Annotated in this window: 45 protein-coding genes and 4 tRNA genes (2 of these 49 only partly in view); 31 read left to right on the top strand and 18 right to left on the bottom strand. The window is 34.1% G+C overall.

The window, feature by feature from the left end:
- The 5 genes from P0R33_RS08090 to P0R33_RS08070 all read left to right on the top strand — a co-directional run.
- On the top strand, positions 1-417 hold the end of the coding sequence (locus P0R33_RS08090) for a putative porin (RefSeq protein ID WP_276174956.1). The gene continues 1557 nt to the left of window position 1, outside the view; only the last 417 of its 1974 coding nucleotides appear in the window; the start codon falls outside the window, past its left edge; the stop codon is at positions 415-417.
- A 44-nt stretch (positions 418-461) separates the two neighbouring features.
- Positions 462-1823, top strand: coding sequence for a pyridoxal-phosphate dependent enzyme (locus P0R33_RS08085; RefSeq protein ID WP_276174955.1), 1362 nt, complete (start codon positions 462-464; stop codon positions 1821-1823).
- Between the two features lie 77 nt (positions 1824-1900).
- Complete coding sequence (locus P0R33_RS08080; protein ID WP_276174954.1) at positions 1901-2383, top strand: 3'-5' exonuclease; 483 nt, start codon at positions 1901-1903, stop codon at positions 2381-2383.
- Between the two features lie 73 nt (positions 2384-2456).
- Positions 2457-3728 (top strand): DUF2851 family protein, encoded by a 1272-nt coding sequence (locus P0R33_RS08075; protein WP_276174953.1) that lies wholly within the window; start codon positions 2457-2459, stop codon positions 3726-3728.
- A 72-nt stretch (positions 3729-3800) separates the two neighbouring features.
- The gene (locus P0R33_RS08070; RefSeq protein WP_066325008.1) at positions 3801-4028 is read left to right on the top strand and encodes a PspC family transcriptional regulator; all 228 of its coding nucleotides are present in this window, start codon (positions 3801-3803) and stop codon (positions 4026-4028) included.
- A 39-nt stretch (positions 4029-4067) separates the two neighbouring features.
- On the opposite strand, the gene P0R33_RS08065 is transcribed toward P0R33_RS08070, so the two are convergent.
- On the bottom strand, positions 4068-5543 hold the full coding sequence (locus P0R33_RS08065) for an amino acid permease (protein ID WP_276174952.1): 1476 nt from the start codon (positions 5541-5543) through the stop codon (positions 4068-4070).
- 276 nt (positions 5544-5819) lie between these two features.
- On the opposite strand from P0R33_RS08065, the gene P0R33_RS08060 reads away from it, so the two are divergent.
- The 19 genes from P0R33_RS08060 (at position 5820) to P0R33_RS07970 (ending at position 23329) form a co-directional block, all read left to right on the top strand.
- Positions 5820-6707 (top strand): helix-hairpin-helix domain-containing protein, encoded by an 888-nt coding sequence (locus P0R33_RS08060; protein WP_276174951.1) that lies wholly within the window; start codon positions 5820-5822, stop codon positions 6705-6707.
- 13 nt (positions 6708-6720) lie between these two features.
- Positions 6721-7863, top strand: coding sequence for an acyl-CoA dehydrogenase family protein (locus tag P0R33_RS08055; RefSeq protein ID WP_276174950.1), 1143 nt, complete (start codon positions 6721-6723; stop codon positions 7861-7863).
- 151 nt (positions 7864-8014) lie between these two features.
- Complete coding sequence (gene rpsU, locus P0R33_RS08050; RefSeq protein ID WP_115889621.1) at positions 8015-8209, top strand: 30S ribosomal protein S21; 195 nt, start codon at positions 8015-8017, stop codon at positions 8207-8209.
- A gap of 98 nt (positions 8210-8307) precedes the next feature.
- Complete coding sequence (locus P0R33_RS08045) at positions 8308-9201, top strand: tyrosine-type recombinase/integrase (RefSeq protein ID WP_276174949.1); 894 nt, start codon at positions 8308-8310, stop codon at positions 9199-9201.
- A 33-nt stretch (positions 9202-9234) separates the two neighbouring features.
- Positions 9235-9537: a ribosome-associated translation inhibitor RaiA gene (gene raiA / locus P0R33_RS08040; RefSeq protein WP_276174948.1), complete on the top strand. Its 303-nt coding sequence runs from the start codon at positions 9235-9237 to the stop codon at positions 9535-9537.
- Between the two features lie 90 nt (positions 9538-9627).
- Positions 9628-9701 (top strand) — tRNA-Thr (locus P0R33_RS08035).
- Between the two features lie 57 nt (positions 9702-9758).
- A tRNA-Tyr gene (locus tag P0R33_RS08030) sits at positions 9759-9839 on the top strand.
- A gap of 82 nt (positions 9840-9921) precedes the next feature.
- Positions 9922-9993, top strand: a tRNA-Thr gene (locus P0R33_RS08025).
- Positions 9994-10048: 55 nt separating this feature from the next.
- Positions 10049-11236, top strand: coding sequence for an elongation factor Tu (gene tuf / locus P0R33_RS08020; protein ID WP_026730432.1), 1188 nt, complete (start codon positions 10049-10051; stop codon positions 11234-11236).
- 56 nt (positions 11237-11292) lie between these two features.
- A tRNA-Trp gene (locus P0R33_RS08015) sits at positions 11293-11363 on the top strand.
- Between the two features lie 18 nt (positions 11364-11381).
- Positions 11382-11579 (top strand): preprotein translocase subunit SecE, encoded by a 198-nt coding sequence (gene secE, locus P0R33_RS08010; RefSeq protein WP_008466927.1) that lies wholly within the window; start codon positions 11382-11384, stop codon positions 11577-11579.
- A gap of 10 nt (positions 11580-11589) precedes the next feature.
- On the top strand, positions 11590-12141 hold the full coding sequence (gene nusG / locus P0R33_RS08005; RefSeq protein WP_008466925.1) for a transcription termination/antitermination protein NusG: 552 nt from the start codon (positions 11590-11592) through the stop codon (positions 12139-12141).
- Between the two features lie 67 nt (positions 12142-12208).
- Entirely contained in the window at positions 12209-12646 is a 438-nt protein-coding gene (gene rplK / locus P0R33_RS08000; protein ID WP_008466923.1) for a 50S ribosomal protein L11, read from the top strand.
- Positions 12647-12659: 13 nt separating this feature from the next.
- Positions 12660-13349: a 50S ribosomal protein L1 gene (gene rplA, locus P0R33_RS07995; RefSeq protein WP_012024013.1), complete on the top strand. Its 690-nt coding sequence runs from the start codon at positions 12660-12662 to the stop codon at positions 13347-13349.
- Between the two features lie 22 nt (positions 13350-13371).
- Positions 13372-13872 (top strand): 50S ribosomal protein L10, encoded by a 501-nt coding sequence (rplJ, locus tag P0R33_RS07990; RefSeq protein WP_276174947.1) that lies wholly within the window; start codon positions 13372-13374, stop codon positions 13870-13872.
- 94 nt (positions 13873-13966) lie between these two features.
- Positions 13967-14338, top strand: coding sequence for a 50S ribosomal protein L7/L12 (gene rplL / locus P0R33_RS07985; protein ID WP_276174946.1), 372 nt, complete (start codon positions 13967-13969; stop codon positions 14336-14338).
- A gap of 264 nt (positions 14339-14602) precedes the next feature.
- Positions 14603-18415, top strand: coding sequence for a DNA-directed RNA polymerase subunit beta (rpoB, locus tag P0R33_RS07980; protein ID WP_276174945.1), 3813 nt, complete (start codon positions 14603-14605; stop codon positions 18413-18415).
- Positions 18416-18695: 280 nt separating this feature from the next.
- The gene (gene rpoC, locus P0R33_RS07975) at positions 18696-23006 is read left to right on the top strand and encodes a DNA-directed RNA polymerase subunit beta' (protein WP_276174944.1); all 4311 of its coding nucleotides are present in this window, start codon (positions 18696-18698) and stop codon (positions 23004-23006) included.
- 11 nt (positions 23007-23017) lie between these two features.
- Positions 23018-23329, top strand: coding sequence for a DUF3467 domain-containing protein (locus tag P0R33_RS07970; protein WP_109192123.1), 312 nt, complete (start codon positions 23018-23020; stop codon positions 23327-23329).
- A 246-nt stretch (positions 23330-23575) separates the two neighbouring features.
- Here P0R33_RS07970 and P0R33_RS07965 read toward each other — a convergent pair whose 3' ends face one another.
- Both P0R33_RS07965 and P0R33_RS07960 read right to left on the bottom strand, forming a co-directional pair.
- A complete protein-coding gene (locus P0R33_RS07965) occupies positions 23576-25168 on the bottom strand; it encodes a peptide chain release factor 3 (RefSeq protein ID WP_276174943.1) in 1593 nt (530 codons plus the stop codon).
- Between the two features lie 150 nt (positions 25169-25318).
- Entirely contained in the window at positions 25319-26761 is a 1443-nt protein-coding gene (locus P0R33_RS07960) for an alpha-amylase (protein ID WP_276174942.1), read from the bottom strand.
- 499 nt (positions 26762-27260) lie between these two features.
- Here P0R33_RS07960 and P0R33_RS07955 point away from each other — a divergent pair, with 499 nt between their 5' ends.
- The 5 genes from P0R33_RS07955 (at position 27261) to P0R33_RS07935 (ending at position 36800) form a co-directional block, all read left to right on the top strand.
- On the top strand, positions 27261-28694 hold the full coding sequence (locus P0R33_RS07955; protein WP_276174941.1) for a peptidylprolyl isomerase: 1434 nt from the start codon (positions 27261-27263) through the stop codon (positions 28692-28694).
- Positions 28695-28772: 78 nt separating this feature from the next.
- Entirely contained in the window at positions 28773-29726 is a 954-nt protein-coding gene (locus tag P0R33_RS07950) for a MoxR family ATPase (protein ID WP_276174940.1), read from the top strand.
- A 378-nt stretch (positions 29727-30104) separates the two neighbouring features.
- Complete coding sequence (locus P0R33_RS07945; RefSeq protein WP_276174939.1) at positions 30105-32876, top strand: bifunctional aconitate hydratase 2/2-methylisocitrate dehydratase; 2772 nt, start codon at positions 30105-30107, stop codon at positions 32874-32876.
- Positions 32877-32996: 120 nt separating this feature from the next.
- A complete protein-coding gene (locus P0R33_RS07940) occupies positions 32997-35261 on the top strand; it encodes an aconitate hydratase (RefSeq protein WP_276174938.1) in 2265 nt (754 codons plus the stop codon).
- Positions 35262-35642: 381 nt separating this feature from the next.
- The gene (locus P0R33_RS07935; RefSeq protein WP_276174937.1) at positions 35643-36800 is read left to right on the top strand and encodes a C40 family peptidase; all 1158 of its coding nucleotides are present in this window, start codon (positions 35643-35645) and stop codon (positions 36798-36800) included.
- Positions 36801-36806: 6 nt separating this feature from the next.
- Here P0R33_RS07935 and P0R33_RS07930 read toward each other — a convergent pair whose 3' ends face one another.
- From P0R33_RS07930 to P0R33_RS07920, 3 genes are all read right to left on the bottom strand, one after another.
- The gene (locus P0R33_RS07930) at positions 36807-37190 is read right to left on the bottom strand and encodes a response regulator (protein ID WP_276174936.1); all 384 of its coding nucleotides are present in this window, start codon (positions 37188-37190) and stop codon (positions 36807-36809) included.
- Positions 37180-38604 carry a HAMP domain-containing sensor histidine kinase gene (locus P0R33_RS07925; protein ID WP_276174935.1) on the bottom strand — a complete coding sequence of 475 codons (1425 nt, stop codon included), beginning with the start codon at positions 38602-38604 and terminating at the stop codon, positions 37180-37182. The genes P0R33_RS07930 and P0R33_RS07925 overlap by 11 nt, the downstream gene beginning before the upstream one ends.
- A 279-nt stretch (positions 38605-38883) precedes the next feature.
- Positions 38884-39642 carry a methyltransferase domain-containing protein gene (locus P0R33_RS07920; RefSeq protein ID WP_276174934.1) on the bottom strand — a complete coding sequence of 253 codons (759 nt, stop codon included), beginning with the start codon at positions 39640-39642 and terminating at the stop codon, positions 38884-38886.
- Between the two features lie 282 nt (positions 39643-39924).
- On the opposite strand from P0R33_RS07920, the gene P0R33_RS07915 reads away from it, so the two are divergent.
- On the top strand, positions 39925-41337 hold the full coding sequence (locus P0R33_RS07915) for an amino acid permease (RefSeq protein ID WP_276174933.1): 1413 nt from the start codon (positions 39925-39927) through the stop codon (positions 41335-41337).
- An 83-nt stretch (positions 41338-41420) separates the two neighbouring features.
- On the opposite strand, the gene P0R33_RS07910 is transcribed toward P0R33_RS07915, so the two are convergent.
- From P0R33_RS07910 to dinB, 6 genes are all read right to left on the bottom strand, one after another.
- Positions 41421-41933 carry an MFS transporter gene (locus P0R33_RS07910; RefSeq protein WP_276174932.1) on the bottom strand — a complete coding sequence of 171 codons (513 nt, stop codon included), beginning with the start codon at positions 41931-41933 and terminating at the stop codon, positions 41421-41423.
- A 67-nt stretch (positions 41934-42000) separates the two neighbouring features.
- Positions 42001-42462 carry a DUF1810 domain-containing protein gene (locus P0R33_RS07905; RefSeq protein ID WP_276174931.1) on the bottom strand — a complete coding sequence of 154 codons (462 nt, stop codon included), beginning with the start codon at positions 42460-42462 and terminating at the stop codon, positions 42001-42003.
- A 157-nt stretch (positions 42463-42619) separates the two neighbouring features.
- Positions 42620-43246, bottom strand: coding sequence for an alpha-ketoglutarate-dependent dioxygenase AlkB (locus tag P0R33_RS07900; RefSeq protein WP_276174930.1), 627 nt, complete (start codon positions 43244-43246; stop codon positions 42620-42622).
- 45 nt (positions 43247-43291) lie between these two features.
- On the bottom strand, positions 43292-44665 hold the full coding sequence (locus P0R33_RS07895; RefSeq protein WP_276174929.1) for an exonuclease domain-containing protein: 1374 nt from the start codon (positions 44663-44665) through the stop codon (positions 43292-43294).
- 201 nt (positions 44666-44866) lie between these two features.
- Positions 44867-47920: a DNA polymerase III subunit alpha gene (gene dnaE / locus P0R33_RS07890; protein ID WP_276174928.1), complete on the bottom strand. Its 3054-nt coding sequence runs from the start codon at positions 47918-47920 to the stop codon at positions 44867-44869.
- The gene (gene dinB, locus P0R33_RS07885) at positions 47920-49101 is read right to left on the bottom strand and encodes a DNA polymerase IV (RefSeq protein ID WP_276174927.1); all 1182 of its coding nucleotides are present in this window, start codon (positions 49099-49101) and stop codon (positions 47920-47922) included. Before dinB ends, dnaE begins: the two co-directional genes overlap by 1 nt.
- Before the next feature lie 87 nt (positions 49102-49188).
- Between dinB and P0R33_RS07880 the strand changes: the two genes are divergently transcribed.
- A complete protein-coding gene (locus tag P0R33_RS07880; RefSeq protein WP_132989572.1) occupies positions 49189-49962 on the top strand; it encodes a LexA family transcriptional regulator in 774 nt (257 codons plus the stop codon).
- A 242-nt stretch (positions 49963-50204) separates the two neighbouring features.
- On the opposite strand, the gene P0R33_RS07875 is transcribed toward P0R33_RS07880, so the two are convergent.
- The 6 genes from P0R33_RS07875 to kdpB form a co-directional block, all read right to left on the bottom strand.
- Positions 50205-50966: a phosphatase PAP2 family protein gene (locus P0R33_RS07875; RefSeq protein ID WP_276174926.1), complete on the bottom strand. Its 762-nt coding sequence runs from the start codon at positions 50964-50966 to the stop codon at positions 50205-50207.
- A gap of 355 nt (positions 50967-51321) precedes the next feature.
- Complete coding sequence (locus P0R33_RS07870) at positions 51322-53040, bottom strand: ATP-binding protein (protein WP_276174925.1); 1719 nt, start codon at positions 53038-53040, stop codon at positions 51322-51324.
- 76 nt (positions 53041-53116) lie between these two features.
- Positions 53117-54241 carry a sensor protein KdpD gene (locus P0R33_RS07865; RefSeq protein WP_276174924.1) on the bottom strand — a complete coding sequence of 375 codons (1125 nt, stop codon included), beginning with the start codon at positions 54239-54241 and terminating at the stop codon, positions 53117-53119.
- A 221-nt stretch (positions 54242-54462) separates the two neighbouring features.
- The gene (locus P0R33_RS07860) at positions 54463-55542 is read right to left on the bottom strand and encodes a porin (protein ID WP_276174923.1); all 1080 of its coding nucleotides are present in this window, start codon (positions 55540-55542) and stop codon (positions 54463-54465) included.
- 440 nt (positions 55543-55982) lie between these two features.
- Complete coding sequence (locus tag P0R33_RS07855) at positions 55983-56534, bottom strand: K(+)-transporting ATPase subunit C (RefSeq protein ID WP_276174922.1); 552 nt, start codon at positions 56532-56534, stop codon at positions 55983-55985.
- A 162-nt stretch (positions 56535-56696) separates the two neighbouring features.
- Positions 56697-57671, bottom strand: partial view of a potassium-transporting ATPase subunit KdpB gene (gene kdpB, locus P0R33_RS07850; protein WP_276174921.1) — the 3' portion only. It continues 1083 nt past the right edge of the window; 975 of the gene's 2058 nt are visible here — the last part of the coding sequence; its start codon lies beyond the right edge, outside the window; the stop codon is at positions 56697-56699.

Genomic DNA, 57671 nt, shown 5'->3' with positions numbered 1-57671 from the left:
TTTAAATTCGGTCATTTTGCATTAGATAACACGCTTTTGTATCAAAAAGTTGATCAGTCAGATTTGATTTTAAATGTTCCTGATTTTGTCACTAGAAATACCTTTTATTATTCAAATCATTTTTTCAAAAAAGCATTATTTATCCAAACAGGTATTGTATTTAATTATCTGACCAAATATTATGGAGATGATTACAATCCTGTTATTGCAGAATTTTTTGTACAGCAACAAAAAAAGATTGGTGGCTTTGCTACTTATGATGTTTTTGTAAATGCCAGAATTCGTCAGACACGTTTTTATTTGAAAGCGGAACATTTGAATGCGCTTTTTTCACAAAGCAATTATTACTCGGCGCCTAATAATCCTTATCGTGATTTTGTATTGCGTTTTGGTTTGGTTTGGAATTTCTTTCAATAAAAAGCCGAATTTAATTAGAACCACTATATTAAACTTAAATAAAAATGGACTTTTCAAAAAATATTTTAGAAACAATTGGTAACACGCCATTGGTAAAACTCAACAAAATTGTTGCTGAAATTGATGCGTTAGTATTGGCAAAAGTCGAAACCTTTAATCCTGGTAATTCTGTGAAAGACAGAATGGCTGTAAAAATGATTGAAGATGCAGAAGCTGACGGCCGATTGAAACCAGGAGGGACTATTATTGAAGGAACTTCTGGAAATACAGGAATGGGACTTGCACTAGTGGCAATCGTAAAAGGATACAAATTAATTTGTGTGATCTCTGATAAACAATCTAAAGAGAAGATGGATATTCTTCGTGCTGTAGGAGCAAAAGTCGTTGTTTGCCCGACAGATGTCGAACCTACAGATCCTCGTTCTTATTATTCGGTTTCCAAACGTTTGGCCGAAGAAACACCAAATTCTTGGTACGTAAATCAGTATGATAATATGTCAAATTCATTGGCGCATTATGAACAAACTGGACCAGAAATTTGGAAACAGACTGAAGGTAAAATCACACATTTTGTTGTTGGAGTTGGAACTGGAGGAACAATTTCTGGAGTTGGAAAATATTTAAAAGAAAAAAATCCAAACATCAAGATCTGGGGAATTGATACTTATGGTTCTGTTTTTAAGAAATACCACGAAACTGGAATTTTTGACGAAAACGAAATCTATTCTTATATAACAGAAGGAATCGGAGAAGATATTTTGCCTAAAAATGTCGACTTTTCTTTAATTGACGGATTCACAAAAGTAACCGATAAAGATGCAGCAGTTTACACTAGAAAAATTGCGTTAGAAGAAGCTATTTTTGTTGGAAATTCTGCTGGAGCTTGTATAAAAGGTCTTTTGCAATTAAAAGAACATTTCAAGCCTGATGATGTTGTTGTAGTTCTTTTTCACGATTCTGGAAGCCGTTACGTAGGTAAAATGTTCAATGATGATTGGATGCGTGAACGCGGATTTTTAGAAGAAAACATAACTAAGGCAGAAGACGTTATCAAAGATCATATTGATAAAGAATTGATTGTTGTTCGTACCGAAGAATTGGTTTCGCACGCAATTGAGCGTATGCGTAAATACAAAATTTCGCAGATCCCAGTTGTTGATATTAACGGATTTGTTGGTTCTGTTGATGAAACTGACTTGTTTAGAAGTTATGTTGCAGACAAAAATGTAGCCGAAAAACCTATTAAGGAAGTAATGGGAAAACCTTTTCCAATTGTAAAATTAGGAACGCCAATTGAAGAAGTGTCAAAACTTTTCTCAAAAGAAAACGATGCCGTTTTAGTTGACTTAGGAAATGGACATCATCATATTATTACAAAATATGATATTATCGGTTCGATAAAATAGACTTTTACAAATAAATTAATCCATAAATCTGATTGTACTTCTATTAGATTTATGGATTTTTCTTTTAAAAATATAAAATGAATTTTACAGCAATTGATTTTGAAACAGCAACGGGACATCATCCGTGTTCAGTTGGAATTGTTACAGTTCAAAATGGAGTAATAGTAGATGAGTTTGTGTCTTTAATTAAACCTCCAAATAATGAGTATAATCCATTTACAATTCGTGTTCATGGTATTTATCCGAAAGATACTATCAATGCAAAATCTTTTTTTCAAATCTATCCTGAAATAGAAAAGAGGTTAAAAAATCGAGTTGTTGTAGCTCATAACGAAAGTTTTGACCGAAATGTTTTGATGAAAACAATGCTGCTTCATGGTTTAAATTATGAAGATTTGAACATTGCTCCAAAATGGGAATGTACAGTGAAAATTTATAAAGCAAAAGGAATTAAACCGACAAAATTAAGTGACTGTTGCCGAGAAATGAAAATTCAGCTTAATCATCACGAAGCTTTGTCTGATGCTCGTGCTTGTGCGAAACTTTATATGCTTCGATAAATAAATTTATTTGTAAGAATAATAGTAATTTTTTGTTATTTTTAGATTTTTAAAAATACTTTAAAATCTAAAAATGAAAGAAGATTTTCTTCATTATCTCTGGAAATTCAAGAAGTTTGATACCTTGAATTTGAAAACCGCACAAAATGAATTAATTACAATTGTTAAAACAGGTGATTATTTGGAACTTTCTGGCCCTGATTTTTTCAATGCTCTTATAATAATCGAAAATCAAAAATGGGCTGGTAATGTTGAAATCCATTTAAAATCATCGGATTGGTATCTCCACAATCACGAAAAAGATACTGCTTATGAAAATGTAATTCTTCATGTAGTTTGGGAAAATGATACGCCAATTTATAGAAAAAACAATACAGAGATTCCAGTTTTAGTTCTTAAAGATTATGTTTCTAAAGAAGTAATCGAAAACTACAATGCGCTAATTTCTCCTAAAACATGGATTTCTTGTGAAAAACAAATAAAAGATATTGATGATTTTATTTTTAAAAACTGGCAGGAAAGGCTGTTTTTTGAAAGATTAGAGCGTAAATCGGCTTTCATTTATCAATTAGTGGAAGAAACAAATCAGGATTGGGAGGCAGTTTTGTTTTCTCTTTTATTAAAGAATTTTGGATTAAATACAAATGGGAATTCTTTTTTGCAAATTGCGAAAGCAATCCCTTTTTCTGTTATAAGAAAAGAAAGTTTTGAATACGAAAATTTAGAAGCATTACTTTTTGGAACTGTTGGTTTGTTGGATGTAGAAAAAGAAGATGTTTATTTTAAAGATTTGAAGTTTCGATATTTCTATCTACTTCATAAATATCAATTGGAAAGAACTTATATAAATCCGCTTCAATTTTTTAAACTTCGTCCAGATAATTTTCCAACAATTCGACTTTCTCAATTGGCGAGTTTGTATCATAAACATCAAAATTTATTTTCCAAAATAATCGATTTAAAATCAGTTAAAAAGGTTTATGAATTACTAAATGTATCTTCAAGCTTGTATTGGCAAAATCATTATCAGTTTGACAAAGAAAGTCCCAAAAAATCAAAACTATTGTCGAAATCATTTATAGATTTAGTGATTATAAATACCATAATTCCGCTTCAATTTGCTTATTCAAATATTATGGGAGATTCTATAGATGAAGATTTAATCGATTTTATGAATGAAGTAGTTTCGGAAAAAAACGCAATTATTGATAAATTTAATTTGTTTGGGATAAAGTCTCAATCGGCATTTGAAAGCCAAGCGCTGCTTGAACTTAAAAATGAATATTGCGAACGAAAGGCTTGCTTAAAATGCGCTATTGGATTAGAATTGCTTAAAAATAATTAGATAATTTGTACTTTTGTAATCCTGATAAGTCAGGAATCTAAAAATCTAAAATCTAAAATCTGCAATTAAACTATGTCAGCTATTTTAAAACTCAAATTCTTTTTTGAAAAATACGGTTTTCATGTTTCTTCAAGGTTAGCAGATAAGCTTGGAATGCGTGTGACGAATGTGAGATTATTTTTTATTTACATTTCTTTTGTTACAGTTGGTTTAGGATTTGGCGTTTATCTTACTCTCGCATTCTGGATTAGATTAAAAGATTTAATTCGCTCAAAAAGAACTTCAGTATTTGATTTATAAAAAAAGCTCCAAATCTAAATTTGGAGCTTTTTTATGAAGTTATATTTGTTCTTCTTCTGTAGGATTGTTAAGTTTAGATCTTTTCTTGCTATATCCAAAGTATACAATTATACCAAGAATAAGCCATCCAAAAGATAATAACTGCGCATCTTTACTTAAATTAAAAATTAAATAAGAATTAATTGCAATTCCTAATACTGCAATAATTGGTAAAGCAGGAACTTTAAATGTTCTGGTTAATCCTGGTTGTTTTACTCTTAAAATCCAAACAGCAATACAAACCATTGTAAAGGCAAACAAAGTACCAAAACTGGTCATGTCAGCCAATTTGTTGATTGGTGTAAAAGCAGCAACTGTTGCTATAATAGCTCCAAGAATCATTAAGTTAGTTTTTGGAGTTCCAGAAATAGGGTTTACTTTAGAGAAAACTTGTGGAATTAAACCATCTTTAGACATTCCAAGAAAAATTCTAGATTGTCCCATAATCATTACCATTAATACTGAAACCAAACCAATAGTTGCAGCAACGGTAATAATAGAACCAGCCCAGCCTTGTCCTGCAATATCAAATGCATAAGCAACAGGAGCTTTGATGGCTTCAGGATATTTTCCTAGTGGATTGAAGTCTTGGTAATTCATCATTCCTGTTAATACTAAAGAAACAAGAATATATAAAGTAGTACAAATTAATAAAGAAGCGATAATTGCAAAAGGAACATCTTTTTTAGGATTAATGGCTTCTCCAGCTTGTGTAGAAACGGCATCGAAACCAACATAAGCAAAGAAAATAGCTGCAGCTCCAGAGATAATTCCTCCAATTCCGTAAGCATTGTGAGTAGTTTCTTTTTCAATGATTTGAGTTGCTTCAGGAATAAACGGACTCCAGTTTGCTGTATTGATAAAGAAAAGACCAGCAATAATTACAAAGATTACAGCAGATACTTTAAGAATAACAATTGCGTTATTTGCTTTAGCAGCGCTTTTTGTTCCTTTAATAAGCAATGAAATAACTAAAAGAACAATCAAGAAAGCTGGAAGATTCATAGAAAAACCTTCTCCAGTATAGCTTGCTGGATCTGTAGTTAGCCAATCAGGAAGGTGAATGTGAAATATTTTGAGTAATTTGTTAAAGTATCCGGACCAAGAAACGGCGACGGTCATAGAACCCATTGCGTATTCAAGAATTAATCCCCATCCAATTATCCAGGCAAAAACTTCTCCAATTGTACCGTAAGCATATGCGTAAGCAGATCCTTCAACAGGCAAAATAGAAGCAAATTCAGAATAGCAGAGAGCTGCAAATACACAGGCAATACCTGCAATAATAAACGAAATTGCTAATGCTGGACCTGCATGATAATAAGCCCCAGTACCTGTAAGAACAAAAATTCCTCCACCGATAATGGCACCAACACCAATGGCAGTAAGGCTCCATTTTCCTAGGACTCTCTTTAAATCACTTTTTTTCATATCAGCCTCAAAGGCAGATATTGGTTTAACTCTCCAAATTGACATACTATTTTATTGGTTTATTTGTTATTAAGTGCCAAATGTATTGTTTTTTGTAAAAAATAAAAACATTTATCATGTTTTAAGTTATAAAAACTTTATTTTTTTTACAGTACTCTTAAGAATATTTCTTTAAAGGTTGACATTCATTAAATTAATTGCTTATTTGTAAAACATTCAATAATTTTTTAAAAACTACTTTTCTTACTAATATTATCAATATATTTGAAAGTTTTTTCTTTCTTTTTTAATTTACTTTAAATTTAAAGTTTATTTTGTGTCATGAATTTCAAGTATTTCAGCAGATATTTTCATTTTTCAAAACAACAGCAAATAGGTGTTTTTATTCTCTTTGCCATAATGATCGGATTACAGTTTTTTTATTTATTGTCTGATTTTGAGGTTTTAGATGTAAAAGACTCCAATAAGGACAATTGGCTGGCTTATCAGTTGGAAATTGATAGAGAGAAATTGGATGATGAAAATAAGAAAACGACCAATTATCTGTTTAATCCAAATTTTATTTCTGATTATAAAGGTTATAAACTCGGAATGACTGTTGAAGAGATTGATCGATTAATGGCATTTCGTAAAGAAAATAAATATGTAAACTCGGCAGATGAGTTTCAAAAAGTTACAGGCATTTCGGACTCATTATTGAATAAAATTGCTCCTCTATTTAAATTTCCGAATTGGACACAACAAAAAGTTGGTTTAAAATCTAGGCAGATTGATTTTGCAAAAAATGATTTTCCAAAGAAAGAAAAGCTGGAAATATTAGATATTAATCAAGCCAGTCAAGAAGATTTAATGAAATTGTACGGAATTGGAGAAGGATTGTCTGGAAGAATATTAAGGCAAAAAGAAATTCTTGGCTGTTTTGTGTCGATGGAACAAATGAAAGATATTTGGGGACTTTCTCCAGAAGTTATAAGTGAATTAAATAGTCATTTTAAAGTTGTAATTCCGCCATCGCTAAAGAAAATAAAAGTTAATGAAGCGTCTTTAAAAGAATTGTCGCAATTTTTCTATTTCAAATATGCTTTAGCAAAACAGATTGTTACGTATAGAAGCATGAATGGAAATTTTGATAATATTGAGGATTTAGCAAAAATTAAAGATTTTCCTGTAGAAAAAGCAAAAATAATTAGTTTATATTTGGAGTTCTAAAAGAAACCAACTCATGAACTTTGATTACAACGAAACACAACTAATGATAGCTCAGTCGATAAAAGACTTTGCAGAAAAAAACATCAAACCTTATATAATGGAATGGGATGAGGCACAAATATTTCCAGTTCCTTTATTTAAGCAACTTGGCGAAATGGGTTTTATGGGTGTTCTGGTGCCAGAAGAATATGGTGGCTCAGGTTTGGGTTATCATGAATATGTTACAGTTATAGAAGAAATTTCAAAAGTAGATCCTTCAATAGGCTTATCTGTTGCTGCTCATAATTCTTTGTGTACCAATCATATTTTAACTTTTGGAAACGAAGAACAGAAAAAAAAATGGCTTCCAAAATTAGCTACAGCAGAACATTTAGGTGCTTGGGGATTAACTGAGCATAATACAGGTTCTGATGCTGGCGGTATGAATACAACAGCAGTAAAAGATGGAGATTATTGGGTAGTAAACGGAGCAAAAAATTTTATTACGCACGCTATTTCGGGCGATATTGCTGTTGTTGTAGTTCGAACTGGTGAAAAAGGAGATTCTAAAGGAATGACTGCTTTTGTGTTTGAAAAAGGGATGCCGGGTTTTTCATCAGGTAAAAAAGAAAATAAATTAGGAATGAGGGCTAGTGAAACGGCCGAATTGGTTTTTGATAATTGCCGTATTCCTGACGAAAATAGATTAGGTGAGATTGGTCAAGGTTTTGTTCAAGCAATGAAAATCTTAGATGGAGGAAGAATTTCTATTGGAGCTTTGTCGCTAGGAATTGCAAAAGGAGCTTATGAAGCGGCGCTTAAATATTCAAAAGAAAGACATCAGTTTGGGCAGCCTATCAGTAGTTTTCAAGGAATTTCATTTAAATTAGCTGATATGGCAACAGAAATTGAAGCTTCTGAATTGTTGTTGCACAAAGCGGCATTTTTGAAACAACAACATAAACCTGTGACAACATCTGGTGCAATGGCAAAAATGTATGCTTCTGAAGCCTGTGTGAAAATTGCAAATGATGCAGTTCAAATTCATGGCGGGTACGGTTATACTAAAGATTTTCCGGTTGAAAAGTTTTATAGAGATTCTAAATTGTGTACGATTGGAGAGGGAACTACCGAAATTCAGAAATTAGTTATCTCTAGAAATTTACTCAAAGATTAGATTTTGTAAAAAGCGCAACTTATAAGTTGTAATAAAGTGTATCTAGTTTTTATGTCTTAATATTTTCGATAAAAATAATTTGTAATTTATAATTCATAATTAATAATTAATTTCTACATTTGCAGCCTTAACGAGAGGAGGTGTCTATATTATGTTAATTATACCAATTAAAGACGGAGAAAATATCGATAGAGCATTAAAGCGCTATAAAAGAAAATTTGATAAAACAGGAACTGTTCGTCAATTAAGAGCACGTACTGCTTTTATTAAGCCATCTGTTATCAAAAGAGCACAAATTCAAAAAGCTGCTTACATTCAAGGCTTGAGAGATAGTTTAGAAAGTTAATATTAGCTTTTTAGTAATGTAACCGTTAGTGATCAAAATGTTTTAATTTTGATTCTAACGGTTTTTTTATGCTTAAATTTGAGGTATATTATTTTTCTATGAAAACGAATAAAGAGGCTTTTTGTGATTACCTGTTGTTGGAGAAAAAATATTCTTCACACACTGTTGATGCATATTTGGGGGATTTAACTGCTTTTGAGTTTTTTGTTCAAGAAGAATTTGGTCAAGAAAGCATTGATTTGGTTAATTATAGTCAGATAAGAAGTTGGATTGTTTTATTGGTTGATCAAGGTATTTCCAATGTTTCGGTTAATCGAAAAATGGCTTCATTGAAGGCTTTTTATAAATTTCTTTTAAAATCAAAACAAATTGAGGTAAGTCCGATGTTGAAGCATAAATCTTTAAAAACGCCAAAAGTGGTTCAGGTGCCTTTTTCTGAAAAAGAAGTAAAAGAATTGTTAGGGCAGATTGATAATCCTGTCGGTTTTGAAGAGGTGAGAGATAAATTGATTGTCGAAATGTTTTATATGACAGGAATGCGTCGTGCGGAATTGATTAATTTGGAGTTGAAAAATGTAGATTGTTCTGCAGGTTTGGTAAAGGTTTTGGGAAAAAGAAATAAAGAGCGTCTTGTTCCTATTCTGCCGATTATAGTTTCTCAAATTAATTCTTATATAAAAAAGCGAGATGATTTAGAAAGTGGTGTTGATTCGGATTATTTTTTTGTTTCGAAAAAAGGGTTAAAATTGAGCGAATCTTTTGTTTATCGTTTAATAAATTCATACTTTAGTAGAGTCTCAGAAAAGGTGAAAAAAAGTCCGCACGTGCTTCGTCATACTTTTGCAACTCACCTGTTAAATAATGGGGCAGATTTGAATTCAGTTAAGGAGTTATTAGGGCATTCTAGTTTGGCATCTACACAAGTTTATACTCATAATAGTTTGGCAGAACTTAAAAAGGTATATATAGGTGCGCATCCTCGGAATAAATAATAATTCTAAAATGTTAATCCTAAAATTTTTATTATGAAGGTAGATGTTCATGCAGTTAACTTTACTGTTGACAGAAAATTGGTCGATTTTATTCAGGAAAGAATGGATAAGTTGGAGAAATACTACGACCGTGTAGTTTCGTCAGATGTTTTTTTGAAAGTTGAAAGAACGAGTGATAAGGAAAATAAGGCGGTGGAGATTAAGATTAATGTTCCTGGTGATGATTTTTTGGTAAAAAAACAGTGTAAGACATTTGAAGAGGCGGTTGAGCTTTCGGCAGAATCATTAGAACGTTTACTTATAAAAAGGAAAGAAAAAATAAGAGCGCACATTTAATTGAAATTTTTTTTAAAAAATGTTTTGATTAAAAGATAAAATAGCTACATTTGCAGTCCGTTAGAAATAGCGGACTTTTTTATTGCATTCGCCGATGTAGCTCAGCTGGCTAGAGCAGCTGATTTGTAATCAGCAGGTCGTGGGTTCGAGTCCCTCTATCGGCTCAAAATAATTCAAATGCGATTTGAATTTGTTCATTAAAATAATGAGAATTTAAACTAGGGGAGATACTCAAGCGGCCAACGAGGGCAGACTGTAAATCTGCTGTGTGAACTTCGCAGGTTCGAATCCTGCTCTCCCCACAAAAAAAAGAGGTTGAGGTTTAGGGTTTTAGATTTGTTAATCTGAAAATCTGAATTCAAAAGCCTGAAATTAGAACTCTCTGCCGGTGTAGCTCAGGGGTAGAGTGCTTCCTTGGTAAGGAAGAGGTCTCGGGTTCAAATCCCGACATTGGCTCAAGTAAGTAGGAAATTGAAAATTAATATATAACTAAGATTAAAAATTAAGTAAAATGGCAAAGGAGAATTTTAATCGTTCCAAACCGCACTTAAACATAGGTACAATTGGACACGTAGATCACGGAAAAACTACATTAACTGCTGCAATTACAAAAGTATTGTCAGATGCTGGTTACTGTCAAGCAAAATCGTTTGATCAAATCGATAACGCTCCAGAGGAGAAAGAAAGAGGTATTACTATTAATACATCACACGTAGAGTACGAAACTGCTAACCGTCACTACGCTCACGTTGACTGTCCAGGTCACGCGGATTACGTAAAGAACATGGTTACTGGTGCTGCTCAGATGGACGGTGCTATCTTAGTAGTTGCTGCTACAGATGGTCCAATGCCACAAACTCGTGAGCACATCCTTTTAGGTCGTCAGGTTGGTATTCCAAGAATCGTTGTTTTCATGAACAAAGTGGATATGGTTGATGATGCTGAGTTGTTAGAGCTTGTTGAAATGGAAATTAGAGATTTATTATCTTTCTACGAATATGATGGAGATAATGGTCCTGTTGTTCAAGGTTCTGCTTTAGGAGGATTAAACAATGATCCAAACTGGGTACCTAAAATTATCGAATTAATGGAAGCTGTTGATGCTTGGATCGAAGAGCCAGTACGTGACGTTGCTAAACCATTCTTGATGCCAGTTGAGGACGTATTTACAATTACAGGTCGTGGAACTGTTGCTACAGGTCGTATCGAAACTGGAGTTGCTAACACTGGAGATCCTGTTGAAATCATTGGTATGGGAGCTGAAAAATTAACTTCTACTATTACAGGAGTTGAGATGTTCCGTAAAATCCTTGACAGAGGTGAAGCTGGAGATAACGTAGGTTTATTGTTAAGAGGTATTGATAAAGCTGATATCAAAAGAGGTATGGTTATTATTAAGCCAGGTTCAGTAAAACCACACGCTAAATTCAAAGCTGAGGTTTATATCTTGAAAAAAGAAGAAGGTGGACGTCACACTCCATTCCACAATAACTACCGTCCACAGTTCTACGTACGTACAACTGACGTAACAGGAGTTATTTCTTTACCAGCAGGTGTAGAGATGGTAATGCCAGGTGATAACTTAACTATTGAGGTTGCTTTATTAAGTCCAATCGCTATGAACGTAGGTTTACGTTTCGCTATCCGTGAAGGTGGTAGAACAGTTGGTGCTGGTCAGGTTACTGAAATCGTAGAGTAATTCTATTAAATAAATAAAAAAGCCAGTGATTATTTTTTTAATCACTGGCTTTAATTACGGGCGTAGTTCAAGGGTAGAATAGCGGTCTCCAAAACCGTTGATGGGGGTTCGAATCCCTCCGCCCGTGCAATAAAAAATATATCAAATGACAAAAGTTACTAATTATTTATCAGAGGCTTTCGAAGAGTTAAAGTCAAATGTTACTTGGCCAGCTTGGGCTGAAGTACAGAAATTGACAATTGTTGTGGCTGTATTTTCGATTTTATTCGCTTTGGCAACTTGGGGAGTAGACGAATTTTTTGCAAAAGCTTTGGCTGGATTTTTTAACTGGTTAAAAGGATAATTTTTTTGTGATGGCAGATAATAATGTGAAAAAATGGTACGTAGTTAGAGCAGTTAGCGGTCAAGAGAATAAAGTGAAAGCTTATATCGAGACTGAGATTGCGAGATTAGGTATGGAGGATTATGTTTCTCAGGTTTTGGTTCCTACTGAAAAAGTAGTTACTGTAAAAGATGGGAAAAAATCATCTAAGGATAAAGTTTACTTTCCTGGATATGTTATGATTGAAGCTAACTTAGTTGGTGAGATCCCTCATATTATTAAGTCAATTACTAGTGTTATTGGATTTTTAGGAGAAACTAAAGGTGGAGAACCTGTTCCTTTAAGACTTTCAGAGGTTAATCGTATGCTAGGTAAGGTTGATGAGCTAGCTGTAAATACAGATACTCGTTCAATTCCATTTAGTGTTGGAGAAACGGTTAAGGTTATTGATGGACCTTTCAATGGATTTAATGGTTCTGTTGAAAAAATCAATGAAGAGAAGCGTAAACTTGAAGTTATGGTTAAGATTTTCGGAAGAAAGACACCATTAGAATTAAGTTTTATGCAAGTGGAAAAAGTATAATTTTTTGTTACACTATAATAAACCATTGTAATCGCTTCCATAGATTACAGTGTTAAATTTTTTAAAAATGGCTAAAGAAATTAGTAAGGTAGTTAAACTACAAGTTAAGGGAGGTGCTGCGAACCCGTCGCCACCGGTTGGACCTGCTTTAGGAGCTGCTGGGGTTAATATCATGGAGTTTTGTAAGCAATTTAATGCTAGAACTCAGGATAAACCTGGCAAAATTTGTCCAGTGCAAATCACTGTGTACAAAGACAAATCATTTGATTTTGTTGTTAAGACTCCTCCAGCAGCAGTTCAGTTAATGGAAGCTGCAAAGCTAAAATCTGGTTCTGGTGAGCCTAATCGTAAAAAAGTAGCTAGCGTTACTTGGGAACAAATTAGAACTATCGCTGAAGACAAAATGCCAGACTTAAACGCTTTCACAATTGAGAAAGCAATGAGTATGGTTGCTGGAACAGCTAGATCTATGGGTATAACTGTATCAGGAGATGCTCCTTTTTAATTAAGAAAAAGACATGGCAAAATTAACAAAAAAGCAAAAAGAGGCTGCTTCAAAAATTGAAAAGAACAAATTATACTCTCTAAAAGATGCTGCGGCATTATTGAAAGTTGTTGCTTCTGCAAAATTTGATGAGTCTGTTGATATCGCAGTTCGTTTGGGTGTAGATCCAAGAAAAGCGAATCAAATGGTTAGAGGTGTGGTAACTTTACCTCACGGAACAGGAAAGGATGTTAAAGTATTAGCATTGGTTACTCCAGATAAAGAAGCTGAAGCAAGAGAAGCTGGAGCAGATCACGTTGGTCTTGATGATTACTTACAAAAAATTAAAGATGGTTGGACAGATGTTGATGTTATCATTACTATGCCAGCTGTTATGGGTAAATTAGGTCCATTAGGTCGTATTTTAGGACCTAGAGGTTTAATGCCAAACCCTAAAACAGGTACAGTAACTATGGATGTTGCTAAAGCTGTTCAAGAGGTTAAAGCTGGTAAAATTGACTTTAAAGTTGATAAAACTGGTATCGTTCACGCAGGAATCGGTAAAGTTTCTTTTGGAGCTGAGCAGATTGTTGACAACGCACACGAAATTATTCAAACATTAATAAAACTTAAACCAACTGCTGCTAAAGGTACATACATTAAAGGTATTCACCTTACAAGCACAATGAGTCCTGCTATTGCATTAGACCCAAAAGCAGTATAATTGGTAGTTAAAAATTTTTAGTATGACTAGAGAAGAAAAATCAATCGCGATTGAAAATTTAACTGCGCAGTTAGCTGGTACAAATATCATTTATGTATCTGATATTTCTGGTTTAAACGCAGAGACAACTTCAAGCTTACGTAGAGCTTGCTTTAAAGCAGGTATCAAATTAGAGGTTGTAAAGAACACTTTGCTTGCAAAAGCAATGGAAGCTTCTTCTAATGATTATGGTGATTTACCTACAGTTTTAACTGGTAACAGTGCTATCTTTATTTCTGATGTTGCTAACGCACCTGGAAAAATTATCAAAGATTTCCGTAAGAAATCTGATAAACCAGTTTTAAAAGGAGCTTACATCAATTCTGAAGTATATATTGGGGATAACCAATTAGATGCATTAGCTACTATTAAATCTAAAGAAGAGCTTATCGGAGAAATCATTGGATTATTACAATCTCCAGCTCAAAGAATTATTTCTGCTTTACAAAACAAATTCGCAGGAAGCGAAGAAGGAGCAGAGTAATTTTGAATGCAAGGAAAGGAATTTCCTTGTGGCTTAATTAGCGCACAATAAATAAATTATATTTTTTACAAAATCATTTTAAACGATAGAAAAAATGGCAGATTTGAAACAATTCGCAGAACAATTAGTTAACTTAACAGTTAAAGAAGTTAACGAATTAGCAACAATATTAAAAGACGAGTATGGTATTGAGCCTGCTGCTGCAGCTGTAGTAGTTGCTGCTGGTGGTGGAGATGGTGCTGCTGAAGAAGCACAAACTGAATTTACAGTTGTATTAAAAGAAGCTGGTGCTTCTAAATTAGCTGTTGTAAAATTAGTTAAAGAACTTACAGGTTTAGGTCTTAAAGAAGCTAAAGATGTAGTTGATGGTGCTCCAAGTACTGTTAAAGAAGGTGTTTCTAAAGAAGAGGCTGAAGGTCTTAAAAAATCATTAGAAGAAGCTGGAGCTGTTGTTGAATTAAAATAACAAAACACAGTTTAGAACTAGGTTTAGACCTTGGATGTAACCATCCAAGGGTCTAAACCATTTTTCGTATAATAAAATATATCAAGTTTTATTATCAAATAGTTTAAAATACGAAAAAGTTTTTGATCAATACGAAGAAAAAAAATAGAACTCCCTTTACTGGTTTATTTTTAAAGATGTATTGATTATAATAAGAAAGTATAGATTAAACAGTGTGTCTTACACAAAAAAATTACTTTTTTTTAATCAAAATTTTGTCCATTGATGATAACAAATCAGACTGAAAGATTGAATTTTGCCTCTACAAAAAATATCCCTGACTATCCGGATTTCTTGGATGTTCAGGTTAAATCTTTTAAAGATTTCTTTCAATTAGAAACGAAATCTGACGAAAGAGGCAACGAAGGGTTATACAATACCTTCATGGAAAACTTTCCAATTACAGATACAAGAAACAACTTTGTATTGGAATTCCTAGATTATTTTGTTGATCCACCACGTTATACAATTCAAGAATGTATAGAGAGAGGTCTTACGTATAGTGTGCCTTTAAAAGCAAGGTTAAAACTTTACTGTACAGATCCAGAACACGAAGATTTTGAAACAATTGTACAAGATGTTTATCTTGGAACAATTCCTTACATGACTCCTAGTGGTACTTTTGTTATTAATGGTGCCGAGCGTGTTGTAGTATCTCAATTACACCGTTCTCCAGGGGTTTTCTTTGGACAGTCATTCCACGCAAATGGAACTAAACTTTATTCTGCAAGAGTAATTCCTTTTAAAGGATCTTGGATAGAATTCTCTACTGATATCAACAGCGTTATGTACGCTTATATCGATAGAAAGAAGAAATTACCTGTAACAACTTTATTCCGTGCTATCGGTTTCGAAAGAGATAAGGATATCCTTGAAATTTTCGACTTAGCTGAGGAAATTAAGGTTTCTAAAACTGGTATTAAGAAATATATTGGAAGAAGACTTGCTGCACGTGTTTTGAACACTTGGCACGAGGATTTCGTAGATGAGGATACTGGAGAAGTAGTTTCTATCGAACGTAACGAAATCATCCTTGATCGTGACACTATTATCGACAAAGATAATGTTGAAGAGATCATCGATTCTAACGTAAAATCTATTTTGTTACACAAAGAGGATAATAACCAAGCAGATTATGCTATTATCCACAACACGTTACAAAAAGATCCAACAAACTCTGAAAAAGAAGCTGTAGAGCACATTTATCGTCAGTTGCGTAATGCTGAACCGCCTGATGAGGAAACTGCTCGTGGTATTATAGATAAATTGTTCTTCTCTGATCAACGTTATAACTTAGGTGAAGTTGGTCGTTACAGAATGAACAAGAAATTAGATTTAGATATCCCTATGGATAAGCAAGTGCTTACTAAAGAGGATATTATTACAATCGTTAAATATTTGATCGAATTGATCAACTCTAAAGCAGAGATTGATGATATTGATCACTTATCAAACCGTCGTGTTAGAACAGTTGGCGAACAATTGTCTCAACAATTCGGTGTTGGTTTAGCACGTATGGCTAGAACTATTCGTGAGAGAATGAACGTTAGAGATAACGAGGTGTTTACACCAATTGATTTGATTAATGCAAAAACATTATCATCAGTTATCAACTCTTTCTTTGGTACTAACCAATTATCTCAATTTATGGATCAAACGAATCCATTAGCTGAGATTACGCACAAAAGAAGACTTTCTGCACTTGGACCAGGTGGACTTTCGAGAGAGAGAGCTGGTTTCGAGGTTCGTGACGTTCACTATACTCACTATGGTCGTTTATGTCCGATCGAAACTCCTGAGGGACCAAACATTGGTTTGATTTCATCTCTTGGTGTTTATGCAAAAGTAAACGGAATGGGATTCATTGAAACTCCATACCGTAAAGTAACAAATGGTGTGGTTGATTTAGAAAGTACTCCAATTTACTTAAGTGCTGAAGAAGAAGAAGGTAAAATGATTGCTCAGGCAAACATTGAAATGGATGAAACTGGTAAAATTACAGCTAGCAATGTAATTGCTCGTGAGGAAGGTGACTTCCCAGTTGTTGAACCAAATGTAGTTCATTATACAGACGTTGCTCCTAACCAGATTGCATCGATTTCTGCATCTTTGATTCCTTTCTTGGAGCATGATGATGCGAACCGTGCGTTGATGGGATCAAACATGATGCGTCAGGCAGTTCCTTTGATCCGTCCTGAAGCACCAATTGTAGGTACAGGTTTAGAGCGTCAGGTAGCTTCAGATTCAAGAGTATTAATAAATGCTGAAGGGCATGGAACTGTTGAATATGTTGATGCTAATATCATTACTATTAAATACGATCGTACGGAAGACGAGAGAATGGTTAGTTTTGATGCTGATGAGAAAACATACAACCTTATTAAATTTAGAAAAACCAATCAGGGTACAAGTATTAACTTGAAACCTATCGTAAGAAAAGGTGACAGAGTTATTCCTGGACAAGTATTATCAGAAGGATATGCTACTCAAAATGGAGAATTAGCTTTAGGTAGAAACTTAAAAGTAGCGTTCATGCCATGGAAAGGGTACAACTTCGAGGATGCGATTGTAATTTCTGAGAAAGTAGTTCGTGATGATATTTTTACTTCTATCCACGTTGATGATTATTCATTAGAGGTTAGAGATACTAAGTTAGGAAATGAAGAGTTAACAAACGATATTCCTAACGTTTCTGAAGAGGCTACTAAAGATTTAGATGAAAACGGTATGATTAGAATTGGAGCAGAGGTTAAACCTGGCGACATTTTGATCGGAAAAATTACACCAAAAGGAGAATCAGATCCTACTCCAGAGGAGAAATTGCTTCGTGCAATCTTCGGGGATAAAGCAGGTGATGTAAAAGATGCTTCATTAAAAGCTTCTCCATCTTTACATGGTGTAGTTCTTGACAAAAAATTATTTGCAAGAGCCGTAAAAGATAAACGTAAACGTACTCAGGATAAAGATGCTTTAGGCGCTTTAGAAATGGAATTCGAAACTAAATTTGTTGAATTAAAAGACAGATTGGTTGAGAAATTATTCTTGATCGTTAACGGAAAAACATCTCAAGGTGTAATGAATGATTTGGGTGAAGAAGTTTTACCAAAAGGTAAAAAATATACTCAAAAAATGCTTTACGCAGTAGAAGATTTTGCTCACTTAAGCAAAGGTCAATGGGTTGCTGATGATGCTACAAATAAAATGGTTAATGATTTAATTCATAACTATAAAATTAAGCTGAACGACTTACAAGGAGCTTTAAGAAGAGAGAAATTCACTATTACAGTTGGAGATGAATTACCATCTGGAATCTTGAAATTGGCTAAAATCTACATCGCTAAAAAACGTAAGTTAAAAGTGGGTGATAAAATGGCAGGACGTCACGGTAACAAAGGTATTGTTGCTAGAATCGTTCGTCATGAAGATATGCCTTTCTTAGAAGATGGAACACCAGTAGATATCGTATTGAATCCACTTGGGGTACCTTCACGTATGAACATTGGTCAGATTTATGAGACTGTTCTTGGATGGGCTGGTATGAACTTGGGTAGAAAATTTGCTACTCCAATTTTCGACGGTGCTTCTCTAGACGAAATCAATGCTTTGACTGATGAGGCTAACGTACCACGTTTCGGACATACCTATCTTTATGATGGTGGAACTGGAGAGCGTTTTGCACAAAAAGCAACTGTGGGTGTAATTTACATGCTTAAATTAGGACACATGGTTGATGATAAGATGCACGCACGTTCTATCGGACCATACTCATTGATTACGCAACAACCACTTGGAGGTAAAGCTCAATTTGGAGGTCAGCGTTTTGGAGAGATGGAGGTTTGGGCACTTGAGGCTTATGGAGCTTCTAGTACACTACGTGAAATCTTAACTGTTAAGTCTGATGACGTTATTGGTAGAGCAAAAACTTACGAAGCTATCGTTAAGGGTGAAACTATGCCAGAACCAGGTTTACCAGAATCATTTAATGTGTTAATGCACGAATTGAAAGGTCTAGGTTTAGATCTTCGTTTGGAAGAATAATAAAAGTTTTCAGTTACAGTCTCAGTATTCAGTTTAGCACTGAAAACTGGGACTTCGACTGTTACTAAATGTTACAAGTTTTTAAAGATTTATACCCGTAACCCGTTCCGATTTTTTATAACAATGCAAGTCATTTTATAACTAGCACTTCAAATAAGAGTTTGAGGTTTAGAGAAGTAATCCGAGGTAGTAGCTGAATGATTAACTCTTTATTTTTTAAAGAGTAGATTATAAATCTAAATTCAATTTTTTAATTGCAAATAAATCAATAGTAAAAACTATGATGAATAACAGAAACAATAATAAAGATAAGAATCCAGTAAAAAGATTTAACAAAATCTCTATTGGATTGGCTTCACCAGAATCTATCTTGAAAGAATCAAGAGGAGAGGTTTTAAAGCCAGAAACTATTAACTATAGAACTCACAAACCAGAGCGTGACGGACTTTTCTGCGAAAGAATCTTCGGACCAGTAAAAGATTTCGAATGTGCTTGTGGTAAGTATAAAAGAATTCGTTACAAAGGTATCATCTGTGACCGTTGTGGTGTTGAAGTTACTGAGAAAAAAGTTCGTCGTGATAGAGTAGGACACATCAACCTTGTTGTGCCAATTGCTCATATCTGGTACTTCCGTTCTCTTCCTAACAAAATTGGTTATATCCTTGGTCTTCCATCTAAGAAATTAGATATGATCATTTACTACGAAAGATACGTGGTAATCCAAGCAGGTATCGCTAAAAATGCAGATGGAGAATCTTTACAAAGATTAGATTTCTTAACTGAAGAAGAATACCTAAACATTTTAGATACTCTTCCACAAGAAAACCAATATTTAGATGATTTAGATCCAAATAAATTTGTTGCCAAAATGGGAGCAGAGTGTATTATGGATTTATTGGCTCGTATTGACTTAGATGCTTTATCTTATGAATTAAGACACAGCGCTAACAATGAGACTTCTAAACAAAGAAAAACGGAAGCTTTAAAAAGATTACAAGTTGTTGAGTCTTTCCGTGAGTCTAACGAAAACCGCGAAAACCGTCCAGAATGGATGATCATGAAAGTGGTTCCAGTTATCCCGCCAGAATTACGTCCTCTTGTGCCACTTGATGGAGGTCGTTTTGCAACTTCAGATTTAAATGACTTATACCGTCGTGTAATTATACGTAACAACCGTTTGAAAAGATTAATGGAGATTAAAGCTCCAGAAGTTATCTTAAGAAACGAGAAACGTATGTTACAAGAATCTGTAGATTCATTATTTGATAACACTCGTAAAGCTTCTGCTGTTAAAACAGAATCTAACAGACCATTAAAATCTTTATCTGACTCATTAAAAGGTAAGCAAGGACGTTTCCGTCAAAACTTACTTGGTAAACGTGTGGATTATTCTGCTCGTTCGGTAATTGTTGTTGGTCCAGAGTTAAAATTATATGAGTGCGGATTGCCAAAAGATATGGCATCTGAATTATACAAACCTTTCGTTATCCGTAAATTGATTGAAAGAGGTATTGTAAAAACAGTAAAATCTGCTAAAAAAATCATTGACAAAAAAGAGCCAGTAGTTTGGGATATCTTAGAAAACGTAATTAAAGGACACCCAGTATTACTGAACCGTGCTCCTACTTTGCACAGACTTGGTATTCAAGCTTTCCAGCCAAAATTAATTGAAGGAAAAGCGATCCAGTTACACCCATTAGTATGTACGGCATTCAACGCCGATTTCGATGGTGACCAGATGGCGGTTCACTTACCATTAGGACCAGAGGCTATTTTAGAGGCACAATTATTAATGTTGGCTTCTCACAATATCTTGAACCCTGCAAATGGTGCTCCAATTACTGTACCTTCTCAGGACATGGTCTTGGGTCTATACTATATGACCAAAGAACGTATTTCTACAGAAGATCACATTATTTTAGGTCAGGATTTGACTTTCTATTCTGCTGAAGAAGTAAACATTGCATTAAACGAAGGAAGATTAGAATTGAATGCTCGTGTGAAAATTAGAGCAAAAGATTTTAATGACGCTGGAGAATTAGTGTACAAAATCATTCAAACAACTGCAGGACGTGTATTATTTAACGAAGTAGTACCTGAAGCAGCTGGATATATCAATGACGTATTGACTAAGAAAAACCTTAGAGATATTATCGGACATATTTTAAGTGTGACTGATGTACCTACAACGGCAGCTTTCTTGGATAATATGAAAGATATGGGTTATAAATTCGCATTTAGAGGAGGTTTATCATTCTCTTTAGGTGATATTAGAATCCCAGAACAAAAAACGAAGTTAATTGCAGATGCTAGAGAGCAAGTTGAAGGTATCTCAACTAACTATAACATGGGTCTTATCACGAATAACGAGCGTTACAACCAAGTTATTGACGTATGGACTTCAGCAAATGCTCAGTTAACAGAATTAGCAATGAAAAATATTAGAGAAGACCAACAAGGTTTCAACTCTGTATATATGATGCTTGATTCTGGGGCGAGGGGTTCTAAGGAACAGATTCGTCAGTTAACTGGTATGCGTGGTTTGATGGCTAAGCCTAAAAAATCTACTGCTGGTGGTGGTGAGATTATTGAAAACCCGATTCTTTCTAACTTTAAGGAAGGTCTTTCGATCCTTGAGTACTTCATTTCTACTCACGGTGCTCGTAAAGGTCTTGCGGATACGGCTCTTAAAACGGCCGATGCTGGTTACTTGACAAGAAGGCTTCATGACGTTTCTCAAGATGTTATTGTTAATATCGAAGACTGTGGAACTTTACGAGGTGTTGAAGTTGCTGCATTGAAGAAAAATGAGGAAATCGTTGAATCTTTAGGAGAGAGAATTTTAGGACGTGTTGCATTGCAAGACGTTATTAATCCTCTTACTAATGAAGTAATGGTTCAATCTGGTCAACAAATTACTGAAGCAATTATGAGAACTATCGAAGCTTCTCCAATTGAAAAAGTAGAAGTTAGATCTCCATTAACTTGTGAGGCTTTAAAAGGTATTTGTGCTAAATGTTACGGTAGAAACTTAGCTACTGGTAAAATGACACAAAGAGGTGAAGCTGTCGGAGTTATTGCAGCTCAGTCTATTGGAGAGCCAGGTACACAGTTAACACTTCGTACGTTCCACGTTGGAGGGGTTGCAGGAGGTATCTCTGAAGAGTCTAGTATTGTTACAAGATTCGCAGGTAGACTTGAAATTGAAGATTTGAAAACAGTTAAAGGAGAAGACGGAGAAGGAAACTCTGTTGATATCGTAGTTTCACGTTCAACTGAGTTGAAATTAGTTGACGAGAAAACTGGAATTGTTTTAAATACGCATAACATTCCTTACGGATCTAGTATTTTTGTTAATGATGGAGATACTGTTGCTAAAGGAACTGTAATCTGTAAATGGGATCCATATAACGGTGTAATTGTTTCTGAGTTTACTGGTAAGATTGCTTACGAGGATTTAGAGCAAGGACAATCGTTCATGGTTGAGATCGATGAGCAGACTGGTTTCCAAGAAAAAGTAATTTCTGAGGCTAGAAACAAAAAATTAATCCCAACTTTATTGGTTTACGGTAAAGAAGGTGAATTAATTCGTTCTTACAACTTACCAGTAGGTGCACACTTAATGGTTGAAAATGGTGAGAAAATTAAAGCAGGTAAAGTATTAGTGAAAATCCCACGTCGTTCTTCTAAAGCGGGCGATATCACGGGAGGTTTACCAAGAATTACCGAGTTGCTTGAGGCTCGTAACCCTTCAAACCCAGCAGTTGTATCTGAAATTGATGGTGTTGTTTCTTTTGGTAAAATTAAAAGAGGTAACCGTGAGATCGTTATCGAGTCTAAATTTGGCGAGATTAAAAAGTATTTAGTTAAACTTTCTAGCCAAATCTTAGTACAAGAAAATGACTTCGTAAGAGCGGGAGTTCCATTGTCTGATGGTGCTATTACACCAGATGATATCTTAAGAATTCAAGGTCCAGCTGCTGTACAACAGTATTTGGTAAATGAAATTCAAGAGGTTTACCGTTTACAAGGGGTAAAAATTAATGATAAGCACTTTGAGGTTGTAATTCGTCAAATGATGCGTAAAGTAAGAGTTGAGGATCCAGGAGATACTTTATTCTTAGAAGATCAATTAATTCATACTAAAGACTTTATTGTTCAAAACGATAAATTATATGGTATGAAAGTGGTTGAAGATGCTGGAGATTCTTCAGTGTTAAAACCAGGTCAAATCATTACACCTCGTGAATTGCGTGATGAAAATTCATTATTGAAACGTACAGATAAAAATCTTGTTGTAGCAAGAGATGTAATTACTGCAACTGCAACGCCAGTTCTTCAAGGTATTACAAGAGCTTCGTTACAAACTAAATCATTCATTTCTGCGGCTTCATTCCAGGAGACAACGAAAGTACTTAACGAAGCTGCTGTAGCTGGTAAAGTAGATGATCTAGAAGGATTAAAAGAAAATGTAATTGTTGGACACAGAATTCCTGCAGGAACTGGTATGAGAGAATACGATAATACAATCGTAGGATCTAAAGACGATTACAACGAAATGATGGCGAATAAAGAAGAATATATTTATTAATTTAGGAAACTATGAGTAATCCGAAACAACAACAAGAACAAATTAATATTGAATTGGACGAAACTATTGCAGAAGGAATTTATTCTAATCTGGCAATAATCAATCACTCTTCATCTGAGTTTGTTTTAGATTTTGTAAGCATTATGCCGGGTATTCCTAAAGCCAAGGTAAAGTCAAGAATTGTTTTGACACCGCAACATGCTAAAAGATTATTGCGAGCAATAGGTGAAAATATCCACAGATTTGAAGCCGCTCATGGCGAAATCAAAGAAACGGAGCAAGCACCAATTCCGCTTAATTTTGGTCCAACTGGACAAGCATAAATTTTAAAAGCCCCTTCTTAAGGGGCTTTTTTTATGACTGTATTTTTTTAAAAGTGTAGTTAAACGGATTTAGCTTTACTTTCATCGGCTATTTTTTTCTTTGGACAGATATTGATATACTTTAGTAGCTGTTCTTAATAATAGAAGTTTCCAGAATAAATATATGACTTAGTAAGGTTGAATTAATTCGAATAAAAAAAAGCGCTAATTTTAATATTAGCGCTTTTTTTTATATTTAAGTTTTACTTAGTCGAACTCAGATGTAAAGTATAATTTCACACTTGGATATTTACTTTGTGTCATTTGAATTGTAAAATCAGAATCAGCAAGAAATACTAACTGACCATATTTATCATGAGCCAAGAATTTTTGTTTGATGCGTTTAAATTCTTTGAATTCTTCATTTTTAGCATCATCAGGTTTTACCCAACACGCTTTATGAACAGGGAAATTTTCGTAAGTACATTTTGCACCATATTCGTGCTCTAAACGATATTGAATAACTTCATATTGAAGTGCTCCAACAGTTCCGATAACTTTACGGTTGTTCATCTCTAAAGTAAATAACTGCGCCACACCTTCATCCATCAGCTGGTCAACCCCTTTTTCTAATTGCTTAGCTTTCATAGGATCAGCATTATTGATGTATCTAAAGTGTTCCGGAGAGAAACTCGGAATTCCTTTGAAACTCATAATTTCTCCTTCGGTTAAAGTATCACCAATTTTAAAGTTTCCAGTATCATGCAAACCAACAATATCACCAGGATATGAAATGTCGACGATTTCTTTCTTTTCTGCGAAAAAAGCATTCGGACTTGAGAATTTTAAATTTTTCTTTTGACGAACGTGATAGTAAGGTTTATTTCTTTCGAAAGTTCCAGAAACGATTTTAATAAATGCTAAACGGTCACGATGTTTCGGATCCATGTTAGCGTGGATTTTAAATACAAAACCAGACATTTTTTCTTCTGCCGGATCAACCAAACGAGTTTCAGAATCTTTTGGTCTTGGAGAAGGAGCAATTGTGATAAAACAATCTAGCAACTCGCGAACTCCAAAATTATTTAAAGCCGAACCAAAGAATACAGGCTGAATTTTACCATCTAAATAATCTTGACGCTCAAATTTTGGATAAACTTCATCAATCAGTTCTAATTCTTCACGAAGTTTATTAGCCGCTTTTTCTCCCACAATTTTATCTAATTCTGGATTGTTTTGAACATCAGAAAAAGCAATTGTTTCTTCGATATTTTTACGGCTATCACCGCTAAAAAGATTAATATTTTCTTCCCATAAGTTGTAAATTCCCTGAAAATCATAACCCATTCCGATTGGGAAACTTAATGGAGTAACTTTTAAACCTAATTTTTGTTCTACTTCATCCATTAGATCGAAAGCATCTTTACCTTCACGGTCTAATTTGTTGATGAAAACAATCATCGGAATGTTACGCATTCTACAAACTGCAACTAATTTTTCAGTTTGTTCCTCAACCCCTTTTGCAACGTCAATAACAACAATTACGCTATCAACAGCGGTTAAAGTTCTAAATGTATCTTCAGCAAAATCCTTGTGTCCAGGAGTATCAAGGATGTTGATTTTTTTATCTTTATAATTAAAAGCAAGTACAGAAGTCGAAACCGAAATACCTCTTTGGCGTTCGATTTCCATAAAATCACTCGTTGCTCCTTTTTTAATTTTATTATTTTTTACAGCTCCAGCTTCCTGAATAGCTCCTCCAAACAGCAATAATTTTTCTGTTAAAGTTGTTTTACCAGCATCGGGATGCGAGATAATTCCAAATGTTCTTCTGCGTTGTATTTCTTTTAAAAAGCTCATATTTCGTATAAATAGGTTGCAAAAATACTATTAATTACGGCTTAATAAAAATATTCACTTCTTAATTTGAAAGAGATAGTTTTCTAATAGGCCCTTTCTCAAAAAAAATAAGGCTGTCATAAATAACAGCCTTAGAATAGTCATTTAAAATTACTGATTAATTGACCAAATTGAATATCCTTTTGGAGGACATTGTATTTTTACCCATTTGTCTGCTTGAGTAGTCGGATACCAAGTTGAATTTCCTGTGAAATCTTTAATTTGTGTATTTGCCCAATTGGTCTGAATCCATCTTTCTTGCCAAACATCAGAGTTGTTGATGTAAACTACTAAACCTGGATTTCCATTATATCCATTTCTTCTTGCAACGTATTCATCATTGTCAGAATATAGTATAGAAGTTGTTCCAGTTGCTTTATTGTTGTGAATCCAAATCAGATTATTCAATTTATTTTTATCTAACCATTCTTCGTAATCTCTATAGAAAATTGTTGGATAACCTTCGTGAGTTAATATATAGGAGTAAGCTAACATTTTGCTCCAAATTTCATCAGTATCATGATTGGTTACAAAAGTTACCGCTTTGTATGGATTTCTTTTCCACATCATGTCATCATTTAACAGCGCAAGATTATTTCCATCAAAAGCATCATTCATTTTATAATAACAAGCAAAATCAAATACGGAACTATTAGCAGCGTTTGCCCAATCATTTAACACGTTTACATTTGAATCCCATAATTCTCCAACAGAAAATCCTCCAACATTTGCATTCCAGGCATTTACAACCCACGCACCAAAACCTTTTACATAGTCAAATCTCCAACCGTCAAATTTCATAGTGTTTTTATAATACTTACCAACTCCGTCAGCACGAAGCCATAACCAATCTTTTACATAAGGATCTGCGTGGCATAAATCTGGAAATCCACCAAACGAACCCTCATCATTATTGCCAAAACTATTTTTGTAGAAATTAGCATAAGTTCGCTTAAATTTTCCCGAAGCAATTCCATTAAAATTAGTCCAAGTATTTGTTCCCGTAAACGGATTTGCTTCTGATTGTCCACCGCTATTATGATTAATTACAATATCAGCATACACTTTAATATTTTGAGCATGTGCATTTGTAATTAAACTTACCAATTCGCTTTTTGATCCAAATCTCGTCTCAGTAGTTCCATTCTGATTGTAATCTCCAAAATCAAAATAATCAGTTGGATCGTACCCCATTGAAAATGCTCCGTTTTGTGCTTTTGAAGCAGGAGGAAGCCAGATAGAGCCAATTCCTGCATTTCCCCAAGCAGTTACTTTACTGCTAATGGTATTCCACCAGTTTCCCCCAGCAGGAACATCCCAATAAAAAGCTTGCATCATAACACCGCCACCAGGATTGTCGACATATTTTGCAGTTAAAGAAGCACTAGAAGCTCCTGTACTAAAAGGTTTTCCGTCGTGATGCGTAACTTCGATAATTTTAAATTTCTGGCTTTCAGCTTTAGAATCAGATTCACTAATTTCATTTGTAGAACACGAATACAATAATCCCGTAAATGCCGCAATTAGGCATAACTTTAAAATAGGTTTTTTCATAATAGATTGTGGTTTAGTTAAATAGTTTGTTTTGTAATTGTCAATTTTAAAGCTTTAAAAAACAAAAATCTTCATTTTTAAAAGCAAAAATTATCAATTACGCACCTAAAGTAGACTTTTTTTGATTTAATTATATTTTGTAAGAAAATATTATATTACGAAAACGTTGTAGTGTTGAGAACTTTTTTTGTATAAGTCTTATAACGAGGTTTTTATTGAGTTTTTTAAACAATTATATTCCATTATTTACGGATTGTTTCCAATGTTGTTTAAAGACAGAAAAACAATTCATAAAAATAGAATTTAAATACTATCCTATAATTTTTTGTTAATACTATATCGGATAGTTGTATTATGTAATTGAATTGTTATTTTTGTTCGTTATAAGTTACAAAAGAACTATACTAATTATTTATGTTTCAGGAAGTATTTCAGAAAATATAAATAACTTTGGCGAGTTATCTAAAGCAGGCTTTACATTCAAATTAAATTTAAAATAATGTTATTAAAAAAATTACAGCTAAAAGCAATTGATTACAAGTTTGTACTAACAGTTTGTTTTTTTCTTTTTTTTGCTCCAATTGTCGCAGCACAAGAAATAATCCCTGATGTTGTTGCTGAAAAACCTGCTGAAAAACCTTCGGGAGGTAAATTGAAAATCGATGGAATTATTGCTACAGTAGGAGATTATATTGTATTAGATTCTGATATTGATAAAGGATTTTTAGAAATTACTGCACAAGGAGGATCTGTTAAAGACATTACAAGATGCCAAATGCTTGGAAAGCTTCTTGAAGATAAATTATATGCTCACCAAGCAATTCAGGATAGTATTATTGTGAGTGACGCTGAAGTAAGAGGTATGATGGAAGAGCGTCTTAATTATATGACACAGCAAGTTGGAGGAGACATTAACAAAGTTGTTGAGTATTATAAAAAAAGTTCTGTAGAGGAATTTAAAACCTATTTTGCTGATATCTTGAAAGAGCAGAAATTAGCATCAGAAATGAGAGATAAAATCATTAAAGATGTTGAGATTACTCCAGAAGAAGTTCGTAATTTCTTTAAGAAAATACCAAAAGACGAATTGCCGACTTTTGGTGCTGAAATGGAAGTGGCGCAAATTGTTGTAGAGCCGAAGGTTTCTAAAGAAGATAAGCAAAAAGTAATAGATAGATTAAACGCAATAAGACAAGACGTTTTAGAAGGTTCTAGTTTTGCTACTAAAGCAGTTTTGTATTCTCAAGATCCAGGTTCTGCGCCAAATGGGGGTTATTATAAAATGACAAGAAAAACTCCTTTTGTGAAAGAATTTAAAGATGTTGCTTTTAGTTTACAAGCTGGAGAGATTTCTGCGCCTTTTGAAACTAATTTTGGTTATCACATTATTATGGTAGAAAAAATAAAAGGACAAGAAGTTGAACTTCGTCATATTTTGATTTCTCCAACTGTTTCAGAGGCAGCTTTAAAAGAGGCAAAAGAAAGAATTACGAACATTAGAAATAAAATTGTTGGAAACGAAGTGACATTTGCAGACGCTGCTAGAACAGAATCTGATGAAAAAGAAACTAGAGCAAATGGAGGAACTTTAATGAATCCTACGACTCAAGACACTCGTTTTGAATTGACAAAAATGGATCCTACTTTATATAGTCAAGTTTCTAATTTAAAAGGAAATGAGGTTTCTCAACCACTTTTAAATACTGACGATAAAGGTAAAAAAACGTATAAATTGATAACTGTTACAAACAGAATTGAAGATCATACTGCAGATTACGCAAAGGATTATACCAAAATTAAAGAATTAGCATTAAAAGAAAAGCAGATTAATGCAATCGCAAAATGGTTTGATACTAAAATTAAAGATACTTATATCAAAATTGTTGGAGAGTACAAAGAATGTGCTTTTGCAAACAACTGGTTAAAAAAATAATTTTTATTAAATAAATAAAAAGAGTTAGTTTTATGAATTCGTAAAGCTAACTCTTTTTAATTTAAAATATATTCATAAATGTCTGACGTAACAGCAATTCACAATTTAGTTCAAAAAAGAAATGAGCTAAAAAACGAAATAGCGAAAATAATTGTAGGGCAAGATGCCGTTGTAGATCAAATTTTACTTTGTATATTTTCTGGAGGACACGCGCTTCTGATTGGGGTTCCAGGTTTAGCAAAAACCTTGATGATAAATACTTTGTCTCAAGCTTTGGGATTAGATTTTAAAAGAATTCAGTTTACGCCAGATTTGATGCCTTCTGATATTTTAGGAAGCGAAATTTTGGATGAAAATAGAAACTTCAAGTTTATTAAAGGTCCGATTTTTTCTAATATTATTTTGGCTGACGAGATAAATAGAACGCCGCCAAAAACACAAGCCGCTTTATTAGAAGCGATGCAAGAAAGATCGGTGACTATTGCAGGACAGCATCATAAATTAGATTTACCGTATTTTGTTTTGGCGACACAAAACCCAATTGAGCAAGAAGGAACTTATCCTTTGCCAGAAGCGCAGCTGGATCGTTTTATGTTTGCGATTAAATTAGAGTATCCAACTTTTGAAGAAGAAGTACAAGTAGTAAAAAGAACAACTTCGGATGTTAAAACGGTAATTAATCCGTTGTTTAATGCACAGGAAATTATCGATTTTCAGCATTTAATTCGTAGAATTCCTGTTGCAGATAATGTTATTGAATACGCTGTAACTTTGGTTAGTAAAACAAGACCAGATAATTCATTATCAAATGATTTTGTAAAAAATTATCTAGATTGGGGTGCAGGTCCGAGAGCTTCTCAGAATTTGATTTTAGCTGCTAAAGCTCATGCCGCTTTTAATGGAAAGTTTTCTCCGGATATTGAGGATGTAAAAGCTGTTGCAACTGGAATTTTAAGACACAGAATTATCAAAAACTATAAAGCAGATGCGGAAGGAATAACAGAAGAAGTTATCATTCAAAAACTGCTCTAAAAAATAAAATTTATTCAAGAAAATCCTGGTAATAATTATCAGGATTTTTTGTTTTTTGGGTAGTATGGAAATCTTCCCATAACGACGTTTTAAATCTCAACTATAACGTTATAATTGCTAATTTAGAAAGGTTCTTAGTGAAAATAGAGGTAAAATCTCACTTACAATATAACATTGAATTTCGACTTTGTTAAAGAAAAGATTTTTAAATGTTAATAATTCATTATTTTAATATAAAACTGAATTTTCGGCAAAAACAAGCAGTGAAAATCGTTTTTTAGCAATAATAATTTTTGAAAAGCGGACTTCTATTATATTTTTTTTAATTATCGGGTTTAATGCTTAAATTTGCCTCAAAAAAATAAATCCGCTTTTATTATGAATATTTATCAGGATTACATTCAAGAAATTGAAGAAAGAAAAAATCAAGGGTTACACCCTAAACCAATTGATGGAGCTGAATTATTAAGCGAAATCATTGCTCAAATTAAAGATGCAGATAACGCACATCGCGAAGACTCTCTTAAGTTTTTTATTTACAATACATTACCGGGTACTACAAGTGCTGCAGGTGAAAAAGCAAAGTTTTTAAAAGAAATTATTCTTGGTCAATCAGTAGTAAAAGAAATCACTCCAGCTTTTGCTTTTGAGTTACTTTCACACATGAAAGGTGGACCATCTATTGAAGTGTTACTTGATTTAGCTTTAGGCTATGATGCAGCTATCGCAAAAGAAGCGGCAAAAGTATTAAAGACACAAGTTTTCCTTTACGAAGCAGATACAGATCGTTTGGTAGAAGCATTCAAAAATGATAATGCAATTGCAAAAGAAATCCTTGAAAGTTATGCTCAAGCTGAGTTCTTTACAAAACTTCCAGAGGTAGCTGATGAAATTAAGGTAGTTACTTTTATTGCTGGTGAAGGAGATATTTCTACAGATTTACTTTCTCCAGGTAATCAAGCACACTCTCGTTCAGATCGTGAACTTCATGGCCAGTGTATGATTACGCCTCAGGCGCAGCAAGAAATTAAAGCATTACAAGCACAGCATCCTGATAAAAGCGTAATGTTGATTGCTGAAAAAGGAACAATGGGAGTTGGTTCTTCTAGAATGTCAGGTGTAAATAACGTGGCACTTTGGACAGGAAAACAAGCAAGTCCTTATATTCCATTCGTAAATATTGCTCCAATTGTTGGTGGAACAAACGGAATTTCTCCAATTTTCTTAACTACGGTTGATGTTACTGGTGGTATTGGTTTGGATCTTAAAAACTGGGTTAAAAAAGTTGATTCAGAAGGAAATGTTATTCGTAACGAAAACGATGAACCAATTCTAGAGCAAACATATTCGGTTGCTACAGGAACGGTTCTTACAATAAATGTTAAGGAGAAAAAACTTTATAATGGAGATCAAGAATTAATTGATATTTCTAAAGCATTTACTCCTCAAAAAATGGAATTTATCAAAGCTGGTGGTTCTTATGCTATCGTATTTGGTAAAAAACTTCAAACATTAGCGGCTAAAGTTTTAGACGTTGAAGCTCCGCTTGTGTATGCTCCATCAAAAGAAGTTTCTCATGAAGGACAAGGCCTTACGGCAGTAGAGAAAATCTTCAACAAAAATGCAGTTGGTATTGCGCCAGGTAAAGTATTGCACGCTGGTTCTGACGTTCGTGTTGAAGTTAATATTGTAGGTTCTCAGGATACTACAGGTCTTATGACTGCGCAGGAATTAGAATCTATGGCGGCTACGGTTATTTCTCCAATTGTTGATGGTGCTTACCAATCTGGTTGTCACACTGCTTCGGTTTGGGATAAAAAAGCTCAGGCAAATATTCCTAAATTGATGAAATTCATGAACGATTTCGGTTTAATCACAGCTCGTGATCCGAAAGGAGTTTATCATTCAATGACAGACGTAATCCATAAAGTACTTAATGATATTACTATTGATGAATGGGCTATCATTATTGGTGGTGACTCTCATACGAGAATGTCTAAGGGTGTTGCTTTTGGTGCTGACTCAGGAACTGTTGCTCTTGCATTGGCTACTGGAGAGGCTTCAATGCCAATTCCAGAATCTGTAAAAGTTACTTTCAAAGGAGATATGAAAGGGTATATGGACTTCCGTGATGTGGTTCATGCTACTCAAGCGCAAATGCTTCATCAATTTGGAGGAGAAAATGTATTCCAAGGAAGAATCATTGAGGTTCACATTGGAACACTTACCGCTGACCAAGCGTTTACATTTACAGACTGGACTGCAGAGATGAAGGCAAAAGCATCTATCTGTATTTCTGAAGATGATACTTTAATCGAATCATTGGAAATTGCAAAAGGCAGAATTCAGATTATGATCGATAAAGGAATGGATAACGAGAAACACGTTCTTCAAGGATTAATCAACAAAGCTGACAAGAGAATTGCTGAAATTAAATCGGCAGAAAAACCAGCTTTAACTCCAGATGCAAATGCTAAGTATTATGCTGAAGTTGTAGTTGATTTAGATCAAATTGCTGAGCCAATGATTGCTGATCCAGACGTAAATAATGCTGATGTTTCTAAAAGATACACTCACGATACAATCAGACCTTTATCTTTCTACGGAGGAGATAAGAAAGTAGATCTTGGATTTATTGGATCTTGTATGGTTCACAAAGGAGATATGAAAATCCTTGCTCAAATGTTGAAAAATGTTGAAGCGCAAACAGGTAAAGTTGAATTTAAGGCTCCACTTGTTGTAGCTCCGCCAACTTACAATATTGTAGATGAGCTTAAAGCTGAAGGTGACTGGGAAGTTTTACAAAAATACTCAGGTTTCGAATTCGACGATAACGCTCCAAAAGGTGCTGCACGTACAGAATACGAAAACATGTTGTATTTAGAGCGTCCAGGATGTAACCTTTGTATGGGTAACCAAGAAAAAGCAGCTAAAGGAGATACAGTAATGGCAACATCTACTCGTCTTTTCCAAGGAAGAGTTGTTGAGGATAAAGAAGGTAAAAAAGGAGAATCTCTTCTTTCTTCTACTCCAGTTGTGGTATTATCTACAATTTTAGGCAGAACTCCTACTATTGAAGAATATACTGCTGCAGTTGATGGTATTAACTTAACTAAGTTTGCACCTTCTAACAAGCAATTAGTTATGTAATCTTACGATTATTAATATTTCAAAGCCCGAGCGATAAACTCGGGCTTTTTCTTTTATAGCTGTTCATTTTTTTGTAACTTGTCATGTTAGAAAATAAAAAAAAACAAAACAATAAAACTTATGGCTTTTGATATTGAAATGATAAAAAAAGTGTATGAGAACATGCCAGCTCGTGTTGACAAAGCGCGCGAAATTGTTGGTCGTCCACTTACTTTAACGGAAAAAATTTTATACAATCATCTTTGGGATGGAAATCCAACTAAGGCGTTTGGAAGAGGAGTTGATTATGTTGACTTCGCGCCAGATCGTGTTGCTTGTCAAGATGCAACAGCACAAATGGCATTATTGCAGTTTATGCACGCAGGAAAATCTAAAGTGGCGGTACCAACAACGGTTCATTGCGATCACTTGATTCAAGCAAAGGTAGATGCAGTAACAGATTTGGCCAGAGCAAAAACACAAAGCAATGAAGTTTTTGACTTCCTATCTTCAGTTTCAAATAAATACGGAATTGGTTTTTGGAAACCAGGTGCAGGAATCATTCACCAAGTTGTGCTTGAAAACTATGCATTTCCAGGCGGAATGATGATCGGTACCGATTCTCATACTGTAAATGCAGGTGGTTTAGGAATGGTAGCAATTGGAGTTGGTGGAGCAGACGCTGTAGACGTAATGTCTGGTATGGCTTGGGAACTTAAATTTCCAAAATTAATTGGAGTTAAGTTGACAGGTAAATTATCAGGATGGACAGCTCCAAAAGATGTTATTCTTAAAGTTGCCGGTATTCTTACTGTAAAAGGTGGTACTGGTGCTATTGTAGAATATTTTGGAGAAGGCGCAACATCAATGTCTTGTACTGGTAAAGGAACAATCTGTAATATGGGTGCCGAAATTGGAGCTACAACTTCTACTTTTGGGTATGATGCTTCAATGGGGCGTTATCTTCGTTCTACAAATCGTGCTGATGTTGCAGATGCAGCTGATAAAATTGCGCCATATTTAACAGGAGATCCAGAAGTATACGCTAATCCGGAGCAATATTTTGATCAAGTTATTGAAATTAATTTGTCTGAATTAGAACCACATTTAAATGGACCTTTTACTCCAGATTTAGCTACGCCAATTTCTAAAATGAAAGAAGAAGCGATCAAAAACAATTGGCCATTACAAATTCAAGTTGGTTTAATAGGATCTTGTACAAACTCTTCTTACGAAGATATTTCTCGTGCAGCTTCTTTGGCAAGACAAGTTGCTGATAAAAACTTAAAAACAAAAGCGGAGTTTACAATTACTCCAGGTTCTGAAGTAGTTCGTTCAACTATCGAAAGAGATGGATTTATTGATACGTTTCATAAAATTGGAGCAACTGTTTTTGCAAATGCCTGCGGACCATGTATTGGTATGTGGGATAGAGAAGGAGCAGAAAAAGAAGAAAGAAATACAATAGTTCATTCTTTCAACCGTAATTTCTCAAAACGTGCAGACGGTAATCCTAATACATTGGCTTTTGTTGGTTCTCCAGAATTGGTAACAGCAATGGCAATTGCAGGAGATTTAGGTTTTAACCCATTGACTGATAAATTGATAAATGAAGAAGGTGAAGAAGTAATGCTTGATGCTCCAACAGGAGATGAACTTCCTTCAAAAGGTTTTTACGCTGAAGATCCTGGATTCCAAGCTCCTGCTGAGGACGGATCAAGTGTTCAGGTAGTGGTTAATCCAACTTCTGAGCGTCTGCAATTATTGGCTCCGTTTGATGCTTGGGATGGTAAAAATATTACTGGCGCTAAATTATTGATTAAAGCATTTGGAAAATGTACAACTGACCATATTTCCATGGCTGGACCTTGGTTACGTTTCCGAGGACACTTAGATAATATTTCTAACAATATGTTGATTGGTGCTGTAAACGCTTACAACCAAAAAACAAACTCTGTTAAAAATCAATTAACAGGTCAATACGACGCTGTTCCTGCAGTTGCCCGTGCCTATAAAGCGGCTGGAGTTCCGTCTATTGTTGTCGGAGATCACAATTATGGAGAAGGATCTTCTCGTGAGCATGCTGCAATGGAGCCACGTTTCTTGGGTGTTAAAGCAGTATTAGTAAAATCTTTCGCTCGTATTCACGAAACAAATTTGAAAAAACAAGGCCTTTTAGGGTTGACTTTTGCAAATGAAGCTGATTATGATAAAATTCAAGAAGATGATACAATTAACTTCTTAGATTTAACTGAATTTGCTCCGGGTAAACCATTGACTTTGGAATTCATTCATGCAGATGGAACAAAAGATATAATCTTAGCAAATCATACTTATAACGAAGGTCAAATTGGCTGGTTTGTTGCTGGTTCGGCATTGAACTTAATTGCGGCTGGAAAAGCTTAATAGTAAGATTTATATATTCAGATCAAAAATGCCCTGTTGTTTTTTCAGGGCATTTTTTTTTATGATCTAGCTTTTTATTGCTAAACCTGAAAATTTATCTTATATATGAGTAATTGAAAAATAGAATAAATGAGTATTTTTTTTGAAAGTTAAGTTAATATTAAATCTTAATTTATAGTAAAGTTGTAAAAATCTGCTTTTCAAAAAGTTGGCTTAATTTTTATGCCGTAGGTCTTAATTTAGATGAAATTAATTGTTAAAAATTATTGATTTTATAGTTTTAAGAGTTAAATTCGCCTTTGAGGTAATATATTTGTAACTTTTGAGTTTAATTCTGTAATGAAACTTAAAAAATAAGAAATACTAACTTAAATAGTAAATATGATTTTTAGATTTATAATAGTTTTGATTTTTTGTAGTGTTGGTGCTTTTGCACAAGACAATTATACTAAACACAAAATTTCGCAAGGTGAAAACCTTTCTATTATTGCTAAAAAATATGGAGTTAAGGTTAAAGATATCAACGATGCCAATCCAAATGCTCCTAAAATTCTAAAGTTAAATTCGGTTCTTTTAATTCCTACTAAAAATAAAGAGATTGCCAAAGGTAAAAATAAACCTGAAGTTAAAACAGAACCAAAATCAGAAGCAATTGTAAATAACACTTCAGGTTCTCACGAAGTTTTGTCTAAAGAAACACTTTGGGGAATTTCTAAAAAATACAATGTAACTGTTGATGAATTAAAGAAAGCCAATCCGCTTTTGGAAACAGAAGGTTTAAAAATAGGACAAAAAATCATCATTCCTTCTGATAATCCGACAACAAACGATAAGCCTGTTATTCAAGAAATAGTTTCAAAAGAAGTGGAACTTTTTAGAGAAGTTAAAGCAAAAGAAACGAAATACGGTATTTCAAAAGAATACGGAATAACGGTTGCAGAATTAGAACGTCAAAATCCATCAATAAAAGGAAAAGTTCCTGTTGGTTACCTTTTAAAAATTCGTCTTCCTAAAGAAAAAGCCGATGCAATTCAAGCGAGTAAAGCAATCCAAGAATCGCAAAATGCAGCAATTACTTCACCTGTGCAAATAGCTGAAACAGCAGAAATTAAAAAAGATTCTACCTTTGTAAAATTGGCGACAGGAAGTCATTCTGAATTAATAGATCAGCTTATCGCAAATGCAACTGAGAACATCGGAATTCGATATCGTTCTGGCGGAACTACAAAGGCAGGTTTCGATTGCTCAGGTTTAATGATTTGTACTTTTAATAATTTTGATATTAAACTTCCAAGAAGTTCAATAGAACAATCTCGTATCGGAACAAAAGTAAATACAGACGAAGCACAAAAAGGTGATTTGATTTTCTTTAGAACCAACGGAAGACGTCATATTAACCATGTTGGAATGATTGTAGAAGTTGCTGAAGGAGAAATCAAATTTGTGCATTCTTCTACTCACGGTGGCGTAATGATTTCTTCTACAAAAGAGCCTTACTACACAAGAGCTTTTTCTCAAGTAAATCGCGTTTTAGAATAAAAAACCTTATAGGAAAGTATTTTTTAATGTCTCTAGACAAAAAGGTTTGCTCCAAAAATCAGTTACATACTTGTTTTCTTTTGCTTTTCTAATCTCATCTGTATCCAAAGTTGAAGAAAGGACAAAAATTTCCACTTTGCTATTTATTTTTTCTGCAAGTCTAGCAAATTCCTCCAAAAATTCAAATCCATTCATTACAGGCATTTGAATATCTAAAAGTATAACTAAAGAGTTTTGAATTGGATTTTGTATAAGCCAATCAATGGCTTCTTTCCCATTATTTGCAATAAATAAAGGATTTATATTTAATCCTTTTTTGAGTAGTTTTTTAGTAACAAATTGGTCAATTAAATTATCTTCTACTAGTAAAAAGTCAGGTTTAGATGGCATGTGAATGTGGTATTGTTACTATAAATTTACTTCCGACAGTACTTTCCGAAATAACAGAAATATTTCCTTTAATGTTTTCTACGGCTTCTTTTACAATATAAAGACCTAATCCAGAACCTTTATTTTTGTTTGTCCCGAAGTACATTTCAAATATATTTTCTTTGTCTTTACCAGTAATTCCGATTCCGTTATCTGCAACTTCAATTTTGTTTAAACCATCGCTAAAATAGGTTTTGATAGAAATAAACATTTCTTGTTTGCTGGCATCAGAATATTTTATCGCATTTGAAATCAAATTGTTAATGATGATTTTTAAACGAAGGCCATCGCTTTCAATTTCGTCAACTAAATGTTCTTGGGTAAATTTTATTCTATTGGCATTTTCAATGTGCATTAATTGAAGAATGGCCTCATTAAAAAGCTCTTTCAAACTTACAGGTTCCATGATTATTTCTTTTCTTTTATTCTTAGAATAATCTATAATGTCGCTAATAAATTGGTCTTGTCTTGCAAGACTATGATGCATCATTTGGAGATAATTGCGAATTTGAGTTACATCATCTTCTAAAGAAGTAATTTCGATAAGACCTTTTAGAGAAGTTATAGGAGATCTCAAATCGTGAGATGCACTATAAACAAACCTGTCTAATTCGCGATTTACAACTATTAAATTTTCATTTTTTGCTTCGGTTTCTTTTTTTGAAAGCAGAAGCCTTTTTACCATTATAGAATAATAAAGGCAGACACTGCAAATAATGACTAAAATAAAAAAGACATTGGTAAAGATTAACAAGTCTTTTATTTTTCTGGTTCCTTCACCCAATAGATTAGAGAAGTTTCTTTCATTGATCGTTAAACTATCACTAATAGAGCTGATTTCTTTTAAATATTGTCTTTGATCTTTTAAAGTTAAAAGATTGCGGTTGATTTTAGCATTAACCTCTTGTCCAATTACAAATAGTTTGAAAATGAGTTTGTCGCCTTTTCCCCATTCATCGATTGCTTTGGCTAAAAAAGAAACCTCTTTGAAATTGTCAAAAAGCCAAATAATGTCATCTAAATCCTCTTCGTGATTTCGTCCAATAAGCAGACCTTTTCTTGCAATATCATTATCTCCAGCTTTTAAAAGTGTAATTCGAGCAATGCCATCGCCTTGAGGAACTTTCAATTCTTCACAATACAGGTTCCATTGATTGGGGTTTTTGGTATATAAATAAGTGATGAGATGTCTAGATGCTTCTTTCTGGCTTTTTGAATAATGAGATTCTCCATTTACATAAGCTCTGTTTGCAGATAAGATTTTAATGGTAAAAAAGTTGATGCAAATTAGTAAAGCGCAGGAAATAAAAATAATTAAGATAAGAACAAAAACATTCGGAAAACGAAAGTTTTTTAAAGCTTGCAACTTAGACATAAATTTAAAATTAGTAGGTTAATGATAAAGTGCCTTTTGCGTATTCGATTAATTTGTAAACCAACTTTGGGGAAAGATTGTTTTATGTTTTAATTAAACACTTGTTAAAGATTTTAAGATTGTAAAATAGTTATTAGAATGATTTTTTTCAAATGTAGTAAAAATTAACTTATATATTTTTCAAAAAAAAGAAGTTATTTTTGAAAAATATAATTTTTGTTTAAACTATTCTAAAGTAATCGTTGAATATCTTTTTCTCGATAGAAGGATGAAATTTGGCTAAAATCGCGCATAAAGAATTAATCTTCTAAAGGCATAAATTGAAGGAACAACAGGAAAATATTTGTTTATTCTATGCTTAAATTCATCTGATAATTTTTCGAATTCGTCTTCTTTTAAACGTTCTTGATAAACAGTAAGCGCAGAACCGGAAATGAAATCAAAAAAGTCATTTTTTGAAGTCGAAATCTGTGGATAAACTTTTTCATAGATAACGAGATCTTTTCCTCCATTTTCAAAAAATATTTTAGCATATTCGTCTAAACTCAAAACAGGAGAAGGACGTGTCCAATTATTTAAATACGAAGCAAAAGGTTCTTCTTGAACTAAATTTAAAAGTATCCTGTTCAATATATTTTCGTTTTGCTGTGGCATTTGAACAGCCAATTGACCTCCAGGATTTAGACGAGAAATAATTTTTGGAAATAATTCGCCATGATTATCAATCCATTGCAAAGCAGCATTCGAAAGAATGACATCCCATTTTGTTTCTTCTTTTAATTGGTCTGGAATAGATAATTCTTTAAAAGTTAAATTTTCAGCTGTCGGAGCTTTTGCCAGCATTTCAGCTGAATTGTCTATTCCTAGAACGGTTGAATTGGAGAGTTTTTCAGAAAGTCTTTTCGTGAGTTCGCCAGTTCCGCATCCTAAATCTATAACTTTTAGATTCGGTTTATCAACAATATGACTTATCAGATCATCAAAAGGTCTAGTGCGTTCTGTTTTAAATTCATCATATTTTTTTGGATCCCAAGTCATAAGCTATGTTTTTATTTAAAGATAAGAAAAGATCATTTGAGATTATGTTAAGTTTTGAAATAAAAGTCTTTAAGTTTTCTGTTATGAATGGTAATACTTTAAATATGTTTGTGCCGTTCGCGTAAGGGATAGAGGCGGTATCCTTTTATGAAGAGAAACGGAATAAAAGATATAGCCGATAGCCCGACCCGAAGGGATACGCCCATAATATTGCGAATTTAGAATTAAAAAAATAAAATTTAAGAAAAAAGTATATCTTTAACCAACCCAAAACCAATAAAAATGCAAGAAAACGATCAAGAACATTTTAAAAGAGAACTCGGATTATTAGACGGAACCATGCTTGTAGTAGGTTCTATGATAGGATCTGGAATATTTATTGTAAGCGCCGATATCGCAAGACGAGTCGGATCTGCAGGATGGCTAACCTTAATTTGGCTGATTTCAGGATTGATTACAGTTATTGCCGCTGTAAGTTACGGCGAATTGAGTTCTATGTTTCCAAAGGCTGGAGGACAGTATGTTTATCTCAAAGAAGCGTACAATAAGCTAATTGCTTTCCTGTACGGATGGAGTTTTTTTGCTGTAATACAAACCGGAACAATTGCAGCAGTAGGTGTTGCATTTTCAAAATTTGCGGCTTATTTATACGAGCCTTTCAGCGATGAAAATATTCTTTATGAAATTGGCTTTTTTAAACTCAATGCTGCACAAGTAGTTTCTATTATTACTATAATTTTATTGTCTTATATAAATAGCCGTGGCGTAAAAAACGGAAAGATCCTGCAAACCGTTCTTACCATCATCAAAATATTATCATTACTAGGATTAATTGTATTCGGATTAACATTGGCGGCAAAAGCTTCTGTTTGGGACGCCAATTGGACAGATGCTTGGAATACTCGTGTTTTTGATATAGAAAGTGGTGAATGGATGCCAATTGGTGGAACAGCTTTGATTACAGGAATTTCAGCCGCAATGGTTGGATCATTGTTTTCTAGTGATGCTTGGAATGGTGTTACTTTTATTGCTGGAGAAATTAAAAATCCGCAGCGAAATGTTGGTTTAAGTTTGTTTCTCGGAACTTTTATCGTAACCATCATTTATGTATTAACAAATATCATGTATTTGGCCGTAATTCCGTTAGATGAAATTGCTACAGCAAAATCTGATCGTGTTGCAGTTGTGGCGTCACAATATATTTTTGGAAATATTGGAACTCTTATTATCGCAATTATGATTATGATTTCGACTTTTGCCTGCAACAACGGATTAATTATGGCTGGTGCAAGGGTTTATTATACAATGGCAAAAGATGGTTTGTTTTTTAAAAAAGCTGCTGTTTTAAATAAATCAAGTGTGCCTGCATGGGCGCTTTGGGCGCAATGTATTTGGGCGTCGGCTTTGTGTCTTACAGGAAAATATGGAGATTTGCTAGACTTTGTTATTATTATCGTTTTGATATTCTATATTCTTACCATTTACGGAATTTTCATTTTACGTAAAAAAATGCCAGATGTAGAAAGACCTTATAAAGCTTTTGGGTATCCATTTTTACCAATGTTGTACATTGTTGTTGCAAGCGCGATTTGTATTTCTTTGTTGATAACAAAATTCTCAACTTGCGGTTGGGGCGTATTGATTATGCTGACAGGAATTCCGGTATATTATTTAACCAAACCAAAAGAAGATTAAGTTTTCTACTTTCAACACTTATTTATAAAAAAAAGCGTCTTGTAACTATCAAGGCGCTTTTTTTTTACTATTTCTAATGAGGTTTAAAAATTATTGTCAGACAATTCATTTTTAATTCTTTCTTCCGTAGGCCTTAAGAAAATGAGATAGACAATAATAAGAATGCCAAATAAAATATAATCTGGTTTTAGAAACAAAAGTATAAAAGCTGCACCTTCTAAAATAGCCCATCGCAGGATAGAAGCGGCCTGATAAAAAGGCAGTTTCTCTTCGAGTTTTAGCTTCGGATCAATTTGCTTGATTTGCGATCTGAATAAAAAAGTACTTATTATATATGTCAAAATAGGTATTAAAGTATAAATAATAGAGAGCGTGCTAATTGCAGGAATTTGTAATTTTTCTATAGAAATTTCGCCAACAAAAAAATAGGCAGCAATAGTTCCTGCACAAATGGCAAAATGGATAATTTGTAATGATTTGATTTTTTCATTCATGATGAGGTTAAGGTTTGAGGTTGAATTATGCAAGTTAGGACTAATTCCTTTAAAATGAATAATTTCTCCGTAGAGATTAATAATTACGAAATTAGAATGCATAAAAAAAGCACTGCAATTAAGCAATGCCTTTTGATGTAAGAATCACAAAGAGCGCGCCGCGTATTGATTAAGCGACAGCTGGCTCAGTAGATGATTTTATAGTTGAATTAATAATAGACAAAGTCAAAGGATCTTTTTCTCCAGAGAAGAAAGATTCTAAAATTTCCTCAAATATCGGATTTGCATTTTCTACCAAAGAAAATAAAGTCATGCACGAACGTAATTTTCTAGCATCTAAATCTCCAAAAATTCCATCAGCAGATTTTCTTTTAAAAGTCAATAAAAGCTCTGAAATTTCAATTAAATGTTTTCCAAGAATTGGATGTTCCAAATAATCTGAAGCTTCTTTTAAATCATTAATGGCATAAAGATTAGCTGTATCGCTTTTGCCCAAACCTTTTATTTGCGGAAAAATGAACCACATCCAATGCGTTTCTTTTTTTCCTTTACTGATTTCAGAAAAAGCGGTAAGATAAAGTTTGTTTTGCGCATCTAAGAAGCGCGCTAAATCATTGTTTGAATAAGCCATTACGGTATTATATTTTTTTAAAAGGTTGCAAAAATAGTAAAAAAGGAGGGTTCAGCCTAATAAAACGTTCATACAATCAGTATTTTAACTTTTTTCGACAGAATTTTCCTCGTCGGTATTGAGCTAATAAATCAGCTAGTTTTTAGTTCCTAATGACTTACGTATTACGTTGCGTTTGCCTAAAAGTTAAATTTATTCTGGGTAAAACTTTACGTGCCGTTTTAGGAACGTGGTGTTGCCAAAAATTATTTGTAGTTCCCGCCATTAGTAGAAAAGAGCCGTGATGCAACGGTATTTCAACTAGCGGAATGTCTTTTCTAAATTTATGACGAAGCTTAAACATTCGCGTTTCTCCAAAAGTGACAGATGCAATAATGGGATCTTTACCAGACTTGTCTTCTCGATCGCTATGCCAGCCTACGCCATCTTTTCCGTTTCGGTATAAATTTAACAGAAGGCTATTAAAATCAAGCTGAGTTTCTTTCTCAACACGGCTTCTTATCTTTAATAATTCATACGTCCAGTCGGGTCCGTTTGGATCTGCGCCAGGATTATCTTTGTCTTCATACCATGATATCATGCGGGGAACAGTATAAGTTTTATCATAAACTTCCATTTCATATTCTCTCCATTTAGTCTTACGCAGTATTCTTTCATAAAAAGAATCTGATTCTTCTTTGCTGAAAAAATTATCAATCAGAATTAATTCACAGTCAGGAAGATCAAATATTTTTTTGCCTGCGTGTCCAGTCGTAAATAATTCAGTGTCGCTAAATAGTGTCATAATTTTGATTTTTATAGCTCTATTTTTCTCTAATTTGATTTTAGATTAGAAATGATTTTTAAAAAATACTTTTCTAGGGTGTTTTTCTGCATAAGAAAAAATTAACTGCTCTATATATTGATTGCTTTTATAAGGCGTAACATAATTTTTTACGTCTGAAGGTTCATGAATCGAAATGTCAGAAGGAAGATATCCCATGCCATAAAAATGCCCATTTTCTATCCAGACACAGCTGCGTTCTTCTTTTGATTTTCCTTTGTCGATAATAGCAAAAGTTGGTCTGTTGTTTAACAGATAATCAATCGCATTATCAATTTGTGTGTTATGCATTATAACATCGGGCAGACTTTGTACATTATTATTCGGATAAAATTCTCCTTCTTCAGATTTTGAATATTTGCAGAAGCGATGATCAATTTCAAAGCGTTCAGCCAGACTTCTTAACAAATTAATGCCTTCGTACAAACTGCTGAATTCATGAATACAGACTTGAAATTTACTCACTTTTCCGATAGCGAGATATTTATAACCGTTTCGGGCTTCGTATTGATAGATTCCAAATTTGGCTTCAAAACGTTTTAAGGCTCTGTTATAAGTTGGCCATAGTTTCTTGATTTCGGTGCATTCTAGTAAAAGTGCCATTAATTCGGTAGCACAGACCTCAAAAGAGATTCCGTGAATATCTCGTAGAAAATGTTGTCTTTGCGGATTAATATTGTTTCCGCTGAAATGAGAAGCGACACGTTTTTTCAGATTAATCGCTTTTCCAACGTAAATCACTTTTCTTTGTTGATTATAAAAATAATATACTCCAGGTTTATCAGGTAAATTATTAAAATCATCAGGTGGAAGATTTGGAGGTAAACGCTGATCTTGTGCTGTTTTCTTGATCATTTTTTCGATTTCTCCAGCATCGTCCCATTCTAATAAAAGAGAAAATAATAAGGCTGTGGCATCGGCATCTCCGCCAGCGCGGTGTCTGTTTTCTAAAGAAATATTTAAAGAATTGCAAAGATTTCCTAAACTATAAGAACCCAATCCCGGTTTTATTTTTCTGGCAGCACGAACGGTACAAAGTTTTTTTGCCGACCATTTAAAACCAGCTTGTTCCAGTTGATGATGAACGAATGAATAATCAAAGTTAACATTATGCGCCACAAAAATACGATCGGTAAGCATTTCGAGAACTTTCTCTGAAATGTCATCAAAAATTGGCGCATTGGCAACCATCTCGTTATTAATGCCCGTTAATCCAAAAATAGAAGGAGGAATGTCCTGTTCAGGATTTACAAGTGTTTCGTAACGATCCAGTACATTTTTACCATCATGAATAATAATGGCAATTTCTGTAATGCGGCTGCCACTGGCATTTCCGCCTGTGGTTTCAATATCGACTATAGCATATTCCGTATTTTTCATCTTTATATAACGTAAATTCTACTTCTGTTATTTAGTTTTTTAACACATATTAGAGTCTAGCTCAAAAAAGTTTTTTTGTTTTATTCTTTGGTTTTTAATCTCGCAGAGTCGCAGAGTCGCAAAGTTTTATTTAAAAACTTAAAAAGAAAAAACTTTGCGTCTTCGCGCCTTTGCGAGCAATTTTTCGGCGTTTAATAAAAATTAAAACTTCATTCGGTGTCTGGGCAAATTAATCTCATGTTCAGACGGATAAGGTTTTCTGTGCGTAAGGCTTATATCTTCTTTAATTTGGTTTTGTGTTCTGTATTGATCTTTTGAATCCATATAACGTGGATCTGGAATAAAAGGCATTTTTGCCATTTTGATTATCGTAATCGTTGGAAAATGATAATCGACTTCGACATTTCCTAACAAAAGATAACAGCCTCCTCCCTGAAATGGATGTTTAGCAAGGCTATCAGGAAAATGAGCGGTGTCAAAATAAGTGCCTTCATGATCGATCCAAGTTCCAAAATACATAGTGCCTTTTTTAGTTGGAACATGTTTTCTGGAAATCAGATAGGCCAACATTCTGACTTGTTTTTTATGATATTGAACCAAATCTTTCGCCATGACATCTCCACGGTGTTTGGTTTGTAAAAGATCAAAAACAGTACACGAAACGGGGAAACTCAACAATTCAATTTCGTCAAACGCATCTTCAAAAACAGAACGTTCAAGTGTTGGAAGTTTGTATTCTTTAACGGGTTCCTGCAGTAATTTCAAATCTCTGTTTTCAGGTTTAAAATTATTCAATAGCAAACTGGCAGTTACCAAAAGCTGATTTTTTGTTTTTCCTGTAAAACGAAAAGCATCAATAAAAATCAGTGTTTTAACGCCTTCAATTCCAATTGGAATTCGATTGATAAAATCTTCCAGAGAATTGAAATCACCTTTTTTATTTCGGTCTTCTTCAATCAAATGAGCGATTTTAGATTCCAGACTTTGAATGTGCATAAAACCCAAATAAATATCAGTTCCGTACAAAGTAGTCTGATATTCGCTTTTATTTACACACGGATTATGAATCGTTCCGCCAGACATTCGCGCTTCGTGTACATAAACTTCGGTTCTGTAAAATCCACCTTGATTGTTGATTACCGCAGTCATGAATTCAACAGGATAATTAACTTTCAAGTACAAACTTTGATAACTTTCAACCGCATAAGAAGCCGAGTGCGCTTTACAAAAAGAGTATCCTGCAAAAGATTCAATCTGACGATAAATTTCCTGGCTTAATTCTAATGGATGCCCTTTTTGAGCACAGCTGGCAAAGAAATTATCTTTTACTTTTTGAAGCGCTTCTAGAGATCTTCCTTTTCCAGACATGGCACGACGTAGAATATCACCGTCAGGAGCGGGAAGCCCGCCGTAATGCTGGGCAATTTTAATTACATCTTCCTGATAAACCATAATGCCGTAAGTTTCACCAAGATGTTCTCTGAAAACTTCATGAAAATACTCAAACTGAGTTGGATTGTTATGACGGAAAATATACTCTTTCATCATTCCAGATTGTGCAACGCCGGGACGAATAATAGACGACGCGGCGACAAGAATTTTATAATTATCACAATTTAAACGGCGCAGTAAACCACGCATAGCGGGACTTTCGATATAAAAACAGCCAATCGTATGTCCTTTTGCTAAATAAGAATTGCAAACCGCTTCGTCTTTAGAAATGGAAGTATCGCGAATATTAACTTTTATCCCTCGGTTTTTGGCAATTAGTTTTACGCTGTCATCAATATGTCCGATACCACGCTGACTTAGAATATCGAATTTATCAAAACCAATTTCTTCGGCAATGTGCATATCAAAAAGAACAATTGGAAAACCTTTTGGTGGCATTTCCAAAGGCGTATAATTCGTAATCGGTTCTTCAGAAATTAGAATTCCACACGCATGCATGCTTCGTTGATTGGGATATTTTCCCATCATTTGTCCGTATTCCTGAACCAATTTTACAATTTTATTGGTCGGATGAAGTTCTTCCGGATTTTTTGCCAAAAGATCTAATTCTTCTTTTGGAAGACCAAAAACCTTTCCGACTTCCCTAAAAATAGAACGGTATTTAAATTCAACATTGGTTCCGCAGAAAGCAACATGATCACTGCCGTATTTCTCGAATATATATTCTAAAATTGTATTGCGTTCCTGCCAACTCCAATCTATGTCAAAATCGGGTGGCGTTTTACGGTTGAGGTTTAAAAAACGTTCAAAATATAAATCCAGTTCAATAGGACAGATATCGGTAATTCCGAGACAATAGGCAATGATGCTGTTGGCACCGCTTCCGCGACCAATGTGCATGAAGCCTTGACTATTGCTGTATTGAATAATATCCCAGGTAATTAAAAAATAACCGCTGAATTCTAATTCGTCAATAACTTTTAATTCTTTTTCTACGCGAGCTTTTGCTTCAATATTTTCGTTTCCATAACGTTTTTCAAATCCTTCCCAAGCTAATTCAGTAAGTTTTTCTAAATCTTTTTGACGATTTTCAGTATAGAATTTTTTATTTCTTTTAGCTGAAAAATCATATTGAAAATTACAATCGTCAATGATACGTTGTGTATTCAAAATGATTTCAGGATATTTTTCATAAAATGGTAGAATCGATTCTACAGGTTTCATCACATCAGAAACTTTGCAGTAATCTACTTCTGTAAGTTTCGATAAAATAATATTCGTATCAATAGCACGAAGCACTTTATGCAGATTGTATTCTTTTTTATTTCTAAAAGTTACAGGCTGTAAAATCACCATTTTGGAGATTTTATTTTTATGTTTTGAAGTCAAAAGACTTGAAACTTCTTCGGGACGAACTCCGATAAATTCATTTTCAAAAAGTGTTTCAGGAGCGTTTTCTAAAGTATAAATCACAAAAGCCGATTCGAATTTTGGAGCACGCAAAGGCAAAGTTTCATCACTGAAATTATGTTTAGTTAGAAAAACATTCATTTCGGCCAAACCTTCTGCATTTTGCGCCAGTCCAATATATCGGAATTGATGGTTGCATCTAAATTCCATTCCAACCAAAGGCTTAATTTCTTTTTCTTGACATGCTTTTATAAAATCGTAAATTCCGGTAACGGTATTAATATCGGTCAATGCCATTGCTTTTATACCATGCAAAACGGCTTCGGCAATCAAATCCTTAAGCGGAATTGTGCCGTAACGTAATGAATGATAAGAATGACAATTGAGATACATTATTTCTTGCGTTTTAAAATTTCGTCTTTAGTATTCGGTTTAAAATGAGCTCCGGCACAGCGCATTACGGCATCAAAACCATAACGGCTTTTCATTTTATCCATGGCTTCATAAAGTGATAACATTTCCTGAGTATCTTCAAAAAGATCAATTTGATAGGTTCCTCGCACGAGTCCGCTAAAGCGAACGCCAATCAAGCGCAGACGCATACGACGCTGATAGACTTTCTCAAAAAGCTCTATTACATTTTTGGTCAGAATATGATCGGCAGAAGTATAAGCTACTCGGCATTGTTTGGTTTCTGTATCAAAATTGGCGTAACGTATTTTGACTGTAACAGTTGAAGTCAGCCACTGTTCAGCGCGAAGCTGAAAAGCCAGTTTTTCGACCATTCCTAATAATAGTCTTCTCAGTTTTGCAAGATCAATAGTGTCTTGCGAAAAAGTAGTTTCGGTAGAAATTGATTTTCTTTCGCTGTAAGGTTCAACAGGCGTGTGGTCAATTCCATGTGCTTTTTTCCAAAGTTCCAAACCGTTTTTACCAATCATTTGTTGTAAAACTTCGGCAGGCATTTCGGCTAAAGTTTGAATTTTACGAACGCCGATTCGGGACAAAAGCTGAAAAGTAACAGCGCCAACCATCGGGATTTTCTGAATCGAAAGCGGATTTAAAAAATCTTGTACTTTTTGTTCTGGAATTTCAAGATTTCCTACAGGTTTGCCTTCTCCGGTCGCAATTTTAGAAACGGTTTTGTTGATGGATAATGAAAAACTAATAGGAAGTCCTGTTTCTTTAATCACTTTTTGAGCCAGTTCATTGGTCCATTTATAACTGCCATGAAATTTATCCATTCCGGTAATATCCAGATAAAATTCGTCGACACTTGCTTTTTCTAAAACTGGTGCTTTTTCCTGAAGAATTTCTGTAACATCGTGAGATAATTGCGAATACAATTCCATATCACCTTTCATGACTTTTGCGTCTGGACAAAGTTTTAATGCCATACGAATAGGCATCGCAGAACGCACTCCATATTTACGGGCTTCATAAGAGCAAGAAGCAACAACACCGCGGTCTCCGCCACCTATAATAAGCGGAATTCCATTGAGTTCAGAGTTGGTGCGTCTTTCGCAGGATACAAAAAAGGTATCCAAATCCATATGTACAATTGCCCGTGCCATTTTCCTTTGTTTTTGTATGGAACAAAATTAGCACAGGTGATAACAATTTTTTGTATATTTGCTGTTCCAAATTATAACAAATTAATTATGTCCTTATTTTCAGACAACATCAGAGCACTAAGGGTTAAGCATAAAATATCACAAGAAAAATTAGCTGAAAACCTAAGTATTACAAGAGGAAGATACGTGAAATACGAAGACGGAACTTCGGAAGCACCGTATGACATTTTAAAGAAGATTGCATTATATTTTCATATGAGTATCGACTTGATATTATCTGTCGATATACGTAAAATTGATGTGCAAAATTTGATAAAACTAGAAGGCAATCGACTTATTTTACCAATCCAAGTGGATAGTTTTGGAGAAAATTTTATTGAAATTGTATCTCAAAAAGCAAAAGCAGGTTATCTAAACGGATATGCTGATCCAGAATATATTGAAAGTTTACAGCAGATTACACTTCCTTTTTTAGGACCAGGAAAACACCGCGGATTTCCCGTTGAAGGCGATTCAATGCCTCCGCACGAAGATGGTTCGATTATTATTGGTCGTTATGTGGAAAAACTGGGAGAGGTTATGGATGGCAAAACGTATATTCTTATTACTAAAAGTGAAGGAATGGTGTATAAACGTCTCAATAAAAACAAAAAAAATAGTTTGGTTTTAGAATCCGACAACAGTTTTTACCCAAATTATGAAGTGAAAGCTTCTGATATTTTGGAAATTTGGGAATACGAATGTAATATCGGCCGTTCAGACAAAAAACAAGAAACGACGGAAACTGGAGAAATGAAAGATTTGCTTTTAGAATTGAAACGCGAAGTTCGAGAGATTAAGAATAATACTTCGAATACATAAAAAGAGTTTGCCACTCCCGATAGCTATCGGGATTCACAGATTAAAAGGATTATTTTTTTTTCGCCACGAATTGCACAAATTTTCACTAATTTTTTTATTCAAAATATAATCAACATAATTCGTGAAAATTTGTGCAATTCGTGGCAAATAAATCTACACAAAGCGATTAAAAAATCCTTTTAATCTGTGAAATCTGTGGCTTAAAAAACTTTGTGCCTTAGCGCCTTTGTGGCTAAAAAAAACTAAAAGATCTTCGCAAATCCTAATCCATATTGCTGTCCATTATAAAAAGGCATAATCATAGAAGTTGATTTATTTTCTGCTGATGATTTGAATAACTTTTTAGTAATATACGGATTAATCCAATAAGCAATTTTGGTGCTCAAAATCCCAATTCCCGCTCCGGCAGCTACATCTGTCAGCCAATGACGATTATTGTAGATTCTAAAAAGTCCCGTTCCTGTTGCAACGGCGTAGCCTGCAATTCCATACCAAATAGATTTGTCTTTATATTCTTGGTATAAAAATTCGGCACCCATAAATGCAGTTGCAGTATGCCCAGAAGGAAAAGAGTTATTTGAACTTCCGTCTGGCCTTTCTACATGTGAAATCGATTTTAAGCCCAAAACCGTTGAAGCCATTATAGCATACGAAGTCACAAATATTACAGAACGGTCACGCATATTATTCTTGCCTTTTACACCAAAAGCATTCAATGCATAAACCGACGCAGCGGGTGCATATTGAGAGAAATCATCAATGGTAATTTTTTCGTCAATATCTTCGGTAACTTCAGCCTTAATTTGGTGATTGAAACTCAAAAGCTGATCGCTTTCTAAACCAATTACGCCATAACCAATTAAAACGCTCGGAATAATTAATTGTTTGTAATTGAATTTTAAGCGATTAGATGTACTGTCAATTTTTAGAATCGAATCATTTTGCTGTGCATTTGCAGAAAATAATCCGAACAGGAATACGAGGGAAATTGTTTTGCGGAACATTGTTTTTGTCGTTATATTTTGCAATAGTAACGAATGTTCGAGACTAGTATTTTGGTCTTAATTGAACCTTAAGCTAACTTTAATTTGTTGATTTTAAATAAGGTAATTGGATTAAGATTGGCTAAATATTATTTTATTCAGATTGCTGATTTTAAGTAAATAAAGTCCCAGCGGGACGATATATTTATAGAAAATTTATTAGACGCGTTTTTTAAGCCTCAGCGGGGTGAAATATATCGCTCCGCTGGAGCTTATTATCAATGTGAATCAAATTAGCTATAAATATCTCGCTTCTCCGAAGCTCTTTTTAATATTTTTTCTTTTAACAATTCACAATTCACAATTCACAATTTTTCTAAACCTTCAACGAAAACCAAAACGTACTTCCCAATCCCAAATTACTCTCAACGCCAACATTTCCATTTTGTGCTTCAATAAATTCTTTGCTAATAGCTAATCCCAATCCCGTTCCAGATTTTTGACTTCCAGGAACTTGGAAATATTTATCAAAAACCCGGTCTTTGTATCTTGTATCAATTCCTTTTCCGGTATCGATGACCTGAAATACGATTTGGTTATTCTCTTTTTTTAATTTGATGTGAATGATACTTTTTTCAGAAGAATACCGAATCGCATTCGACAAATAATTAATCAAAACCCAACCTGTTTTTTCGCTGTCGGCTTTTACGTCTTCTAGATTTTCATCAGCAACAATAACCAGTTTAATTTGTTTTTGTTCCGCCTGAACTTTTACTGCTTCAACAGCATAATTTACAATTTCGTGCGGATTGCTTTTTTCGATACTCAGCTGAATATTTCCTGTTTCTAATTGAGATAGATTAAGCAATTCACCCGTAATTTTCAATAAGCGCTGACTATCCTCTTTTATACTTTCGACCAATTGTTTCTGGTCGTCGTTCATGTCGCCTGTTTTTTCATTTTCAAGCAATTTCAGACTTAATTTTATTGACGCAATAGGCGTTTTTAATTCGTGTGAAACTGTCGCAATAAAGTTGGTTTTGGCAAAATCCAGTTCTTTAAAAAGCGTAATATTTCTCAGAATAATCACATCACCAATATTAATTTCTTTTTCTTCTCCTGTTGGGATTATAGTAATATTCAGAATTTCTTTTTCAAAATAACTTTCTTTTCCGTGCGCATAAATTTTGAGAGGTTGTTTTTTAGGCGCATCTGATTCATCTTTTAAAATTAAAGAACGAATCAAATCATTCGACAAGGCTAGAGTAGAAGCCGATTTCCCGATAACATCTTCCAGTTTCAGACCAATAATTTTCAACGCTTCATCATTGGCAAACAAAACAATTCCTTCATTGTCCAAACCAATAATTGGATCGTTCATATTATTGATTAAAGTTTCCAGTCGTTTCTTTTCGAAGAATAGTTTGTACAAATTACTGTCGTTATATTCCTGAAGTTTCTGCGCCATTGTATTAAACGATTTTGCCAAATCTCCAAATTCGCTATGACTCGTAAAATGAACACGTTCTGAATAATTTTTATTGGCAATTTCCTTGATACTCAGCGTTAATTCCTTTATTGGATTGGCAATATTATTCGGCAGATTAACTAGCAAATTAAAAGCGATCAAAAAGCATAAACTTCCCACAATGGCAATCCACAAATTAGCATTTTCGGCAGTGAGTTTTGCAATGTCGCTTTTCTGTTTTATCGCATCAAGATTGAGCTTCATAATGACAAAAATATCCTGTCTGATTTTTGCTTTTATGACTTCGTTTGCTCCGTTTTGTTCTAAAAGCGTAAAACTTTTTTCAAGGTTTTCGGTTGCTTCTTTTTCTCCCGGTTCGGTAACATTTTGCGTTTGTTTTTCAAGATATTCCTTGAAAACATGAATCTTGCTATCGGGGCTTGCTTTAATTTCATCCAAAGACAAAATCATATTTCGCGAATATTCCAGCGTATTATAATTCGCTTTCAGAATATTCTCGGTGTCTGCTTTTATCAAAAAAACAGAATAACCGCTAACTAACGAAAGTATAATGATCATTAAAAATAACAATCCAACTCCCAGATTCAATTTGGTTTTAATTCTCATATTTTATTTTTTGTGTGAAATGTTGTTTGTAAAATGTGAAATGAAAAACAACATCTTACATTTCACATAAAACATTTTACGATAATATCACAAGATCAACATTTGACAAGGACAGTTTGTTTAGCAAACGTCTAAAAATTGTTGTAGACAAAATTACTTTAAATAAATTCAAATGCGGTTTTCCAATGCAGACAGTTGTAATTTGTTTTTCTTCTACTGTTGCCAAAATCGCATCGGCAATATTTGAATTTTCCAATTTAATAACCTCCGCGCCTAATTGCACGGCGAGTTTAAAATTATTAATTAAATGTCGCTGTTTGTCCAAAGCAATTTTATTACTACTTTCCTTTGGCGTTTCTACATACAAAACATGCCAAGATCCATTGTAATAACTGGCTAATCTTGCAGCTTTTCTAATTATAATTTTAGCCGTTTTTTCATTACTGCTAATGCAAGCCAACAATTTTTCATGTCGTAAAGCATGAAGATTCGGAACTTCATTTTCAACTTTTCGAACTACCTGACTCGCTACTTCTTTCAAAGCCAATTCCCGAAGTTGTAAAATCTGTTCGGATTTAAAAAAGTTCGTTAATGCCGTCTGAATTTTATCTGGAGTATAAATTTTTCCTTCCTTTAAACGTGCAATCAAATCTTCAGATGTTAAATCGATATTCACGACTTCATCCGCCAATCGTAAAACATTGTCTGGAATACGTTCCTGAACATCAATGTTGGTAATCCGTTTTACATCTTCATTTAAACTCTCAATATGCTGAATATTCACCGCCGAAATCACATTAATTCCCGCTTCCAAAATCTCTAAAACATCCTGCCAGCGTTTTTCATTTTTGCTTCCCTCAACGTTCGTGTGTGCGAGTTCATCAACTATCACAACTTCTGGACGAAGATTAATAATCGCCTGAACATCGAGTTCTTCTAATTCTTTTCCTTTATAAAAAATGGTCCGTCTCGGAATTATAGGCAAGCCTGCTAATAATTCATGCGTTTCCTTCCGCATGTGCGTTTCGATGTAGCCAATTTTTACATCGATTCCGTTTTTTAATAACGAATGCGCTTCCTGAAGCATACGAAAAGTTTTGCCCACACCGGCACTCATTCCAATGTAGATTTTGAACTTTCCCTTTCGTGATTTCTGAATTAAATCGAGAAAGTGCTGTGCGTTATTATTTTCGTTTTCCATAATTTTTGCCACGAAGGCGCTAAGTCACAAAGTTTTTTTTTAAAAGCCACAGATTAGAAGGATTAGAAGGATTATTTTTTTTTAGCCACGAATTACACAAATTTGCACAAATTTTTTTTAATATAATTCGTGAAAATTTGTGTAATTCGTGGCAAATAAATCTACACAAAGAGATTAAAAAATCCCTTTAATCTGTGTAATCTGTGGCAAGAAATATTTTCCTAGAAACTAATCGCCAAGGAAGTCGTTACAAACGTATTCGTATCCGTTGGAACATTATCTTTATTTGTGAAGATTTCGTCTTTACTTGAAAGATTTCTGGCTTCAATTCTAAACATAACATTATCAGTAACTAAGTAATCAAAGTTAGCTGAAAATCCGTAAGTTTTAAAACCATTTGGTGTTTCTGTTGAGATGATTACACCTTTTTCATCACTATAATATTCACCTCGTACCGCAAGATGAATTTTGTCAACTGGTTTGTATTGCAGAATCAAAACTGGCGAAAACCAAGTATCGTATTTATTACTGCTTTTAGCCGATTGTTGAGATCCAACATCAACACCAGCCGTAATATTTGTTTTTTCCGTTACCTTAAATTGTCCGTAGAAATTATTAAAATAACGCCATTTTTTGTCAATATCCGGCTGTTCATTTCCAACATAAGTACTCCAATTCAAAACAACTTTATCAGAAGGTTTGTATGTAACCTGAGTTCCAAAAGCAGGCGTTTGATTGCCTTCTACTTTTTCAATTCTCTGCCAGCCATTCAAGTACATACCCGCCAAATACCATTTCCCAGATTCAGATGTATAACCAATTTTAACTCCCGTTTCATAATAAGGAGAATTCTCAGCCAGAATACTTCTCGTTAAAGTTTGGCAGTCTTTTCCAATCGCACTTTCAAAACCAATATGCGAGGGCATGATTCCCGCATCAATCCATAAATTATGGTTTTTCGAAATCTTTACACCAACATTCGCTTCGTAAACATTTTTCAACAAACCTTGTTCAGCAGACATATTATATTCGGCATAAGTTCCCGCCATCAAGGCAAAATTCCCTCGAATATTTTCTTTCGAATAATTCACTTTCGCCATTCCTAAATTCAGGTTTACCTCGTTGCTTTTATTGTAACTGTAAAAGAAATTTGGCCGAGTATGATTTTCCGGTTTTCCAAAATCATAACTATAATATGCATCTACATATCCTGAAAATGTCAATGGACTTTTAGATTCTTCTTGTGCATGTAAATTGCTATAACCAAAAGCGATTAAAGCAGTAAGTATTATTTTTTTCATTTTTGTGGTATTCTATTATTTATTAGTAGATTTTTTAGGAGCTAATCCCGCTATCCGTTTCAATCTTTTGTGTCTCGTTAAAGAAACGAGACACAAAAGGATTTTCACTACTATCGGGCTAGGGCATTTGGGGTAAAAAAGGCGTTTTTGTATTACAATATTTCCATATCCTAACAGGTTTCCAAAACCTGTTAGGTATTATTGTAAGTTTAGTTTTTCGATTCCTGTTCACCAAAGTTTGTCATTTCGACGAAGGAGAAATCTTCGTAAGTAACCCCGTAAAGTAAATCGAAAATCTTTGTCGAGCTACTCGTGGAGATCCTTCGTTCCTCGGGATGACAAACGATGTGGTTATTCGGTTTATAATACCTAACAGGTTTTGGAAACCTGTTAGGAGAAAAACCTTAGAACCTTAGCGACTCAGAACCTCAGAACCTTTTCTAACGAAGCTGATCCAGCGCCACATTCAATTCCAAAACATTCACTGTTTCAGGGCCAACAACAGCCGTATTAATTTTAGATTCCACCAAAGCTTTTACTTTAGTTTCGTCCAGTTTTCTTTCTTTGGCAATACGCTTAACCTGAATCAAAGCCCCTTGCGGAGAAATATTCGGATCCAAACCACTTCCAGAAGCCGTAACCATATCAGCCGGAATTTCAGATTTTTTCAAGTACGGATGAACCAATAAAAGTGTATCAATTCTTTTTTGAACTAAAGCTAAATAATCGGCATTGCTTGGGCCTTTGTTGCTTCCGGCACTTCCGGCAGCGTTATAATCAACAGCCGAAGGTCTTCCCCAGAAATAATTCGACTTATCGAATTTTTGACCAATTTTTTGGTAACCCACCACTTTTCCGTTAACCGAAATCGTTTCTCCTTTTCCTTGATTTGGAGCAATTTGTGCGATTCCGTAAATCGCAATAGGATAAATAACTGCGAACAAGATTAGAGTAACCGCAGTAAGTTTTATTATAGAAAATAGATTTTTCATTTTTTTGAAGATTCTAAGGGACTAAGTTGCTAAGGTTCTAAGTTTTTTTTTCAGAATTTTAGCAAATCGAAGTCATGTTTTTAATTAGAGTTTTTAAAGATTCCTGTATTTGCGATTCTAAGAGAAAACCTTAGTTCCTTAGAATCCTAGCATCTCAGTATCTTATATAAAAAGTGCTACTAATAAATCAATAACCTTGATTCCGATAAAAGGAACAATCAATCCACCTAAACCATAAATCAAAAGGTTTCTTTTTAAGATGGCACTTGCGCCAATTGGACGATAATCAACCCCCTTCAGCGCAAGCGGAATCAAAATTGGAATAATAACTGCATTGAAAATTACAGCCGATAAAATCGCACTTTCAGGACTATGCAAGTGCATAATATTCAAACCTTGAAGCGCAGGAATCGCAGTAATAAAAAGAGCAGGAACAATAGCAAAATATTTCGCAACGTCATTTGCAATAGAAAAAGTAGTTAAAGTTCCTCGAGTCATTAAAAGCTGTTTTCCAATTTCGACAATCTCGATTAGTTTCGTTGGATCATTGTCAAGATCGACCATGTTTCCGGCTTCTTTTGCCGCTTGAGTTCCGCTGTTCATCGCAACACCCACATTGGCTTGAGCAAGGGCAGGGGCATCATTTGTTCCGTCACCCATCATGGCAACCAATCTTCCTTCAGCCTGTTCTTTTCTAATGTAGTTCATTTTGTCCTCAGGCTTAGCTTCGGCAATAAAATCATCAACACCAGCTGCTTCGGCAATAAATTTGGCAGTAAGTGGATTATCTCCTGTAACCATAACCGTTTTGATACCCATTCTGCGCAAACGCTCAAAACGTTCTTTCATTCCGGTTTTAATAATATCCTGAAGCTCGATAACGCCTTGAATTTCATTGTTTTTAATAACAACCAATGGAGTTCCACCGTTAGATGAAATTGTAATAACTTGTTGTGCAGTATCTTCAGGGAAAGAATTTCCAGCTTGTTGCGCAATATTTCTTGCAGCATCTTGCGCACCTTTACGAATGTTTGTTCCATCTTTTAAAACAACTCCAGAAGTTCTGGTTTCAGCAGTAAATTTGATGGTATGCGCAATATCAGAAGTAGTTTGTAAAAACGAAGCTTTCGTCTCACT

Origin of the sequence: Flavobacterium sp. YJ01 (assembly GCF_029320955.1) — a bacterium.
Taxonomy (GTDB): Bacteria; Bacteroidota; Bacteroidia; order Flavobacteriales; family Flavobacteriaceae; genus Flavobacterium.
Note: the sequence above shows the minus strand (reverse complement) of the source record. Positions and strands in the feature narration are given on the sequence as shown.

Bases quoted from the DNA above. Each gene is read 5' to 3' on its own strand.
- dnaE (WP_276174928.1), bottom strand. From the start codon at position 47,920: ATGTATCTCAATTGTCATTCTTATCATTCATTACGTTACGGCACAATT.
- rpoC (WP_276174944.1), top strand. From the start codon at position 18,696: ATGATGAATAACAGAAACAATAATAAAGATAAGAATCCAGTAAAAAGA.
- P0R33_RS08080 (WP_276174954.1), top strand. From the start codon at position 1,901: ATGAATTTTACAGCAATTGATTTTGAAACAGCAACGGGACATCATCCG.
- rplK (WP_008466923.1), top strand. From the start codon at position 12,209: ATGGCTAAAGAAATTAGTAAGGTAGTTAAACTACAAGTTAAGGGAGGT.
- P0R33_RS07880 (WP_132989572.1), top strand. From the start codon at position 49,189: ATGTCCTTATTTTCAGACAACATCAGAGCACTAAGGGTTAAGCATAAA.
- raiA (WP_276174948.1), top strand. From the start codon at position 9,235: ATGAAGGTAGATGTTCATGCAGTTAACTTTACTGTTGACAGAAAATTG.
- P0R33_RS07860 (WP_276174923.1), bottom strand. From the start codon at position 55,542: ATGAAAAAAATAATACTTACTGCTTTAATCGCTTTTGGTTATAGCAAT.
- P0R33_RS08070 (WP_066325008.1), top strand. From the start codon at position 3,801: ATGTCAGCTATTTTAAAACTCAAATTCTTTTTTGAAAAATACGGTTTT.
- P0R33_RS07920 (WP_276174934.1), bottom strand. From the start codon at position 39,642: ATGACTTGGGATCCAAAAAAATATGATGAATTTAAAACAGAACGCACT.
- P0R33_RS07950 (WP_276174940.1), top strand. From the start codon at position 28,773: ATGTCTGACGTAACAGCAATTCACAATTTAGTTCAAAAAAGAAATGAG.
- P0R33_RS07875 (WP_276174926.1), bottom strand. From the start codon at position 50,966: ATGTTCCGCAAAACAATTTCCCTCGTATTCCTGTTCGGATTATTTTCT.
- P0R33_RS07945 (WP_276174939.1), top strand. From the start codon at position 30,105: ATGAATATTTATCAGGATTACATTCAAGAAATTGAAGAAAGAAAAAAT.
- P0R33_RS08085 (WP_276174955.1), top strand. From the start codon at position 462: ATGGACTTTTCAAAAAATATTTTAGAAACAATTGGTAACACGCCATTG.
- P0R33_RS07940 (WP_276174938.1), top strand. From the start codon at position 32,997: ATGGCTTTTGATATTGAAATGATAAAAAAAGTGTATGAGAACATGCCA.
- P0R33_RS07930 (WP_276174936.1), bottom strand. From the start codon at position 37,190: ATGCCATCTAAACCTGACTTTTTACTAGTAGAAGATAATTTAATTGAC.
- dinB (WP_276174927.1), bottom strand. From the start codon at position 49,101: ATGGCACGGGCAATTGTACATATGGATTTGGATACCTTTTTTGTATCC.
- P0R33_RS08075 (WP_276174953.1), top strand. From the start codon at position 2,457: ATGAAAGAAGATTTTCTTCATTATCTCTGGAAATTCAAGAAGTTTGAT.
- P0R33_RS07865 (WP_276174924.1), bottom strand. From the start codon at position 54,241: ATGGAAAACGAAAATAATAACGCACAGCACTTTCTCGATTTAATTCAG.
- P0R33_RS08045 (WP_276174949.1), top strand. From the start codon at position 8,308: ATGAAAACGAATAAAGAGGCTTTTTGTGATTACCTGTTGTTGGAGAAA.
- P0R33_RS07960 (WP_276174942.1), bottom strand. From the start codon at position 26,761: ATGAAAAAACCTATTTTAAAGTTATGCCTAATTGCGGCATTTACGGGA.
- rpoB (WP_276174945.1), top strand. From the start codon at position 14,603: ATGATAACAAATCAGACTGAAAGATTGAATTTTGCCTCTACAAAAAAT.
- rplJ (WP_276174947.1), top strand. From the start codon at position 13,372: ATGACTAGAGAAGAAAAATCAATCGCGATTGAAAATTTAACTGCGCAG.
- secE (WP_008466927.1), top strand. From the start codon at position 11,382: ATGACAAAAGTTACTAATTATTTATCAGAGGCTTTCGAAGAGTTAAAG.
- P0R33_RS08065 (WP_276174952.1), bottom strand. From the start codon at position 5,543: ATGTCAATTTGGAGAGTTAAACCAATATCTGCCTTTGAGGCTGATATG.
- P0R33_RS07910 (WP_276174932.1), bottom strand. From the start codon at position 41,933: ATGCATTCTAATTTCGTAATTATTAATCTCTACGGAGAAATTATTCAT.
- P0R33_RS08060 (WP_276174951.1), top strand. From the start codon at position 5,820: ATGAATTTCAAGTATTTCAGCAGATATTTTCATTTTTCAAAACAACAG.
- tuf (WP_026730432.1), top strand. From the start codon at position 10,049: ATGGCAAAGGAGAATTTTAATCGTTCCAAACCGCACTTAAACATAGGT.
- P0R33_RS07870 (WP_276174925.1), bottom strand. From the start codon at position 53,040: ATGAGAATTAAAACCAAATTGAATCTGGGAGTTGGATTGTTATTTTTA.
- P0R33_RS07855 (WP_276174922.1), bottom strand. From the start codon at position 56,534: ATGAAAAATCTATTTTCTATAATAAAACTTACTGCGGTTACTCTAATC.
- P0R33_RS08055 (WP_276174950.1), top strand. From the start codon at position 6,721: ATGAACTTTGATTACAACGAAACACAACTAATGATAGCTCAGTCGATA.
- P0R33_RS07970 (WP_109192123.1), top strand. From the start codon at position 23,018: ATGAGTAATCCGAAACAACAACAAGAACAAATTAATATTGAATTGGAC.
- P0R33_RS07900 (WP_276174930.1), bottom strand. From the start codon at position 43,246: ATGACACTATTTAGCGACACTGAATTATTTACGACTGGACACGCAGGC.
- P0R33_RS07965 (WP_276174943.1), bottom strand. From the start codon at position 25,168: ATGAGCTTTTTAAAAGAAATACAACGCAGAAGAACATTTGGAATTATC.
- rplA (WP_012024013.1), top strand. From the start codon at position 12,660: ATGGCAAAATTAACAAAAAAGCAAAAAGAGGCTGCTTCAAAAATTGAA.
- P0R33_RS07905 (WP_276174931.1), bottom strand. From the start codon at position 42,462: ATGGCTTATTCAAACAATGATTTAGCGCGCTTCTTAGATGCGCAAAAC.
- rpsU (WP_115889621.1), top strand. From the start codon at position 8,015: ATGTTAATTATACCAATTAAAGACGGAGAAAATATCGATAGAGCATTA.
- P0R33_RS07935 (WP_276174937.1), top strand. From the start codon at position 35,643: ATGATTTTTAGATTTATAATAGTTTTGATTTTTTGTAGTGTTGGTGCT.
- nusG (WP_008466925.1), top strand. From the start codon at position 11,590: ATGGCAGATAATAATGTGAAAAAATGGTACGTAGTTAGAGCAGTTAGC.
- P0R33_RS07925 (WP_276174935.1), bottom strand. From the start codon at position 38,604: ATGTCTAAGTTGCAAGCTTTAAAAAACTTTCGTTTTCCGAATGTTTTT.
- P0R33_RS07915 (WP_276174933.1), top strand. From the start codon at position 39,925: ATGCAAGAAAACGATCAAGAACATTTTAAAAGAGAACTCGGATTATTA.
- rplL (WP_276174946.1), top strand. From the start codon at position 13,967: ATGGCAGATTTGAAACAATTCGCAGAACAATTAGTTAACTTAACAGTT.
- P0R33_RS07895 (WP_276174929.1), bottom strand. From the start codon at position 44,665: ATGAAAAATACGGAATATGCTATAGTCGATATTGAAACCACAGGCGGA.
- P0R33_RS07955 (WP_276174941.1), top strand. From the start codon at position 27,261: ATGTTATTAAAAAAATTACAGCTAAAAGCAATTGATTACAAGTTTGTA.